Origin of the sequence: Sphingomonas sp. NFX23 (assembly GCF_049887795.1) — a bacterium.
Classification (GTDB): domain Bacteria; phylum Pseudomonadota; class Alphaproteobacteria; order Sphingomonadales; family Sphingomonadaceae; genus Sphingomonas.
In genome coordinates, this window is the sequence record NZ_JAGEKH010000002.1 from 678,199 (window position 1) to 732,724 (window position 54,526).

Annotated in this window: 64 protein-coding genes and 1 tRNA gene (1 of these 65 cut by a window edge); 19 read left to right on the top strand and 46 right to left on the bottom strand. The window is 64.4% G+C overall.

Going from position 1 to position 54,526, the window contains the following annotated elements; all coding sequences use genetic code 11:
* The first annotated feature begins 104 nt into the window (after positions 1–104).
* Positions 105–1,685 carry a pseudouridine synthase gene (locus J4O76_RS07105; RefSeq protein WP_426281042.1) on the top strand — a complete coding sequence of 527 codons (1,581 nt, stop codon included), beginning with the start codon at positions 105–107 and terminating at the stop codon, positions 1,683–1,685.
* Positions 1,685–2,227, top strand: coding sequence for a 16S rRNA (guanine(966)-N(2))-methyltransferase RsmD (gene rsmD / locus J4O76_RS07110; protein WP_426281043.1), 543 nt, complete (start codon positions 1,685–1,687; stop codon positions 2,225–2,227). Before J4O76_RS07105 ends, rsmD begins: the two co-directional genes overlap by 1 nt.
* Before the next feature lie 33 nt (positions 2,228–2,260).
* On the opposite strand, the gene J4O76_RS07115 is transcribed toward rsmD, so the two are convergent.
* From J4O76_RS07115 to rpsJ, 26 genes are all read right to left on the bottom strand, one after another.
* Positions 2,261–3,520 (bottom strand): MFS transporter, encoded by a 1,260-nt coding sequence (locus J4O76_RS07115; protein ID WP_426281115.1) that lies wholly within the window; start codon positions 3,518–3,520, stop codon positions 2,261–2,263.
* Between the two features lie 161 nt (positions 3,521–3,681).
* The gene (locus J4O76_RS07120) at positions 3,682–5,028 is read right to left on the bottom strand and encodes an ATP-binding protein (protein WP_426281044.1); all 1,347 of its coding nucleotides are present in this window, start codon (positions 5,026–5,028) and stop codon (positions 3,682–3,684) included.
* Entirely contained in the window at positions 5,025–5,717 is a 693-nt protein-coding gene (locus tag J4O76_RS07125) for a response regulator transcription factor (RefSeq protein ID WP_056050249.1), read from the bottom strand. The genes J4O76_RS07120 and J4O76_RS07125 overlap by 4 nt, the downstream gene beginning before the upstream one ends.
* A 443-nt stretch (positions 5,718–6,160) precedes the next feature.
* A complete protein-coding gene (locus tag J4O76_RS07130) occupies positions 6,161–6,811 on the bottom strand; it encodes an adenylate kinase (RefSeq protein ID WP_426281045.1) in 651 nt (216 codons plus the stop codon).
* A 52-nt stretch (positions 6,812–6,863) separates the two neighbouring features.
* Complete coding sequence (gene secY / locus J4O76_RS07135) at positions 6,864–8,228, bottom strand: preprotein translocase subunit SecY (protein ID WP_055872627.1); 1,365 nt, start codon at positions 8,226–8,228, stop codon at positions 6,864–6,866.
* A 302-nt stretch (positions 8,229–8,530) separates the two neighbouring features.
* Positions 8,531–9,073: a 50S ribosomal protein L15 gene (gene rplO, locus J4O76_RS07140; protein WP_426281046.1), complete on the bottom strand. Its 543-nt coding sequence runs from the start codon at positions 9,071–9,073 to the stop codon at positions 8,531–8,533.
* Positions 9,074–9,193: 120 nt separating this feature from the next.
* Complete coding sequence (gene rpmD / locus J4O76_RS07145) at positions 9,194–9,370, bottom strand: 50S ribosomal protein L30 (RefSeq protein WP_055872633.1); 177 nt, start codon at positions 9,368–9,370, stop codon at positions 9,194–9,196.
* A 6-nt stretch (positions 9,371–9,376) separates the two neighbouring features.
* The gene (gene rpsE, locus J4O76_RS07150) at positions 9,377–10,171 is read right to left on the bottom strand and encodes a 30S ribosomal protein S5 (protein ID WP_060524133.1); all 795 of its coding nucleotides are present in this window, start codon (positions 10,169–10,171) and stop codon (positions 9,377–9,379) included.
* Between the two features lie 3 nt (positions 10,172–10,174).
* On the bottom strand, positions 10,175–10,531 hold the full coding sequence (gene rplR, locus J4O76_RS07155) for a 50S ribosomal protein L18 (protein ID WP_426281047.1): 357 nt from the start codon (positions 10,529–10,531) through the stop codon (positions 10,175–10,177).
* Complete coding sequence (gene rplF, locus J4O76_RS07160; RefSeq protein WP_056047628.1) at positions 10,531–11,064, bottom strand: 50S ribosomal protein L6; 534 nt, start codon at positions 11,062–11,064, stop codon at positions 10,531–10,533. Before rplF ends, rplR begins: the two co-directional genes overlap by 1 nt.
* On the bottom strand, positions 11,064–11,459 hold the full coding sequence (rpsH, locus tag J4O76_RS07165) for a 30S ribosomal protein S8 (protein WP_031393751.1): 396 nt from the start codon (positions 11,457–11,459) through the stop codon (positions 11,064–11,066). Before rpsH ends, rplF begins: the two co-directional genes overlap by 1 nt.
* A 10-nt stretch (positions 11,460–11,469) precedes the next feature.
* Positions 11,470–11,775 (bottom strand): 30S ribosomal protein S14, encoded by a 306-nt coding sequence (gene rpsN, locus J4O76_RS07170; RefSeq protein ID WP_056015537.1) that lies wholly within the window; start codon positions 11,773–11,775, stop codon positions 11,470–11,472.
* A gap of 128 nt (positions 11,776–11,903) precedes the next feature.
* A complete protein-coding gene (rplE, locus tag J4O76_RS07175) occupies positions 11,904–12,467 on the bottom strand; it encodes a 50S ribosomal protein L5 (RefSeq protein WP_082441396.1) in 564 nt (187 codons plus the stop codon).
* Between the two features lie 49 nt (positions 12,468–12,516).
* Positions 12,517–12,834, bottom strand: a complete 318-nt coding sequence (gene rplX / locus J4O76_RS07180; protein ID WP_056047623.1) for a 50S ribosomal protein L24 — start codon at positions 12,832–12,834, stop codon at positions 12,517–12,519.
* Positions 12,834–13,202: a 50S ribosomal protein L14 gene (gene rplN, locus J4O76_RS07185; protein WP_031393755.1), complete on the bottom strand. Its 369-nt coding sequence runs from the start codon at positions 13,200–13,202 to the stop codon at positions 12,834–12,836. Before rplN ends, rplX begins: the two co-directional genes overlap by 1 nt.
* 267 nt (positions 13,203–13,469) lie before the next feature.
* Positions 13,470–13,742 (bottom strand): 30S ribosomal protein S17, encoded by a 273-nt coding sequence (gene rpsQ / locus J4O76_RS07190; RefSeq protein ID WP_031393756.1) that lies wholly within the window; start codon positions 13,740–13,742, stop codon positions 13,470–13,472.
* 10 nt (positions 13,743–13,752) lie between these two features.
* Positions 13,753–13,959, bottom strand: coding sequence for a 50S ribosomal protein L29 (gene rpmC / locus J4O76_RS07195; protein ID WP_055872644.1), 207 nt, complete (start codon positions 13,957–13,959; stop codon positions 13,753–13,755).
* A gap of 4 nt (positions 13,960–13,963) precedes the next feature.
* On the bottom strand, positions 13,964–14,398 hold the full coding sequence (rplP, locus tag J4O76_RS07200; RefSeq protein ID WP_031393758.1) for a 50S ribosomal protein L16: 435 nt from the start codon (positions 14,396–14,398) through the stop codon (positions 13,964–13,966).
* 15 nt (positions 14,399–14,413) lie between these two features.
* On the bottom strand, positions 14,414–15,121 hold the full coding sequence (rpsC, locus tag J4O76_RS07205; RefSeq protein ID WP_055872646.1) for a 30S ribosomal protein S3: 708 nt from the start codon (positions 15,119–15,121) through the stop codon (positions 14,414–14,416).
* A complete protein-coding gene (rplV, locus tag J4O76_RS07210) occupies positions 15,121–15,498 on the bottom strand; it encodes a 50S ribosomal protein L22 (RefSeq protein ID WP_056047621.1) in 378 nt (125 codons plus the stop codon). The genes rpsC and rplV overlap by 1 nt, the downstream gene beginning before the upstream one ends.
* Entirely contained in the window at positions 15,498–15,773 is a 276-nt protein-coding gene (gene rpsS / locus J4O76_RS07215) for a 30S ribosomal protein S19 (RefSeq protein ID WP_031393761.1), read from the bottom strand. The genes rplV and rpsS overlap by 1 nt, the downstream gene beginning before the upstream one ends.
* Before the next feature lies 1 nt (position 15,774).
* Positions 15,775–16,614: a 50S ribosomal protein L2 gene (rplB, locus tag J4O76_RS07220; protein ID WP_055872649.1), complete on the bottom strand. Its 840-nt coding sequence runs from the start codon at positions 16,612–16,614 to the stop codon at positions 15,775–15,777.
* 4 nt (positions 16,615–16,618) lie between these two features.
* Entirely contained in the window at positions 16,619–16,933 is a 315-nt protein-coding gene (locus J4O76_RS07225) for a 50S ribosomal protein L23 (RefSeq protein WP_056047618.1), read from the bottom strand.
* Positions 16,926–17,552, bottom strand: coding sequence for a 50S ribosomal protein L4 (gene rplD / locus J4O76_RS07230; RefSeq protein ID WP_056047616.1), 627 nt, complete (start codon positions 17,550–17,552; stop codon positions 16,926–16,928). The genes J4O76_RS07225 and rplD overlap by 8 nt, the downstream gene beginning before the upstream one ends.
* A gap of 2 nt (positions 17,553–17,554) precedes the next feature.
* On the bottom strand, positions 17,555–18,301 hold the full coding sequence (gene rplC, locus J4O76_RS07235) for a 50S ribosomal protein L3 (RefSeq protein ID WP_056060507.1): 747 nt from the start codon (positions 18,299–18,301) through the stop codon (positions 17,555–17,557).
* Between the two features lie 288 nt (positions 18,302–18,589).
* The gene (gene rpsJ, locus J4O76_RS07240; protein ID WP_007406109.1) at positions 18,590–18,898 is read right to left on the bottom strand and encodes a 30S ribosomal protein S10; all 309 of its coding nucleotides are present in this window, start codon (positions 18,896–18,898) and stop codon (positions 18,590–18,592) included.
* 298 nt (positions 18,899–19,196) lie between these two features.
* On the opposite strand from rpsJ, the gene J4O76_RS07245 reads away from it, so the two are divergent.
* Positions 19,197–19,571: an endonuclease domain-containing protein gene (locus tag J4O76_RS07245; protein ID WP_426281049.1), complete on the top strand. Its 375-nt coding sequence runs from the start codon at positions 19,197–19,199 to the stop codon at positions 19,569–19,571.
* 120 nt (positions 19,572–19,691) lie between these two features.
* Here J4O76_RS07245 and J4O76_RS07250 read toward each other — a convergent pair whose 3' ends face one another.
* From J4O76_RS07250 to J4O76_RS07275, 6 genes are all read right to left on the bottom strand, one after another.
* Positions 19,692–19,997 carry a hypothetical protein gene (locus J4O76_RS07250; RefSeq protein ID WP_426281050.1) on the bottom strand — a complete coding sequence of 102 codons (306 nt, stop codon included), beginning with the start codon at positions 19,995–19,997 and terminating at the stop codon, positions 19,692–19,694.
* 295 nt (positions 19,998–20,292) lie between these two features.
* A complete protein-coding gene (tuf, locus tag J4O76_RS07255; RefSeq protein WP_132741515.1) occupies positions 20,293–21,486 on the bottom strand; it encodes an elongation factor Tu in 1,194 nt (397 codons plus the stop codon).
* 214 nt (positions 21,487–21,700) lie between these two features.
* Positions 21,701–23,797, bottom strand: coding sequence for an elongation factor G (gene fusA, locus J4O76_RS07260; RefSeq protein WP_120299323.1), 2,097 nt, complete (start codon positions 23,795–23,797; stop codon positions 21,701–21,703).
* 147 nt (positions 23,798–23,944) lie between these two features.
* Complete coding sequence (gene rpsG / locus J4O76_RS07265; protein ID WP_031393769.1) at positions 23,945–24,415, bottom strand: 30S ribosomal protein S7; 471 nt, start codon at positions 24,413–24,415, stop codon at positions 23,945–23,947.
* Between the two features lie 134 nt (positions 24,416–24,549).
* A complete protein-coding gene (gene rpsL, locus J4O76_RS07270; RefSeq protein ID WP_010164594.1) occupies positions 24,550–24,921 on the bottom strand; it encodes a 30S ribosomal protein S12 in 372 nt (123 codons plus the stop codon).
* 410 nt (positions 24,922–25,331) lie between these two features.
* Positions 25,332–26,345 carry an alpha/beta fold hydrolase gene (locus J4O76_RS07275; protein WP_426281051.1) on the bottom strand — a complete coding sequence of 338 codons (1,014 nt, stop codon included), beginning with the start codon at positions 26,343–26,345 and terminating at the stop codon, positions 25,332–25,334.
* Positions 26,346–26,511: 166 nt separating this feature from the next.
* Here J4O76_RS07275 and J4O76_RS07280 point away from each other — a divergent pair.
* The 3 genes from J4O76_RS07280 (at position 26,512) to nusG (ending at position 27,876) form a co-directional block, all read left to right on the top strand.
* A tRNA-Trp gene (locus J4O76_RS07280) sits at positions 26,512–26,588 on the top strand.
* A gap of 540 nt (positions 26,589–27,128) precedes the next feature.
* A complete protein-coding gene (gene secE, locus J4O76_RS07285) occupies positions 27,129–27,326 on the top strand; it encodes a preprotein translocase subunit SecE (protein WP_056486886.1) in 198 nt (65 codons plus the stop codon).
* Between the two features lie 13 nt (positions 27,327–27,339).
* Complete coding sequence (gene nusG / locus J4O76_RS07290) at positions 27,340–27,876, top strand: transcription termination/antitermination protein NusG (RefSeq protein ID WP_055872668.1); 537 nt, start codon at positions 27,340–27,342, stop codon at positions 27,874–27,876.
* A 261-nt stretch (positions 27,877–28,137) separates the two neighbouring features.
* Here nusG and J4O76_RS07295 read toward each other — a convergent pair whose 3' ends face one another.
* The 3 genes from J4O76_RS07295 to J4O76_RS07305 are packed head-to-tail and all read right to left on the bottom strand — an operon-like array spanning position 28,138 to position 30,666.
* Entirely contained in the window at positions 28,138–28,731 is a 594-nt protein-coding gene (locus J4O76_RS07295) for a hypothetical protein (protein WP_426281052.1), read from the bottom strand.
* 11 nt (positions 28,732–28,742) lie between these two features.
* Positions 28,743–29,900, bottom strand: a complete 1,158-nt coding sequence (locus J4O76_RS07300; RefSeq protein ID WP_426281053.1) for a M48 family metalloprotease — start codon at positions 29,898–29,900, stop codon at positions 28,743–28,745.
* Position 29,901: 1 nt separating this feature from the next.
* A complete protein-coding gene (locus tag J4O76_RS07305; RefSeq protein WP_426281117.1) occupies positions 29,902–30,666 on the bottom strand; it encodes a hypothetical protein in 765 nt (254 codons plus the stop codon).
* Between the two features lie 676 nt (positions 30,667–31,342).
* Between J4O76_RS07305 and J4O76_RS07310 the strand changes: the two genes are divergently transcribed.
* From J4O76_RS07310 to rplL, 7 genes are all read left to right on the top strand, one after another.
* The gene (locus tag J4O76_RS07310) at positions 31,343–32,470 is read left to right on the top strand and encodes an EAL domain-containing protein (protein ID WP_426281054.1); all 1,128 of its coding nucleotides are present in this window, start codon (positions 31,343–31,345) and stop codon (positions 32,468–32,470) included.
* A complete protein-coding gene (locus J4O76_RS07315; RefSeq protein WP_056060523.1) occupies positions 32,460–32,744 on the top strand; it encodes a hypothetical protein in 285 nt (94 codons plus the stop codon). The genes J4O76_RS07310 and J4O76_RS07315 overlap by 11 nt, the downstream gene beginning before the upstream one ends.
* A 164-nt stretch (positions 32,745–32,908) precedes the next feature.
* A complete protein-coding gene (rplK, locus tag J4O76_RS07320) occupies positions 32,909–33,340 on the top strand; it encodes a 50S ribosomal protein L11 (RefSeq protein ID WP_056047586.1) in 432 nt (143 codons plus the stop codon).
* A 4-nt stretch (positions 33,341–33,344) separates the two neighbouring features.
* Positions 33,345–34,037, top strand: a complete 693-nt coding sequence (gene rplA / locus J4O76_RS07325; protein WP_056047582.1) for a 50S ribosomal protein L1 — start codon at positions 33,345–33,347, stop codon at positions 34,035–34,037.
* Between the two features lie 331 nt (positions 34,038–34,368).
* The gene (locus tag J4O76_RS07330; protein WP_426281056.1) at positions 34,369–34,725 is read left to right on the top strand and encodes a GFA family protein; all 357 of its coding nucleotides are present in this window, start codon (positions 34,369–34,371) and stop codon (positions 34,723–34,725) included.
* 278 nt (positions 34,726–35,003) lie between these two features.
* Positions 35,004–35,519, top strand: coding sequence for a 50S ribosomal protein L10 (rplJ, locus tag J4O76_RS07335; protein ID WP_055879768.1), 516 nt, complete (start codon positions 35,004–35,006; stop codon positions 35,517–35,519).
* A 64-nt stretch (positions 35,520–35,583) separates the two neighbouring features.
* Positions 35,584–35,958 carry a 50S ribosomal protein L7/L12 gene (gene rplL, locus J4O76_RS07340; RefSeq protein WP_056047577.1) on the top strand — a complete coding sequence of 125 codons (375 nt, stop codon included), beginning with the start codon at positions 35,584–35,586 and terminating at the stop codon, positions 35,956–35,958.
* Positions 35,959–36,230: 272 nt separating this feature from the next.
* Here rplL and J4O76_RS07345 read toward each other — a convergent pair whose 3' ends face one another.
* From J4O76_RS07345 to J4O76_RS07365, 5 genes are all read right to left on the bottom strand, one after another.
* Positions 36,231–37,049, bottom strand: a complete 819-nt coding sequence (locus J4O76_RS07345) for a hypothetical protein (RefSeq protein ID WP_426281057.1) — start codon at positions 37,047–37,049, stop codon at positions 36,231–36,233.
* Positions 37,050–37,078: 29 nt separating this feature from the next.
* A complete protein-coding gene (locus tag J4O76_RS07350; RefSeq protein ID WP_426281058.1) occupies positions 37,079–37,297 on the bottom strand; it encodes a helix-turn-helix domain-containing protein in 219 nt (72 codons plus the stop codon).
* Complete coding sequence (locus J4O76_RS07355; protein ID WP_426281059.1) at positions 37,297–37,812, bottom strand: DUF2975 domain-containing protein; 516 nt, start codon at positions 37,810–37,812, stop codon at positions 37,297–37,299. Before J4O76_RS07355 ends, J4O76_RS07350 begins: the two co-directional genes overlap by 1 nt.
* 95 nt (positions 37,813–37,907) lie before the next feature.
* Positions 37,908–39,311 carry a hypothetical protein gene (locus tag J4O76_RS07360; protein ID WP_426281060.1) on the bottom strand — a complete coding sequence of 468 codons (1,404 nt, stop codon included), beginning with the start codon at positions 39,309–39,311 and terminating at the stop codon, positions 37,908–37,910.
* 284 nt (positions 39,312–39,595) lie between these two features.
* A complete protein-coding gene (locus J4O76_RS07365) occupies positions 39,596–40,867 on the bottom strand; it encodes an amidohydrolase family protein (protein WP_426281061.1) in 1,272 nt (423 codons plus the stop codon).
* A gap of 129 nt (positions 40,868–40,996) precedes the next feature.
* Between J4O76_RS07365 and J4O76_RS07370 the strand changes: the two genes are divergently transcribed.
* From J4O76_RS07370 to J4O76_RS07380, 3 genes are all read left to right on the top strand, one after another.
* Positions 40,997–43,381 carry a hypothetical protein gene (locus tag J4O76_RS07370; protein WP_426281062.1) on the top strand — a complete coding sequence of 795 codons (2,385 nt, stop codon included), beginning with the start codon at positions 40,997–40,999 and terminating at the stop codon, positions 43,379–43,381.
* Positions 43,382–43,469: 88 nt separating this feature from the next.
* Entirely contained in the window at positions 43,470–43,700 is a 231-nt protein-coding gene (locus J4O76_RS07375) for a hypothetical protein (protein ID WP_426281063.1), read from the top strand.
* Between the two features lie 28 nt (positions 43,701–43,728).
* Positions 43,729–44,016, top strand: a complete 288-nt coding sequence (locus tag J4O76_RS07380) for a hypothetical protein (RefSeq protein WP_056047554.1) — start codon at positions 43,729–43,731, stop codon at positions 44,014–44,016.
* Positions 44,017–44,133: 117 nt separating this feature from the next.
* Here J4O76_RS07380 and zwf read toward each other — a convergent pair whose 3' ends face one another.
* The 4 genes from zwf to J4O76_RS07400 all read right to left on the bottom strand — a co-directional run bounded on the left by zwf (position 44,134) and on the right by J4O76_RS07400 (position 49,829).
* Positions 44,134–45,633 carry a glucose-6-phosphate dehydrogenase gene (gene zwf / locus J4O76_RS07385; RefSeq protein ID WP_426281065.1) on the bottom strand — a complete coding sequence of 500 codons (1,500 nt, stop codon included), beginning with the start codon at positions 45,631–45,633 and terminating at the stop codon, positions 44,134–44,136.
* Positions 45,634–45,716: 83 nt separating this feature from the next.
* Positions 45,717–47,264 carry a cation:proton antiporter gene (locus tag J4O76_RS07390; RefSeq protein ID WP_426281066.1) on the bottom strand — a complete coding sequence of 516 codons (1,548 nt, stop codon included), beginning with the start codon at positions 47,262–47,264 and terminating at the stop codon, positions 45,717–45,719.
* 244 nt (positions 47,265–47,508) lie between these two features.
* Complete coding sequence (locus tag J4O76_RS07395; protein WP_056047545.1) at positions 47,509–48,294, bottom strand: SapC family protein; 786 nt, start codon at positions 48,292–48,294, stop codon at positions 47,509–47,511.
* A gap of 62 nt (positions 48,295–48,356) precedes the next feature.
* Positions 48,357–49,829, bottom strand: a complete 1,473-nt coding sequence (locus tag J4O76_RS07400) for an FAD-binding oxidoreductase (protein ID WP_426281068.1) — start codon at positions 49,827–49,829, stop codon at positions 48,357–48,359.
* Positions 49,830–49,905: 76 nt separating this feature from the next.
* On the opposite strand from J4O76_RS07400, the gene J4O76_RS07405 reads away from it, so the two are divergent.
* The 3 genes from J4O76_RS07405 (at position 49,906) to J4O76_RS07415 (ending at position 52,919) form a co-directional block, all read left to right on the top strand.
* Positions 49,906–50,376: a hypothetical protein gene (locus tag J4O76_RS07405; protein ID WP_426281069.1), complete on the top strand. Its 471-nt coding sequence runs from the start codon at positions 49,906–49,908 to the stop codon at positions 50,374–50,376.
* A gap of 348 nt (positions 50,377–50,724) precedes the next feature.
* On the top strand, positions 50,725–52,395 hold the full coding sequence (locus tag J4O76_RS07410) for a DEAD/DEAH box helicase (RefSeq protein WP_426281070.1): 1,671 nt from the start codon (positions 50,725–50,727) through the stop codon (positions 52,393–52,395).
* Positions 52,396–52,400: 5 nt separating this feature from the next.
* A complete protein-coding gene (locus tag J4O76_RS07415; RefSeq protein ID WP_426281118.1) occupies positions 52,401–52,919 on the top strand; it encodes a thioredoxin family protein in 519 nt (172 codons plus the stop codon).
* Between the two features lie 607 nt (positions 52,920–53,526).
* Here the strand turns inward: J4O76_RS07415 and J4O76_RS07420 are convergent.
* Positions 53,527–54,141, bottom strand: coding sequence for a glutathione S-transferase family protein (locus tag J4O76_RS07420; protein ID WP_426281071.1), 615 nt, complete (start codon positions 54,139–54,141; stop codon positions 53,527–53,529).
* 187 nt (positions 54,142–54,328) lie between these two features.
* On the bottom strand, positions 54,329–54,526 hold the 3' end of the coding sequence (locus J4O76_RS07425; RefSeq protein ID WP_426281072.1) for a dienelactone hydrolase family protein. The gene runs 672 nt beyond the window's last position; 198 of the gene's 870 nt are visible here — the last part of the coding sequence; the start codon falls outside the window, past its right edge — the gene reads right to left on this strand; its stop codon occupies positions 54,329–54,331.

A 54,526-nucleotide genomic window follows, 5' to 3' on the forward strand; every position in this document is an offset into this window, starting at 1 on the left:
GACGCGAACGAAAGGTCGTTACGCTCGCGAGTTCTAACGCACCGCCGCACGAACGGTCGCAAATATTTTCGCGCTGAGCGCCGATCCATAGTATCAGCCGCGCCATGACGACTTCAAAAGACGATAACCCGACTGCCAGCCCGTCGAACGACGCGCCCGCAACCTCCCCCGAAACGCCGACCGCACCGATCAAGGGCGACCGTATCGCCAAGCTCCTCGCCCGCGCCGGGATCGCCTCGCGCCGCGATATCGAGCGGATGATCGCCGAGGGGCGCGTCGCGCTCAACGGCAGCATTCTCGACACGCCGGCGACGATCCTGCGCAACCTCAACGGCGTGACGGTCGATGGCGACTCGGTCGAGGCTCCGAGTTCGGCGCGGCTGTTCCTGTATCACAAGCCGACCGGGCTGCTCGTCACCGAGCGCGATCCCGCCGGCCGTACGACGATCTACGACCGCCTGCCGCAGGATCTGCCGCGGCTGGTGCCGGTCGGCCGCCTCGATCTCAACACCGAGGGGCTGTTGCTGATGACCACAGATGGTGGGCTCAAGCGCCAGCTCGAGCTGCCCGCGACCGGGGTCGAGCGTGCCTATCGCGCGCGCGCTTACGGCAACATCACGCAGCCGCAGCTCGAGGAACTGATCGAGGGTATCGAGATCGAAGGCGTCCGCTACGGCTCGATCAACGCGAATATCGAGCGGCGCACTGGCGCGAACGTCTGGATCGAAATGATCCTGACCGAGGGCAAGAACCGCGAAGTCCGCCGCGTGCTGGAGCATCTTGGGTTGCAGGTCTCGCGGCTGATCCGCACGCGCTACGGCCCGTTCGTGCTCGGCGACCTGCCGCCAGGGCAGATCGGCGAAGTGCTCCAGCACGACGTCGTCGCGTTCCAGAAGGAACTGGCCAAGGGTCGACCCGAGGGTCCGGGTGCGCGCGCGAACATCGGGATCAGCGCGAGTGCCGGTGCGGGGGCCGGGATCGGCGCGCGGTCCAGCCAGCGAGGCAGCAACGCGCCGCGGCCTGCGCCGACGGCACGGCCTGCACCGGGTGCGCGTCCGGTTTCGAGCGCGCGGCCTGCTACTGGCGTGCGTGCGCCGGTTCGTAGTCCGTATGCGGCGCCTGCAAGCTCGGGCTTTTCGAGCGGCGCGGTACCGACCGATCGGCCTTCGCGACCGGCCCGTCCGGAGCGGATCCGTCCGACCGCGGCGATGCAGCGCGGCGACGTCAACGATCCCTGGGCGCGGCCTGATGTGCGGAATGCTGCTCGGCCGACGGGGACGCATCACGCCCGGCCGACGAGTGGCGAGACGTCCAAGCCGTACGTGCGGCAGGAGCGTGCGGATCGCGGCGAGGAACTGAGCACGAGCCCCAAGATCAAGCATTTCCGCGCCGCCAAGCCACCGCGGGAGCGCGCTGCGCCGTCGCGAGTCGGCGCTGGTGCTACGGCGCAGCGTCAGGAGCAACCGCGGGGCTTCCGTCCGCAGGCGGACGATTCGCGGGGGCGCAGTTCGCTCGACAAGCGCGCGGCGCGGAGTGCCAGCGGGCGTCCGGGTGCCGAGCCACGACCCGTGCGTTCGGAGGGCCCGGCGCGGCCTGAACGCGGCACTCGTCCTACTGCACCCGGCAAGGGTCCGTCGGGAGGGCGCGGTCATCCGCCCCGTGCACCACGTGGAGGGAAGCGCTGATGCGGATCATCGCAGGACTGTACCGCGGCCGTCAGATCGCCGCGCCCAAGGGTGACACCACCCGTCCCACCGCCGACCGGATGCGCGAGACCTTGTTCTCGATGCTGACCAGTCGCGTCGGAAGCTTCGAGGGGTTGGCGGTTGCCGATCTGTTCGCAGGCTCGGGCGCGCTGGGGATCGAGGCACTCTCGCGTGGCGCGGGGACGTGCATGTTCGTCGAATCGGACGAGCTGGCGGTCGACGCGCTGAAGTCGAACCTCGCCAAGCTGGAAATCCGCGGTGACGTCCGCGCGACGTCGGTGATGGCGCTCGGGCCCGCGCCGGCGCCGCTCGACGTGATCCTGATGGATCCGCCCTACAACACCGGTGCCGGACTGGTCGCGCTCGACAAATTGTCGCGGCTGGGTTGGGTCGGACCGGCGACGTGGATCAGCCTGGAGACGGCAAAGGCCGAAGTCGTCGAACTCGCCGGCTTCGAGGTCGACGCCACACGCGTGCACGGCAAGGCGCGGCTGACGCTCTTGCGGCCAGTGTCCGCGTAAAAGAATGCTCTCCCGCCAAGGCGGGAGAGCATTCTACTTTTCGGTCGTGCGGCCGAGGATCAGCAGCCCGCCAAGGCTCAGCACCCCGGCCGCCATCAGATACCCTCCGACCAGCCACAGCCCATGTGGCGCCAGCGCCTCCGCGACGATCGGCGCCAGCGCACCGCCAAGCACGCCGCCAAGATTGAACGTCATCGACACGCCGGTGTAGCGCACCCCCGCCGGGAACAGGCTCGGCAACCAACCGCCGAGCGGGCCGTAGGCGAACCCCATCACGAACAGCGCGCCCGACAGCCACAGCCATACGGTGAACAGCGATCCCGACCCAAGCATCGGCCCCATCAGCGCGCCGACGCCGATGCACCCGGCAAACCCGATCGCGAGCATGCGCGCTGCCGAATACCGATCCGCGAGCACGCTCGCGACGATCACGCCGCCTGCCAGGAACCAGATCGCGACGAGTTCGACGCCGAGGAACGCCTCGCGCGAATAGCCGAGCGTCTTGGTGCCGTAACCAAGCGCGAACGCGGTCGCGAGATAGAACAGGGCGAAGCATGCGATGACCCCGAACGTGCCCGCCAGCGTCGCGCGGAGATGCTGCGTGAGAAGCGTCGCGATCGGCACCTTGGGGAGCGCTTCGGTCGCTTCCGCTTCGAGGAACGCGGGCGTCTCGGTCAGCTTGAGCCGCACCCACAGGCCGAGCCCGACGAGGATCGCGCTGAGCAGGAACGGGATCCGCCAGCCCCAGGCGATGAACTGCGCCTCGTCGAGCACGAGACCGATGATCAGGAACAGCCCGTTCGCGGCAAGGAAGCCCACCGGGGCACCGAGCGGCGGGAACATGCCCCAGGTGTTCTTGCGGTGCGGCGGCGCGTTCTCGACCGCCAGCAGCGCCGCCCCGCCCCATTCGCCGCCAAGCCCGAGCCCCTGCCCGAGGCGCATCAGGCACAGCAGCGCCGGAGCGATCCAGCCGACTTGTGCATAGGTGGGGAGGAAGGCGATCCCGACGGTCGATCCGCCCATCAACAATAGCGACGCAACGAGGGTGGACTTACGCCCGATCCGATCGCCGAAATGCCCGAACACGATCGCCCCGACCGGGCGTGCAACGAAGGCCAATCCGAAGGTGGCATAGCTCAGCAGCAACTGCGCCGACGCGGACTGGCCCGAAAAGAACAGCGGCCCGAACACCAGTGCCGCGGCGGTCGCGTAGATGTAGAAATCGTAGAACTCGACCGCGGTGCCGACGAGGCTGGCGGCGAGGATGCGGCGATGGGAGGCGAGCGTCGTCATGAACACGGTCTCGCCGCGGTCGCTGTTGAGGTCAACCGGTTGCGGCTTTCGATCCTTCCCCGCCAGGGGGAGGTGGCGCGTAGCGACGGAGGGGGAGGACACGCAACCGACCTCCCCCTCCGTCTGGCAAGCGCCGGCCACCTCCCCCTTGCGGGGGAGGATCAGAGTGGGAGGACTATGCGGGCGACGAGACCGGGCGCGTTGTCGGCGAGTTCGAAGTGGCCATCGTGCAGGCGTGCGACGGCCTCGATCAGCGCCATACCGAGCCCCGCACCGGGGGTCGAGCGGGCGCTGTCGAGGCGGCCGAAGCGCTTCAGCGCCTGGGCACGGTCGGAGGCGGCGATGCCGGGGCCGCGGTCCTCGACCTGGATCGCGACGCCGTCGGTGCGGTGGACGATCCGCAGCGTGACTTCGCCACCGCCGGCGCCGTGACGGAGCGCGTTGTCGATCAAGTTGGTGATCGCCTGGCTGATGAGTTCGCGGTGCAGCTTCATCGGCGGCGGGCGGTCGTCGATCGCGATCGTGAATACCAGGCCGGCATCCTCCGCGACGGGCGCGTAGAGTTCGCCGATCTCTTCGAGCAGGTTCGCGGGCGCGACCTCGATGAAGCGGTCGCGCGAGACCGAGCCCGAGCGGCTGATCTCGATCACCATCGTCAGCATCCGCATCACCAGGTCGGTTTCGACCAGGAGGCCGCCCAGCGCCGCCTCCCGAGCGTCGGGATCGGCGATCAGCACCGCCTGCTCGGTCTTGGTCCGCAGCCGCGCAAGCGGGGAGCGGAGGTCGTGCGCGAGGCTGTCGGTGACGATCCGCAGTTCGGCCATCACGCCTTCGAGCTTGCCCAGCATGACGTTGAGGCGGGCGGCAAGACGATCGAACGCATCGCCGCCACCCGCGATCATGTCGACGCGGCGAGACAGGTCACCTTCGCCCGCCGCCTCGATAGCCTTGGCGATGCCGTCGAGCCTGCGGCTGACGTATCGCGTGAGGACCAGCCCGCCGACCACGCCAAGTGCTAGCGACAGGAACACGGCGACCGCGAGCGCACGTTCGATCGCGCGTTCCTCCGCGGCGATCAGGTCGAGATTGCGGCCTGTCAGGAGCCAATAGCTGCCGAGCGGGTGGAGCGCGTACCCCGTCTCGCGCGCGGACCAGAGTTCGTCTGCACCGAGTCGTGCAATGCGAAACTGCGTGATGCGGAGCGGGACCGCGAGGCGCTCGGGCGCAATGCCGACGACTGCCCTGCCCTTCGGGTCGACCACCGCGAGGACGAGCGAAACGTCGCCGGGGACGACTGCGCTGTCGATCGCCTGACGGATCGCGGGGAGGCCACCGTTACGCCAGACCGCGCGCAGGGCTTCGGATTGTTCGGTGGTCTCGCGCCGGATCGCGTCGATCGCGTCCGCGCTGGTGGTCTTCCAGACGAAGCCGACCAGCGCGAGGTTGGAGACCAGCGCCAGCGCGATCGAGAGCAGCGCAATTCGCGCTGTTACCGAGAGGCGAATCACCCTTCTACGGCGAGCCGGTAGCCTGCGCCGCGGACCGTGTGGAGGATCGGCGTCGGGAACCCTTCCTCGAGCTTGCGGCGGAGACGGCCGATATGGACGTCGACCACGTTCGAGCCCGGGTCGAAGTGATAGTTCCAGATCTTCTCGAGCATCATAGTGCGCGTCACCACCTGGCCGGCGTGGCGGGCGAGGAACTCAAGCAGGTTGAACTCGCGGGCGCCAAGCGGGATCGAGCGGCCGGCGCGCGAGACCGCGCGGGCGAGCAGGTCGATCTCAAGGTCGCCGACGGAGAGCTTGGTCTTCTGCGGCTCGGTCGCGGCACGGTCGGAGCGGCGCAGCATGGCCTCGATCCGTGCGGACAACTCAGCGAATGAGAAAGGCTTGCACAGATAGTCGTCGGCGCCGGCCTTGAGCCCATCGACGCGGTCGTCGACGGCGGCGAGTGCCGACAGGATCAGGACGGGCGTGGCAATGCCTGCGGCGCGAATCGCGCTGACCATCGACAGGCCATCCAGGCCCGGCAGCATGCGGTCCGCGATGATGAGGTCGAAGATGCCCTCGCTGGCGAGGAACAGGCCGTCACGGCCGTCTGCACAGGCTTCGATTGCATGGCCGGCCTCAGCCAAGCCCTTGGCAAGATAGGCGGATGTCGAGGCGTCGTCCTCGACGATCAGGATCTTGCGGCTCAACGCGGTATCACCTTCCCTGCCACCGATTTCGGTCACCATCTCCTGCCCTTATAAACGGAAAGGCCGGCGGAAAGAACCCTTCCCGCCGGCCCCCACGGTACCCCCGGGAGTGACGGGCACCGATCTCTGGAAACTCATGCGACCGTTGCTGGCCACGTGTTCGTTCTAGGATCGGGCGGGGGTCAGGGCGATGACCGAGGGGTGACAATTTCGTCATGTTGATATTGTTGTATAAAGCACTTGATGACGCGGACACACGATGCTCCTCCCCGTCATCCCGGCGAACGCCGGGACCCATGGTTGCGGAGTGGGTAGTGGTCACGCGCCATCATATGGTCCGCCGTATCCGTGGGTCCCGACGTTCGCCGGGATGACGGATGAGGGTGCGACCGATACATGCGCGATCCGCAGCTCCCGGCGCCATGTCCCCCCGGGCGGCGCCCTTACTTAGCGTCTAGAATCGCAGCGATCGCCGCGCCGACATGTGCAATGTCGGCCATGCCGTCGACCCGGTGGACAAGGCCCCGTGCGTCGTAGATCGGTAGGATCGGCGCCGTCTTCGCACGATATTCGGCCATGCGGTTATGGACAGTTTCCGCATTGTCGTCGGGACGGCGCTTGAACTCGGTCGAGCCGCAGACCTCGCAGACCCCGGCCACGACCGGCTTCTTGTAGCGATCGTGATAGCCAGTGCCGCACTTGGCGCAGGTGTAGCGGCCGACGACGCGGTCGATCAGCGCGGCTTCGTCGACGCCCAACTCGATGACGTAGTCGAGCGTGCGACCGCGGTCTGCGAGCAGGCCGTCGAGCGCTTCCGCCTGTGCCGCGGTGCGCGGATAACCGTCGAATATGACGCCGTTCGCCGTGTCCGGCTGGTCGAGACGCTCGCCGATGATGCCCGACACGATCTCGTCAGACACGAGACCGCCCGATTCCATAACCGACTTAGCTTGAAGGCCGACCGGCGTTCCGGCGGCGACGGCTGCACGCAGCATGTCGCCGGTCGAAAGCTGCATCATGCCGCGCTCGCTGACGAGCGTGGCGGCCTGGGTGCCCTTGCCCGCGCCGGGCGGTCCAAGAAGGATGATATTCACGAAACGCACTCCCCTCGTTCGTGCAGGAATTAAACCGGGTTAGCCCCGCAACTTAACGAAGTCGATTGCCCTTGAGCTTCGCCTTCTTGATCAGGTCGCCATATTGGTGCGCCAGCAGGTGCGACTGGATCTGCGTCACCGTGTCCATCGTCACGTTGACGACGATCAGCAGGCTGGTGCCACCGAGGTAGAACGGGATCTGCAACGCGGTCACCAGATATTCGGGCAACAGACAGATGATCGTCAGATACGCCGCACCGATCACGGTGATGCGCGTCAGCACGTAATCGAAGTAATTCTCGGTGTTCTTGCCTGGGCGGATGCCGGGGATGAACCCGCCATTGCGCTTCAGGTTGTCGGCGGTTTCCTCGGGGTTGAAGACGACCGCAGTGTAGAAGAACGAGAAGAAGATGATCCCGGCGCCGTACAGCAGCATGTACACGGGCGAGCCGTGCTGCAGGTACTGGTTGAGCGTGATGATGAAGTCACCCCACTTCGACTCACCCGCGACACGCTGGCCGGCGAACTGCGAGATCGTCAGCGGCATCAGCAGCAGCGACGAGGCGAAGATCGGCGGGATCACGCCGGCGGTGTTGATCTTCAGCGGCAGATGGCTGCGATCGGCCTGCATGCCGCGCTGCGTCTGGCGCTTGGGATACTGGATCAGGATGCGGCGCTGCGCGCGCTCCATGAAGCAGATGAAGAGGATCAGCACGACCACCGCGACGACGATGCCGATCAGCTTGATCGGATCGAGCGAGCCCGAGCGGCCGCCTTCGAGCAGGTTGACGAGCGTGACGGGGAGATGCGCGACGATGCCGGCCATGATGATCAACGAGACGCCATTGCCGATGCCGCGGCTGGTGATCTGCTCGCCGAGCCACATCAGGAACATCGTACCGCCGATCAGCGAGATGACCGCGGCGACGCGGAACATCATGCCGGGCTCGATGACCGCCTGGATGCCCTGCGCGGCACCGAGCGTCTCAAGGCCGACGGCGATGAAATAGCCCTGCACCGCGGTCAGGCCGACGGTGCCGTAGCGCGTGTACTGGTTGAGACGCTTGCGACCCGACTCACCGTCCTTCTTGATAGCGGCGAGCGTCGGCGACAGCGAGGTCGCGAGCTGCACCACGATCGAGGCGGTGATGTAGGGCATCACGCCGAGCGCGATCAGCGACATGCGGCTGAGCGAGCCACCCGAGAAGGTGTTGAAGAAATCGAGCACGCCGCCCTGCGTCTGCTGCGACAGCAGGCCGAGCGCGGTCGGGTCGACACCCGGCAGCGGGACATAGCTAAGCAGGCGGAAAATGATCAGCGCACCGATCGTGAACCACAACCGCTTCTTGAGGTCGGTCGCCTTCGCGAATTTCGAAAGGCTGATGCTTTGCGCCATCTGGTCGGCTGCGGATGCCATGCGTGTGATCGTCCTGGAAACAAAGAAGGCGGGATGCGTTGTGACCGCCCCCGCCGCTCATATAGGCGCACGGGCGCGCTTGTCTAATGGCTAAGGCTACTTCCGTTCGCCCCCGATACCGTTCGTCCTGAGCGAAGTCGAAGGACATTGCCCCGAGTGACGTACCCTTCGACTTCGCTCAGGGCGAACGGAGGAAGGAAAATCGCTCAGCGGCGGCGGATCAGAAGTGGGCGACGGGAAGGCGCCAAGTCAGGCAAATAAAAAGGGGGCCAGCGCTTTCGCACCCGCCCCCTTTGTCCGGCTTAAGCCTTGAACGACGCCTTGTGCGCCGCACGCTCCTTGTACTTCACGCCCTTCTTGGCGGCAGCCTTCTCGGCTGCGGGGATGAAGTGGATCACCTCGACCTTGCCGCCGATCTTCTCGACCGCTTCGATCGCGCCATTCGACGCACCGTCGACGGTGAACGAGAGAACCGTGGTCAGCTCGCCCTTGGCGAGGAGGCGGACGCCGTCCTTGCCGCCGCGTGCCAGGCCAGCGGCCTTCAGCGCGTCGTGGTCGAGCGTGGCGTTAGCCTCGATCTTGCCGGCGTCGACCGCGAGCTGGATCGCGCCGAGGTTGACCTCTGCGAAGTCCTTGCGGAAGATGTTGTTGAAGCCGCGCTTAGGCAGACGCATGTGCAGTGGCATCTGGCCGCCTTCGAAGCCGGCGATGGACACGCCCTCACGGCTCTTCTGGCCCTTCTGGCCGCGGCCTGCGGTCTTGCCCTTGCCCGAGCCGATGCCGCGTCCGACGCGCATCTTGGACTTACGGGCACCTTCGTTATCGCGGAGTTCGTTGAGCTTCATGGTAATGCACTCGCTTTCGCTTGTTACGCGCTGGTTTGAAATCGCCGGGTTCGAATCCGGAAATAAGGAAGGGGGCCGTTAGCCCCCTTCCCGGTATTTGTCACTAGGTAGCGTGAAGGCTCAGCCTTCGACCGACACCATGTGCTGCACCTTGCGGATCATGCCGCGGACCTCTGGGCTGTCTTCCAGCTCGCGGGTCTTGTGCATCTTGTTGAGACCGAGACCGATCAGCGTTGCGCGCTGATCCTTCTCGCGGCGGATCGGCGAACCGGTCTGCGTGATCTTGATGGTTGCCATGATCGCTTACTCCGTGATCGCAGCTGCATCGGCCTCGGCGGTCTTCGAACCACCATGGCCGAGCAGGTCGGCGATCTTCTTGCCGCGACGCTGTGCGACGGCCTTGGGCGAGGTCTGCTCGCCAAGGGCCTCGAACGTGGCGCGGATCATGTTGTAGGGGTTCGACGTGCCGACCGACTTGGTCACAACGTCCGCAACGCCCAGCGATTCGAAGACTGCGCGCATCGGGCCACCGGCGATGATGCCCGTACCCTGAGGCGCCGACCGCAGCGTGACCTTGCCGGCACCGAAGTGACCGTTGCCGTCATGATGCAGCGTGCGACCGTCCTTCAACGGAACGCGAACCATCTTCTTCTTGGCAGCAGCCGTGGCCTTCGAGATGGCTTCCGGCACTTCGCGTGCCTTGCCATGACCGAAGCCTGCACGACCCTTGCCGTCGCCGACGACGACCAGCGCTGCGAAGCCGAAGCGCTTACCGCCCTTGACCGTCTTCGAGACGCGGTTGATGTGCACCAGCTTCTCGATCAGCTCTTCGCCGCCATCGTCCGCACCGGGACGACCGCCACGATTGTCGCGACCGCGACCGCCGTCGCGACCACCGCGGTTGCCGCCTGGGCCTCCGCTGCGGTTGCCGCCGGGGCCACCACGACCACCGCCGCCGCCGCCACCGGGACCGCCGCGACCGCGACCGCCACCGTTGTTGCCCTGGTAGCCAGTGCTCTGCGGGACATTCTGAGCCGTGACGTCCTGTGCGGTCGTCTCGGGAGCGATTACTGCCGGCGTGTTGTTTTCGTCAGCCATGTCTTAGAACTCCAATCCGGCTTCGCGCGCGGCATCGGCAAGAGCCTTCACGCGACCGTGGTAGAGGAAACCGCCGCGATCGAACACGACCTGGGTCACGCCCGCTGCCTTGGCAGCCTCGGCGACGCGCTTGCCGACCGAAGTCGCCGCGTCGATGTTGGCGCCGGACGTGCCGCGCACGTCCTTCTCCAGCGTCGAGGCCGACGCGACCGTCGTGCCAGCGGAATCGTCGATCACCTGGGCATAGATGTGCTTGCCCGAGCGATGCACCGACAACCGCGGACGGGTGCCTGCACGTGCGCGGAGCGCGGTACGGTTGCGGCGACGCCGCTTGGCGAAAAGAGAAAGTCCCTTGGTCATTACTTCTTCTTCCCTTCCTTGCGGAAGATGAACTCGCCGTCGTACTTGATACCCTTGCCCTTGTAAGGCTCGGGCTTGCGCCACTGACGAATTTCCGCGGCCAGCTGACCGACCATCTGCTTGTCCGAACCCGAGATCTCGATCGTCGTGTTGTCGGGGGTCTTGACTTCGATCCCCTCCGGCACGTCGATGTTGACGTCGTGGCTGTAGCCGAGCTGCAGCTTGAGGTTGCGACCCTGCGCTGCGGCACGATAGCCAACGCCGGTGATCAGCAGCTTCTTGGTGAAGCCTTCCGACACGCCGGTGACCAGGTTCTGCACCATGGTCCGCTGCATGCCCCAGAACGCGCGCGCGCGCTTGGTGTCGTTGGCCGGCTGCACCGAAATGCCGCCGTCTTCGATCGTGTAGCTGATCTCGTCGCGAAGCGGCATCTTGAGGGTACCCTTGGGGCCCTTCATCGTCAGCTGCTTGTTCTCGATGGTCGGCGTGATGCCTGCCGGTACGGTGACCGGCTTCTTACCAATGCGGCTCATCAGAACACCTCCGCGAGGACTTCGCCGCCGACGTTCTGCTCACGTGCTTCGGAATCCGACAGCACGCCGCGGGGCGTCGAGACGATGGTGATGCCGAGGCCGTTACGAACGCGCGGGAGTTCCTGCGAGCCGGAATAGACGCGACGGCCGGGCTTCGAGACGCGTGCGACATGCTTGATCGCAGGCTGGCCCTCGAAATACTTCAGCTCGATGCGAAGGCCGGCCGCGGGGCCCATCTGCTCTTCGCTATAGCCACGGATGTAGCCTTCGCGCTGCAGAACGTCGAGCACGCGGACGCGCAGCTTCGACGCCGGCGTGAGGACGGAGTCCTTCTTCGCGCGCTGGCCATTACGGATACGGGTGAGCAAATCACCCAGGGGATCGGTCACTGCCATGATTTAGTCCTTACCAGCTCGACTTCGTGACGCCGGGGATGAGGCCCTTGTTGGCCAGATCGCGCAGCTGAATACGGCAGAGCCGGAACTTGCGGTAATAAGCGCGCGGGCGACCGGTCAGCTCGCACCGGTTACGGATGCGGGTCGGGTTCGCGTTGCGCGGCAGTGCCGCCATCTTGAGGCGAGCGATCAGACGCTCTCCGTCGTCGAGCGTCTTGTCCGCTGCGATTGCCTTCAGTGCCGCGTACTTCGGGGCATACTGCTTGACCATGCGCTTGCGGCGCTCGTTCTTGTTGACTGAACTCAGTTTCGCCATCGACTTAAGTTCTTTCTTTGCTAGCTCCCTTCCCGCTTGCGGGAGGGGTTGGGGGAGGGAAGGACCAACGCCTGTTAGGCGCGAGGCCCCTCCCCTGACCCCTCCCGCACGCGGGAGGGGGACTTAGATTAAGCTGCCTTCTTCTCGTCGGCAGCGTCGTCTTCGATCGGGAACGGGAAACCGAACAGACGGAGAAGCTCGCGAGCCTCGTCGTCGGTCTTTGCGGTCGTCGTCACGATCACATCCATGCCGCGGACCTTGTCGACCCGGTCATAGCTGATTTCTGGGAACACGATCTGCTCCTTGATACCGCAGGCATAATTGCCGCGGCCATCGAAGCTCTTCGGGTTGAGACCGCGAAAATCGCGGACGCGGGGAAGAGCGATCGTGATGAAACGGTCGAGGAACTCGTACATGCGCTCGCGGCGAAGGGTGACCTTCACGCCGATCGGCATGCCTTCACGCAGCTTGAACTGCGCGATCGACTTCTTTGCCTTCGTCACGACAGGCTTCTGGCCGGCGATCAGCTCCATTTCGGAAGCAGCCTGGTCGACCTTCTTCTTGTCCTGCGTGGCTTCGCCAACGCCCATGTTTAGCACGATCTTGTCGAGCCGCGGGATCTCCATGACGTTCTTGTAACCGAACTTCTCGGTCATCGCCTTGATGATCGTCTCGTCATACAGCTTGCGCATGCGTGCGACGTAGACGGCCTCTGCGCCGTTCTGCTCGCCAGTGTTCTGATCAACCATTGATCTTCTCCCCGGTCTTGACGGCGACGCGGACCTTCTTGCCGTCCTGCTCCTCGAAGCGGACGCGGGTCGGTTTGCCGTCGGCGGTCACGTGCGCGACCTTCGAAACGTGCATCGGTGCTTCCTTGCGGATCAGGCCACCCTGCGGGTCACCCTGAGTCGGCTTGGTGTGGCGCACGGCGATGTTGACGCCCGATACGACGACCTTGTCGGTCTTCGGCATGGAGACGGTGACTTCACCGGTCTTGCCCTTGTCCTTGCCGGACAGGACGATGACCTTGTCACCCTTCTTGATACGCTGCGACGCCATTACAGCACCTCCGGCGCAAGGCTGATGATCTTCATGTGCTTCTTGCCGCGCAGCTCGCGAACGACTGGGCCGAAGATACGGGTGCCGATCGGCTCCTCGTTCTTGTTGACCAGCACCGCGGCGTTGCCGTCGAAGCGGATGACCGTACCGTCTGCACGGCGGATATCCTTGGCGGTACGCACGATCACCGCGCGGTGAACGTCGCCCTTCTTCACACGGCCACGTGGCTGCGCTTCCTTGATGCTGACGACGATGATGTCGCCAACGCCTGCAACACGACGCTTGGAACCCCCAAGCACCTTGATGCACTGCACCCGCTTCGCGCCGCTGTTGTCAGCGACGTCGAGATTGGACTGCATCTGGATCATGGATCCGTATCCCTTCTCTGTCTCTGGGGTCGATACCGACCGAACCCCGCCTAAAAAATCACCCCGCCACGGACGAACCGCAGCGGGGAGGAGCGGCCGCTTAGCCGTTCCCGTTTACGAAAACAAGAGCGCAGGAGGTTTCCCCCCTGCCCTCTTAACTCAAACCCGTCACCCCAGCGAAAGCTGGGGTATCCCTGTTCGAGCCGATCGCCCCTCACCACGAGATCCAAGCTTTCGCTGGGATGACGGGGTTTGTAGCGTACCAGTTCAGCCCTCGGCCGAAGCCCGCTCCGGCGTCGCGTGGGTGTTGACCCGCTCGATCACCTTCCAGGTCTTCAGCTTGGAGATCGGTGCGGTCTCTTCGATCCGCACGGTCTCGCCCTGCTTGAACTCGTTGCTCTCGTCATGAGCATGATACTTCTTCGAGCGACGGATGATCTTCCCGTAGAGCGGGTGCTTCACCTTACGCTCGACGTTCACGACCACCGTCTTGTCGCCCTTGTCGGACACGACCAGACCGGTCAGCACGCGCTTCGGCATGATGTGTTCCTTACTTCGCGGCTTCAGCGCTGGTGCGCTGAGCCTGCAGGGTCTTGATGCGAGCGATGTCGCGGCGGACCTCACGAACGCGGCTCGGCTTTTCGAGCTGGTTCGTGGCGGCCTGGAAGCGCAGGTTGAACTGCTCGCGCTTCAGTTCGCCGAGCGACTCCGACAGCTGGTCGTCGCTCTTGGTCTTCATGTCGTCGATACGAGCCATGATCTTACTCGCCTCCCAGATGCGAGGTGTCACCCAGGCGGGCAACGACCTTTACCTTGATCGGCAGCTTCATGGCCGCCCGCTCGAACGCCTCGGCGGCGATCTTGCCGTCGACGCCGTCGAGCTCGAACAGGATCCGACCCGGCTTGACGCGAGCGGCCCAGTATTCCGGCGCGCCCTTGCCCTTACCCATGCGGACTTCGGCTGGCTTTCCCGAGACCGGAAGGTCTGGGAAGATACGGATCCACAAACGCCCCTGGCGCTTCATGTGACGCGTGATCGCGCGGCGAGCCGCCTCGATCTGGCGTGCAGTGATCCGGTCGGGTTCCATCGCCTTGAGGCCGTAGGAGCCGAAATTGAGCGAGAAGCCACTCTTGGCGTCGCCCGAAATCTTGCCCTTGAAGGCCTTCCGGAACTTGGTCTTTTTTGGTTGCAGCATGTCTGTTCCTGCCCCTTAGCGACGATCGTCGCGCTGCGGCCGCACGCCGGAGGTTTGAGCCTCCATCATGATGCGGTCGTACGACGTCGGATCGTTGCCGAGAATCTCGCCCTTGAAGACCCAGACCTTCACGCCGCAAACGCCGTAGGACGTATGCGCCGTAGCCTCGGCATAATCGATGTTCGCGCGCAGCGTGTGCAACGGAACCCGACCCTCACGATAGCTCTCCGACCGTGCGATCTCGGCGCCGCCAAGACGGCCACCGCAGTTCACCCGGATGCCCTCGGCACCGAGACGCATCGCCGACTGGACCGCACGCTTCATGGCGCGACGGAAGGCAATACGACGCTCGAGCTGATCGGCGATGCCCTGCGCGACGAGACGCGCATCGACTTCCGGCTTGCGGATCTCGACGATGTTCAGCGACACGGTCGACGACGTCATCTTGCCGATGGTCGAACGCAGCTTCTCGATGTCCGCACCCTTCTTGCCGATGATCACGCCGGGGCGTGCAGCGAAGATGGAGATGCGGGCCAGCTTGGCCGGACGCTCGATGACCACCTTGGAGATCGCGGCCTGCGGCAGCGTCTTCATGATGAATGCGCGGATCTTGAGATCCTCGAGCAGGAGCCGACCATAGTCGGCGCCTTCGGCGTACCAGCGGCTATCCCAGGTACGGTTGATCTGCAGACGCAGACCGATGGGGTTGCTCTTCTGACCCATTATGCTTCTTCCTGCTCGCGCACGACGATGCGCAGTCGGCTGAATGGCTTGAGGATGCGGGTCGACTTGCCGCGGCCGCGAGTAGCGAAACGCTTCATCGTGATCGACTTGCCAACCGAAGCCTCGGCGACGACGAGTGCGTCGACGTCGAGGTTATGGTTGTTCTCGGCGTTGGCGATGGCCGAGGCCAGCACCTTGCGCGCTTCGATCGCCATGCCCTTGGTCGAGAAGGCGAGAATGTTCATCGCATCGCCGACCTTCTTGCCACGGATCAGCGCAGCCACGAGGCCGAGCTTCTGCGCGGAACCACGGATCTGCGTACCGACCGAAAGCGCCTCGTTGTCCGCGACCTTGCGCGGGCTGACTTGCTTAGACATCAGCGCTTGCCCTTCTTGTCGGCGGAGTGGCCGGGGAAGTAGCGCGTGGGCGCGAACTCACCGAGCTTCATGCCGACCATGTCTTCGTTGACCGAGACGGGCACGAACTTGCGGCCGTTATAGACGTTGAACGTGAGACCCACGAACGACGGCAGGATCGTCGAGCGACGCGACCAGGTCTTGATCGGCGAACGCGCGTTGGTGTCCTGGGCGGTTTCTGCCTTCTTGAGCAGATGAAGGTCCACGAAGGGGCCCTTCCAGACTGAACGAGCCATGTTAGCCCTTCCTCTTCGTCGAATGACGCGACCGGATGATCATCTTGTCGGTCGACTTGTTATGACGCGTGCGCGCACCCTTCGTCGGCTTGCCCCAAGGCGTAACCGGATGACGGCCACCCGAGGTCCGGCCTTCACCACCGCCGTGCGGATGGTCGACCGGGTTCTTGGCGACGCCGCGCGTCAGAGGACGGATACCCATCCAGCGCGAACGGCCTGCCTTGCCCAGGTTCTGGTTCTGGTTGTCGGGGTTCGAGACCGCGCCAACCGTCGCCATGCAATCGCTACGGATGTAGCGCTGCTCGCCCGAGTTGAGGCGGACCATCACCATGCCCTTGTCGCGACCGACGACCTGCACGTACGTGCCGGCCGAACGGGCGATCTGGCCACCCTTCATCGGCTTCATCTCCACGTTGTGGACGATGGTGCCGACCGGCATCTGACCGAGTTCCATGGCATTGCCTGGCTTCACGTCGGTCTTCTTGGCCGCGAGGACCTTGTCGCCGACGGCCAGACGCTGTGGCGCCAGGATGTAGGCCAGCTCCTCGTCCGGGTACTTGACCAGGGCGATGAACGCGGTGCGGTTGGGATCATACTCGATCCGCTCGACGGTGCCTTCGACGTCCCACTTGCGACGCTTGAAGTCGATATAGCGGTACTTCTGCTTGTGACCGCCGGCGATGCCGCGCGAGGTCACATGGCCCTTGTTGTTACGACCGCCGGTCTTGTGCTTACCTTCGGTCAGCGCCTTGACGGGGCGGCCCTTCCAGAGCGACGACTTGTCGACCAGGATGAGACCGCGGCGTGCCGGCGATGTCGGATTATAATGCTTGAGTGCCATGGCCTCAGATCCCCGTCGTCACGTCGATGGACTGACCGTCCTTCAACGTCACGATTGCCTTTTTCATGTCGGAGCGCGAGTAGTTCGTGCCCTTCCACTTCTTGGTCTTGCCCTTCTGGACGAGCGTGTTCACGCCGACGACGTTCACGTCGAACAGCGCCTCAACGGCCGCCTTGATCTCGGGCTTCGTGGCATCGTTCGATACCTTGAACACAACCGCGTTGAACTCCGACAGGGTCGTCGTCTTCTCGGTGATGTGCGGGGCCAGGATAACGTCGTAATGACGATTATCGATGCCCGCCTTCTGCTTCTTAGCCATGGAAGCGCGCCTCCAGCTTTTCGACAGCGGCGCGCGTCAGCACCAGCGTGTCATGCTTCAGGATGTCGTAAACGTTCGCGCCGGCAGCCGGCATCACGTTCACTTCGTACAGGTTGCCCGCAGCGAATGCGAAGCTGGTGTCGACCATGTCGCCGTCGATGACGAGCGCACGCTTGCCGAAGCCGAGCTTTGCGAGATCGCCCTGCAGCGTCTTGGTCTTGCCACCCTCGACAGCCAGGCTGTCCATGATGACCAGCGAACCCGCCTTGGCGTGGCTGCTGAGAGCCATCCGCAGGCCGAGCGAGCGAACCTTCTTGTTCAGCGACGGGTTGAAGTCACGGACGCGAGCGCCGTGTGCCTTACCACCACCGATGAACACAGGTGCGCGACGATCGCCGTGACGAGCCGTACCGCCGCCCTTCTGGCGACCGAACTTCTTGCCGGTGCGAGCGACGTCTGCGCGCTCACGGGTGCCACGAGCCGTCTCGCGACGCTTCTCGAGCTGCCAGGTGACGACACGGTGCAGGATGTCGGCGCGCGGATCGAGGCCGAAGACCTCGTCGTTGAGTTCGATGTCCGCTGCGTCAGTGCCGGCGAAAGATGAAACCTTGATCTTCACGCTCAGCCCTCCTGGCCGTCGGCTGCAGGTGCGTCGGTCGTTTCGGCCGGCGTGTCTGCTGCGGTGTTGCTGTTTGCGGTCTTGAGACCGGCGGGGAACGGTGCGTCGGCGTGGCGCGCGACCTTGACCGAGTCCTTGACGAAGAGCCAGCCGCCCTTGGAGCCAGGAACCGAACCCTTGACGAACAGGAGACCACGCTCGACGTCCGTCGATACGATCTCAAGGTTCTGCTGGGTGCGATACTTGTCGCCCATGTGGCCGGCCATCTTCTTGTTCTTGAAGACCTTGCCCGGATCCTGGCGCTGACCGGTCGAACCGAGCGAACGGTGCGAGACCGACACGCCGTGGGTTGCCCGCAGACCGCCGAAGCCCCAACGCTTCATGCCGCCCTGGAAGCCCTTACCCTGGGTCTTGCCCTGGATATCGACGATCTGGCCTGCGACGTAGTGGTCAGCCGAGATCTCGGCGCCGACGTCGAGCAAGCCGTCTGCGTTCACACGGAACTCATGGACGACAGCCTTGGGCTCCACTTCGGCCTTGCCGAAATGGCCGCGCTGCGGCTTTGCAACATTCTTCGACTTGGCGACACCTGCACCAAGCTGGACGGCAGTGTAGCCGTCACGATCCATTTCGCGAACGGAAACGACCTGATTGCCTTCGAGTGCCAGAACGGTGACCGGCACGTGCCGACCATCTTCCTGGAACAGGCGGGTCATCCCCATCTTCTTCGCGATCACGCCAGTACGCATGATCTTGTCCCTTCCTAGACAGAGGCCCCGTCGGACTATTCCTCGGGGGCTTGCGGACCATGTCCGGAGCGAGCTCCATGATGCGTCCACCTGACCCCATCCCCGGCAAAAGCCCTGAATGGAGTCGGTTCAACCCGGTAAATACGAAACGTGCCCCCGTCCCGGGCTGGCGCTCCTGCAAATGCGGAAGCGTGACGGGGGACGCTGCCCCGTCGGTTTTCACCGACGGCGGTATCCCAATGTCGAACGGCGCGGGACCATTGCTGGTCGACCGCGCCGCGCCAGCCCTTAGGCCAGCTTGATCTCTACGTCCACCCCTGCTGCGAGGTCCAGCTTCATGAGCGCATCGACCGTCTGCGGCGTCGGCTGGACGATATCCAGCATACGCTTGTACGTACGCACCTCGAACTGCTCGCGCGACTTCTTGTCGATGTGCGGGCCGCGGTTCACGGTGAACTTTTCGATGCGCGTCGGAAGGGGAATCGGACCGCGGATGAGCGCGCCGGTGCGGCGTGCGGTGTCGGCGATGTCGCCAGTGGCCTGATCGAGCACACGGTGATCGAACGCCTTCAGACGAATGCGGATATTGCTGTCCATAGTCCCTACCGATGCGAAAGAGCGGGCCCGTTTCCGGGCTCTTGCTGGTTGATGTTTAAACCGAAGGCGGGCCATTACGGGAGAGTCGCCGAAAACGCAACTGGAGGAGACGAATTTTCCAGGAAGCGGGCAATATCGAAGCGCGCCCCGCCCTCCCCCTCCGTCACCTTCGGCGCCCCCCCCCCTTGCGGGGGAGGATTGAAGATGTCGACGCTCTTGCCCTAAGATCGCCCATTACTTGATCCTCCCCCGCCAGGGGGAGGTGGCACGCAAAGCGTGACGGAGGGGGAGGCAAGCGATGCGGCTCGAAGGATCCCTACAAGGTCACACCAACGCCAACCGCCTGCGAAAACAAATGACCCCGCCGGAGATAGCCCTCTGGCTAGCGCTGCGAGCTAACGAAGAAGGCCTACGCTTCCGAAAGCAACACGCAGCAGGTCCCTACATCCTGGACTTCTACTGCGCACCAGCCCGACTCGCCATCGAAGTAGACGGCGAAGCCCACAACCACGGCAACCGCCCCGAAAGAGACGCAACCCGCGACGCCTGGCTAGTCGCCCAGAACATCCAAGTCCTCCGCTACCCAGCCCGAGAAATGCTCGCAAACCTCGACGACGTCGTCCACCAGATCACGTCCGTCGCACTTCAACGCCGAACCACCATCGAGAGCTAATCGCCCCCTCCCCCTCCGACGCCTCCGGCGCCACCTCCCCCTAGCGGGGGAGGATTCGCGAGTTCTCTGCTACTCTTCCTAACTCCACCATAAATACCGACATTACACGGCAGATTGCCGTCAGGAATTCTGCAAAAGCAGTTCGGTATCGGAAATGGTCAAGCTGTTCAGTTGTACCAGGTAGAGAATCCCACCTAAATCCTTGTAGCTGAACTGACCTGGCCAACTCAAACGTACGCTAGCTACATTACCCGACTTTTCGACCGGGGCCGCGCTCCACGAATGAGGCTGAGATGTAAGTTGCTTCAGCACCTTCGATAAGGTCGCTATTGGACCGGACAACGTGAGCGCTTGCTTGGGTTGCGGCAAAGCAGCGTCGGCAAAATGCGCTTTGAGCGGCCGAGCCTCAGTCAACCCCACGCCCATTGGGATCCGTAGAGCAGCTAGCACTGCGAGAGTTAGGCTCCTCATTGAGACAGCCTGCACTTACACGCGGGTGTTTGCAATTGGGCGAGGGCAGATGCCACCAGTCAGTACCTAGCGGTTCGCGCTACCCAATCGCAACAACGACACGCTTAAGTGACTTTGTGGCTGTATCGGTGTGCGTGCCTTGGATTTCCCACGGCTTAACTGCCCAATCCACCCGCCCCCAAACACGAAAAAGCCCGGCCTCTCTCGCGAGAAGCCGGGCTCTTCGATCACCTCCCGAAGGAGGAGATGCTTACTTGTCGATCTGGCTGACGACGCCTGCACCGACGGTACGGCCGCCTTCGCGGATCGTGAAGCGCTGGCCCACGTCCATGGCGATCGGTGCGATCAGCTTGATGCCGAGCGACACGTTGTCGCCTGGCATGACCATCTCGGTGCCCTCAGGCAGCTCGACGGTTCCGGTCACGTCCGTCGTACGGAAGTAGAACTGCGGGCGGTAGTTGGCGAAGAACGGCGTGTGACGGCCACCCTCTTCCTTCGACAGCACGTACACTTCCGAGTTGAAGTCGGTGTGCGGCTTGATCGTGCCTGGCTTGCAGAGAACCTGGCCACGCTCGACTTCGTCACGTGCAACGCCGCGGATCAGCGCGCCGACGTTATCGCCAGCCTGGCCCTGGTCGAGCAGCTTGCGGAACATCTCGACGCCCGTGACCGTGGTCTTGCGGACGGTCGGGTGGATGCCGACGATCTCGACTTCCTCGCCAACCTTGACGATGCCGGTCTCAACGCGGCCGGTGACGACCGTACCACGACCCGAGATCGAGAACACGTCCTCGATCGGCATCATGAACGGCTTGTCGAGCGGACGCTCTGGCTGCGGAATGTACTCGTCGACGGCCTGCATCAGCTCAGTGACGGCGTCGGCGCCGAGCTTCTGGTTCGAACCCGACAGCGCGCAGGTAGCAGAACCCTTGATGACGGGGATATCGTCGCCCGGGAAGTCGTACGAGCTGAGCAGCTCGCGGATTTCCATCTCGACCAGCTCGAGGATTTCCTCGTCGTCGACCAGATCGACCTTGTTCATGAACACGACCATTGCGGGCACGCCGACCTGGCGTGCGAGCAGGATGTGCTCACGGGTCTGTGGCATCGGGCCATCGGTCGCCGAAACGACGAGGATCGCGCCGTCCATCTGGGCTGCGCCGGTGATCATGTTCTTCACATAATCGGCGTGGCCCGGGCAATCGACGTGCGCATAGTGACGGTTGGCCGTCTCGTACTCGACGTGTGCGGTCGAGATCGTGATGCCGCGCTCGCGCTCCTCGGGAGCCTTGTCGATGTTGGCGAAGTCGACGGCGGTACCGCCGGTCGTCTCTGCCAGAACCTTCGTGATCGCAGCGGTGAGCGACGTCTTGCCATGATCGACGTGACCGATGGTGCCGATGTTGAGATGCGGCTTGTTCCGCTCAAATTTTGCCTTGGCCATTGTTTCCTACCTTCTGATTCGTATTCCGGTGCCACCCCGGGAACCGCGCGAACGCGGCCCAATAGCGGCTGTTAAAGCGTTGCGCCAGCCCCTGCCTCGATCAGGGAGCCGACACGGAAGTGAATTCCGTGTCGTCGGTCTTCGGGCAAGCCCGAGGCCGGCCGGCCTTTCGGTGTCTCGGAGCCAGGTTACCCTGGCTCCGTGTACCTCTGGCTTAGGCCAACTTCGCCTTCACCTCATCCGCAACGTTCTGCGGCACTTCGTCATAGTGCGAGAACTGCATCGAGTACTGCGCGCGGCCCTGCGTGAATGAACGGAGCGAGTTCACGTAGCCGAACATGTTAGCCAGCGGGACCATCGCCTCGACCGTCTGCGCGTTGCCGCGGCTGTCGGTGCCCTGGATCTGGCCACGACGGCTGTTCATGTCGCCGATGACGTCGCCCAGGTAATCCTCCGGAGTGACGACCTCGACCTTCATGACCGGCTCGAGTAGCGTGATGCCCGACTTCTGTGCGACTTCGCGCATCGCGCCACGTGCACAGATTTCGAACGCCAGTGCCGACGAGTCGACGTCGTGATACGCGCCGTCATACAGCACGATCTCGAAATCGATGATCGGGAAGCCGACCAGCGAACCCGACGCAGCGGTTTCGCGGAAGCCCTTCTCGATCGCCGGCAGGTATTCCTTCGGAATGTTGCCGCCCTTGATCTCGTCCTTGAACGTGATGCCGGAACCGCGCTCGCCCGGCGTGACCTTGACCTTCACGCGACCGAACTGGCCGGTGCCGCCCGACTGCTTCTTGTGCGTGTAGTCGACGTCGACCGGCTTCTTCAGATACTCGCGATATGCGACCTGAGGAGCGCCGACGTTAGCCTCGACCTTGAACTCACGCTTCATGCGATCGACCAGGATCTCGAGATGGAGCTCGCCCATGCCCTTGATGATGGTCTGGCCCGACTCGGGGTCCGACGACACGCGGAACGAAGGATCCTCGCGTGCGAGACGATTGAGCGCGACGCCCATCTTCTCCTGGTCGGCCTTGGTCTTCGGCTCCACCGACAGCTCGATCACGGGCTCGGGGAATTCCATCCGCTCGAGAATGATCGGTGCGTTCATCGCGCAGAGCGTGTCACCGGTCGTGGTATCCTTGAGACCCGCGAGAGCGACGATGTCGCCAGCGAAAGCCTCCTGGATGTCCTCACGGCTGTTCGCATGCATCAACAGCATGCGACCGACCTTTTCCTTCTTGTCCTTGACCGAGTTGGTGACCTGCGATGCGGTCTCCAGCTTGCCCGAGTAGATGCGAGCGAAGGTCAGCGTGCCGACGAACGGATCGTTCATGATCTTGAACGCCAGTGCCGAGAACGGCACCTCGTCCGACGAAGGACGCTCATCCGGCGTCACGCCGTCGAGCTTCAGACCCTGGATCGCGGGAACGTCGAGCGGCGAAGGCAGATAGTCCACGACGGCGTCGAGCAGGGGCTGAACGCCCTTGTTCTTGAACGCCGAACCGCAAACGACGGGGACGAACGCCATGCTCAGCGTACCCTTGCGGATCAGCTTCTTGAGGTCGGCGACGCTCGGCTCGTTACCTTCGAGATACGCCTCCATGAGGGCATCGTCCTGCTCGACGGCCATCTCGATCAGCTCGCTGCGATACTTCGCAGCCTTCTCGACCAGGTCCGCAGGGATCTCGGCATATTCGAACTTCGCACCCAGGCTCTCTTCGAGCCAGATGATCGCACGGTTCTCGACGAGATCGACGAGGCCCTTGAAGCCGCCTTCCATGCCGATCGGAAGATACAGCACGGCCGGACGCGCACCGAGACGATCGATGATCGAGTTCACGCAGAAGTAGAAATCGGCGCCGGTGCGGTCGAGCTTGTTGACGAAGCACATGCGCGGCACGCCGTACTTGTCAGCCTGACGCCACACGGTCTCGGACTGCGGCTCGACGCCGGCAACGCCGTCGAAGCACGCGACCGCGCCATCGAGCACGCGGAGCGAACGCTCGACTTCGATCGTGAAGTCGACGTGGCCGGGCGTATCGATGATGTTGATAAGGTGCTCTTCGCCCTTACCTTCTTCGGCGCGCCACTTGCAGGTGGTCGCAGCCGACGTGATCGTGATCCCGCGCTCCTGCTCCTGCTCCATCCAATCCATCGTCGCGGTGCCTTCGTGCACTTCGCCGATCTTGTAGGACTTGCCGGTGTAATAGAGGATGCGCTCGGTCGTCGTCGTCTTACCGGCGTCGATGTGCGCCATGATGCCGATGTTGCGGTAACGGTCGAGCGGATGGCTGCGGGCCATGATCGTGCTTCCTTAAGGATATGGGGAGCCGAACGTGCCGGCTCCCCAATATATAGGTGTTTGCATGACAGGCGAAAGACCGCCCGTCACACGGATAGCAATGCTAGGCTTCAAAGCCCGCTGTTACCAGCGGCAGGAAGCCCGCTGTTACCAGCGGTAGTGCGAGAATGCACGGTTGGCTTCCGCCATCCGGTGCGTATCTTCACGCTTCTTGACCGCGTTGCCACGGTTGTTGGCGGCATCCATCAGCTCACCCGACAGCCGTGCGGCCATCGTGTTCTCGCTGCGCGAACGCGCCGCACCGATCAGCCAGCGAATCGCCAGCGCCTGTGCGCGCTCGGGACGAACCTCGACCGGCACCTGGTACGTTGCACCACCGACGCGGCGCGAACGGACTTCGATGCCCGGCTTCACGTTGTTCAGCGCATCGTGGAAAACGCCGATCGGATCGCGCTTGGCGCGGCTCTCGACGGTTTCGAATGCACCGTACACGATCAGCTCTGCGACGGACTTCTTGCCGTCCAGCATGACGCTGTTCATGAACTTCGACAGAACCTCATCCCCGAACTTGGGATCAGGCAGGATGACCCGCTTTTCGGGACGACGACGACGTGCCATTTCAATTTCCTTGTAGACTTCAGCCGGTTCCGGAACACGTCCGGGGCTTACTAAGCTTCGTAACTTCCGAGGCGTGGATCCCGGATAAGATCGCCTAAAGCGATCTTTCCGGGATGATCATGCCCCCGGCATGATCACTTCGGACGCTTGGCGCCGTACTTGGAACGCGACTGACGCCGGTCCTTCACACCCTGTGTATCGAGCACGCCGCGCAGGACGTGATAGCGAACACCGGGAAGATCGCGGACACGACCGCCACGGATCAGGACAACCGAATGCTCCTGAAGATTGTGGCCCTCGCCCGGAATGTAGCTGATGACTTCGCGCTGGTTGGTCAGGCGAACCTTGGCCACCTTGCGCAGAGCCGAGTTCGGCTTCTTCGGGGTCGTCGTGTAGACGCGCGTGCAAACGCCACGCTTCTGCGGATTTGCTTCCATCGCAGGGACCTTCGACTTGGCCTTCTGCGGATCGCGGCCCTTGCGGACCAGCTGGTTGATCGTCGGCATTGAAGCCTTCACCTTTCAAGTGGTTACTTTGCTGGAGCCATGAGGCGCCTGAGAATACAAAAAGGACCATAGGAACGCGGGAGCGCCCCTCAGGTCCTGGAATGCATCCAGCAATGTTCAAGCATGCCCGGCGGGAAACACTCCCGAAGAACAGGCCGCGCCTATAGGTCAGGACGTCGCTCGGGTCAACGGGGCGGAATCGGTTTGGGTGCGGGTAGGTTATTGAGTTTGGGAGGAGACGAACGCCGACCTGACACCATCGACGTTCCTTACTAATCCTCACCCGCTAGGGGGAGGTGACACCGAAGGTGACGGAGGGGGAGGAACACGAAACCTGCGTTGTCGCCCCCTCCCCCTCCGTCTGGCAAGAGCCAGCCACCTCCCCCTAGCGGGGGAGGATCGCAGCTCCTCTACCGCGATCGCGTCCCGAGCACCGCCAGCAGCGTCTTCTCGAATCGCGCAGGATCCTCGACCTGCGGCGAGTGACCCAGCCCCTCGAGCATCACTAGGTTCGCATTCGGCATCTGCTTCACCGCCCGCGGCGCGACCATCGGCACAGGCTCGAGGAACTTGCGCAAGTTCGCCGGCGCCTGCGCCCGGCCGAACGCGGTCTTGTCCAGCGTGCCGATGATCAAGGTAGTCGATGGCGTGATCCGGTACAGCTCGTGCGCGACTGATTGCGTCTTGATCATCTCACTCGTCTTGGCCTGCGCGAGCGCCACGGTGTCGCGCCCTGCCCCCTGGTACATGCCGGCCTGCATCCAGACCCAGCGATCATAGGACGGCTTCCACACGCCGTGATAATAGTTCTCGAGCTGATACGCCTTGATCGACGCGTAGCTCGTCTTCTTCTCGTTCGCCCAGAGCGTGTCGACGTCGGTATAGGGCACGCCCTCCTCGCCGCGATCTTTCAGGCCCAGCGGATTGACGAGCACCAGCTTCTCGACCGACGCCGGGTAGAGAATGGCGTATCGCATCGCGAGCATGCCGCCCATCGAGTGCCCGACGAACGTGGCCCGCGTGATGCCACGCGACTCGAGCAACCGCTTGGTGAACGTCGCCAGCATCTCGAAGCTATACTGGGCCGCGCGCGGCTTGGACGATTTGCAGAAGCCGATCTGGTCTGGAACGATCACCCGGTAGCCAACCTCGCTCAGCGCCCGTGCGGTGCTGCCCCAGGTCGCGCCACAGAAGTTCTTGCCGTGGAGCAGGACGACCGTGCGACCATTGGGACGCTGCGGTGCGATATCCATGAACGCCATTTGCGCCGGTGTGCCGACGATATCGACTTCCATCGTCTGCACCGGCCACGGATAGGTGAAGCGTTCGAGCTGCGGCCCCAGGTCCGGCACCTGCGGAACTGGCCCCGCCCCCATGAGCAACGCCGCGACCGGCAGCGCCAGCATCATCAATCCCGCCTTCATAGTATACGCTTCCCACATCCAACGAGACGGCTTTAAGGTTAACGGGCAAATCATACATCGCGCAACGCATCATCCTTACGACGATAGTTGGGGGACGCTTGCAGGACGAATTGCACGCGAGACGCTTGCCCTTCGCGAAAACGCTGGGTAAGGGGCGCGTCCGTGTAGGAGTGTAGCTCAGTTGGTTAGAGCGTCGGTCTCCAAAACCGAAGGCCCTCGGTTCGAATCCGAGCACTCCTGCCACCCCCTTTAAATTCCCTGCAAAAATCGCGGCGATTGCGCTCGCCGCTTTCCCGCGCTCATCGCGATTGCAGAAATTGCATTTCATAATGCAATTTTCGCAATTGATCTATGATGTGCTGCGATGCACAACGATCAGGCCTTTCAGGCATCCTCTCCTAAAAACTTTCACGGCCGGTCTTGTACCGGCCTTTTTTTTCGTCCGCGTTCGGCGTACACCTCGGGCGCCGTCGTCAAGCCGAACGATAAATAGAAACCGTGGGAGCGGAGCCGCCGGTCAAACCGGCACCGGCAAGACGATCGTGCGGGGGATAGAGTGACCCAAGCGCTCTCCCCCGCCACTTCTCCCGGTCACCGCCGTGTCGCTTTCGATACGACGCCCGCCCCTCTCCTGCCGCGCACTTGCTTTCACGACGGGTGGAAGCTATCTGCCGCGCTTCCGACAGCGAGGACGGACCTGCCGCCGCTGCCCTTCACAGGGAGCGGCTAGTGGGTCTATGCCTCGCATCCCAAGTTTCTCAATAAGCGGGTGCGAAGAACATCGTGGCGAAAACGTCCCCACTCGAATTCATCCAGCAGGTCCGCAACGAGACCGCGAAGGTCACGTGGCCGACGCGTCGCGAGACGGTCATGACCGGCGTGATGGTGGTGATCATGACGACGATCCTCGCGGTCTTCTTCTTCGGCGTCGACTCGATCCTGCAAGCGATCGTTTCCCTGCTCCTCAAACTCGCTCAGTAAGCAAGGTTCCGTCATGGCGCGCTGGTACATCATTCACGCCTATTCGGGCTTCGAGGGCAAGGTCCGCGACTCGATCATGGCCGAGGCGACCCGGATGGGTCTCGAACAGCTCGTCGAGCAGATCGAAGTTCCGACCGAAACCACCACCGAAGCCCGTCGCGGCAAGAAGATCGCGGTCGAACGCAAGTTCATGCCTGGCTACGTGCTGGCAAAGCTGAACATGAACGACGACGTGTATCACCTCGTGAAGAACACGCCGAAGGTCACCGGCTTCCTCGGCAGCATGGGCAAGCCGCAGGCGATCAGCGAGGCGGAAGCCACGCGGATGCTCAACAGCAAGGAAGAAGCCGCCGCTGCGCCCAAGCAGAAGGTCAAGGTCGACTACGAGATCGGCGACCAGGTCAAGGTCCTCGACGGCCCGTTCGCGACCTTCAACGGTTTGGTGGAAGAACTCGATTTCGACCGCAGCCGCGTCAAGGTTTCGGTGTCGATCTTCGGGCGTGCGACGCCTGTTGAGTTGGAATTCGAGCAGGTCGAGCGCAGCAAGTAAGGCCAAGCCGCACGCGATTAGCCAAGGGCTAATTGCGAGACGGCGCCAGCCCGGCCGGCGGGCCAACGGCCCGGCCGACGACGCGGGATTTACTCCCGCGTCGCGTCAGCGGCTAACGCGTGCGATACGAAAGGCTTGTTTGCCCGCGAAGGCGGGGATCCAGACTGGGCTCCCGCCTTCGCGGGAGAACAAGGCAGGCGTAGTGATCGCCCTAGACCGTGCCTATGTCCGGTCGGGGCAACTGCAAACAGCTCGCGCGCCTCAAAACCGCACGCTATCCACTACCGCCCGAGCCGCCGCCGCGCTACGGTCGTAGTAGTACAAACTTGGCGCCTCGTACGTCACCAGATACAGCTTCCCGCCAACCACCGCACCGCGTGCTTCGCCACGCCGCTGCAGCGTCTCGTTCTGTTTCGAGAAGGTGTAGGTGAAACGTACGCCCTTGTTGCCGGCGAACTCGATCGGCGCGATCGTGTCGATCGCCATCGACGATGCGTCGCGCGCGATGCGGTAGCTGTTCTCGAGCAACACCGGGATGTCGGTGATCAGCATCGTTGCAGAGACCTTCGGCAACGGCTTGTTCTTCTTGTCGACTTCGCGAAACAGCGGCCTGCCGGACTCGATGCCACCATAGAAGCTGAGATCGTTCAGTTCGTCACCGTCCTGCGTCCAGGTTTCGGCGTTGCGACCGGGGCGCTCGGACAGCTTGTTCCATTCCGTGCCCGGCTGCACCGTCATCGCCGACTTGGCGACGGCGATGCGCTGGCCGGCTGGGATGAGCTTGTTGCCGGCCGCGACGGGCGCTGCGAGCGAGAGCATTGCGACTGCGGCAAGCAGGGCGAGTTTCCTGGACATGGTCGTCCTCCTTACGAGATCAGCGTGGCGATGAGCGCGGCGTCGGTCGCGGCCGGCTTGAGGCGGAGATACGTCGCGAGCGCGGCCTGGCCTTCGGCAACCTGCTGGCCGCGGAGCAACGCCAGCCCGAGGCCGCGATACGCCTCGGGCGGCGCGTCACCCTTGCCGATCGCCTCTTGGTAGAATTGCGCGGCGCTGACGAGATCGCGCGGATTGCCGCGCTCGCGGTACAGGTCGCCGCGCGCGCACAGCAACGGTGTCGACCATCCGGTGCCGTCCGCCAGATTGGCGAGCAGATACTCGCTGCCGCCGAAATCGTTGAGCTTGATCTGGTCGTTGAGGAAGACCGGCAGCCATTTGGCCATCGCCGCCTGATGCGTGTCGACGACCGCGGGCTTGACGTCATGCGCCTCGATCGACGCGGCGCGGAGATACGTTGCACGCGCGAGATCGGTCGGATGCGTGGCGAAGACGCCCACAACGTATTTGTGTTGCGCCCTGCCCCTGCGACCGATGGCGGTCGCATCGGCCTCGCCCATGACGTGCTCCCAGACGTCCGCGGCGGCCGACGACGGGTATTGCGAACGTGCGAGATACTGGAAGCCCGTCATGTCGGCCTCGCGTTCCTGGTCGCGGCTGAAGGCGTACATCTGGCCCACCACGGAGTATTGGATGTTGGCGCTGTTGCGGATGAGGATCGACGCCCACGCCATGACGTCGGTGCCGGTGCGGTGGCTCTTGAAGTCCTTGAGCGAATGCCGGAGCTCGAAATGACCGAACTCGTGGCCGAGGATCGCCCCCAGCTCGGCTTCGCTCCGGACACGAAGCAACAGTCCGGTCCAGACGACCATTGCGCCGTTGGGCGTCATGTACGCGTTGAACGCCGGCACCTCGTCGATATAGAGCCGGACCGATCGACACCGGTCCTCGCCGACGGTCCGGCACAGCACGCCGCGGACATAGGCGTTGAGCGCCGGGTCCTTGATTAGCGACCGGGAGTCACGCTGCACCCGCTCGCGTTCGTCCGCCTCCATCCATATCCCGCGCTCGTCGACCGTCGTCGGGGTATAGGCCTGGGTATAGGTCGGAAGCGGCGGGCGCTTGTCGGCGGCGAGCGCAGACGTACCGATCGCGCTTGCGAGCAGAAGGCCGACCATAGGGATCCGCATGTCAGTGCGCCGCAGCTATGACGGGCGCGGCGGCGATCGGAGCATCGATCGGTTTCCCTGGGAACCCCTCCAGCAACTGCCGCACGCGCTTGTCCGCGCCCTCCGCGTCACGGACGTCGCCGCCCATCTGCATATCGGCGTTCAGCCAGACCAGTTCGCCGGTACGTAGATCGACAAGCCCGGCAAAGCCCTTGTGGACGCCCGCGGTGATCGGAACGCGTGCCATCGCCGCGAAGACCTGCAGCACCTTCCGCCCAGTCGAACCGAAATGATCCTCCGTCGTGATGAACAGCGCATAGTCCGCTTTATCGAGCCCAGGCAGCGTGCGGACATCGGGGCCGAGCCCCCATTCGAACTGGTCCTTGCGCTTCTTGGTCGGCAGGCGGTTGCCCTTGAAGAACTGATACTCGATCACCGACGACGCGACCGCCCCGAACAATTCCTGATATTCCGCGACCTTCGCCGAACCCGCACCGACCGGCTCGACATAGCCGACGACGCTGTTGCCGAGCCCGGTCTGCGCCTTGGCGAGCGCGGTGGCGATGTTCTCCTTCGCCTGATCCGTCCAGTCGGCGTTCGGCTCGTACATCCCGCCGGTCGACTGCGCACCGACCCGGATCGATGGCCGCATCAACACGATCCGCGCGGTACCGGGCGCCAGGACGAAACCAGGCTTCAGCCCAGTCTTCTCCTGCGCATACGCCGGCGCGATCGCCGAAACCGCGAGCATTAGCGCGACCAGCGTCGCACGGCACAAAATGATCATACCCACCCCTGTTCCCGGATGCCCCCATCCGATTCAGGGCATATTAGAGCCGGAGCAGCTCATCGTCCGAGAATTATTTGGTTCAAAACGAGTGCTTTCCGACCTCCAAGGGCCGAACTCTTGCTCTGTGCATCATGGCCGGCTCGACCTGCTTACTCGGGCGGATAAAAATGTTCGCCTACCAGCCATATATGTCGCGTCGAAGAAGAATACCGGATCGATACCTTTACTTGCGCCGCAATATCATTCGGCGAATCAAAATATATTTCACTCGCGAGGCGCAATAACTATTGGTCGAACTGGCATAGATTTGTTCATTATCATCGGGTTGACCTGCACACCTCCTACACCCGAAACGATACCGCATTTATTTTACGTTTGGTTAACCATAACTAGTTATATTGCGCTAACATTTGTAGGACATCCGCGTACAAGACGTTGCGTAGTTACCAATACGCCAAACGAATATGACGTCCGGCGTTATCGGTAAACTCTATGTACCCCATGACCAGCTCGACACGCATGCAACCGTATTCAGCGATCCGCCTACAGGAAATGACTGATGCCTCTGACGACCACGGCCTTAAAGAAATCGCTCGAGCATGGCGATCACTTGCGTTTAGGGATTGCGACGGCTCGCCCGTCCCCGGAGTCAAACGAAGCCGGTCATCGTATCTTGTTCCTCGACCTTGAGAATGCAGCCGCCAACGGCGTTCGTCGTGAACTCGAAGAGATGGGCCACAAAACCGCGTGGATCGGCTTGGCCAGCGAAGAACGCGCCGGGCTGGCGTTTCAACCAGACCTCATCGTGATCAACCCCGATGCCTCGATCGGCAATCGTCACGCGTTTATCGCCTTGTTGGACAAAGAACAGTTTTCCGGGACACTGACGCTGTTGCGGCCCAGCGTGCATTTCCGGGATGCGATTGCCCTGGCGGAGCAGTCCGGGATCGATCACGTCGACTGGCTCGACGCGCCCTATAGCGCGCAGGACATTGTCGACCGCCTGGCCCATATCGCCCGGCAACCGCATGACGGCGACACCGGCGACCGTCATTTCCTGTCGTGGCTGATCCAGCAGGGCCGGTTGCTGCCCAATCTCACGCATGAATTCCATGAGAAACGCAGCCTGCACGACGACATCATCGCCGGCTACGAAACACTCACGCGGTTGCGCAATCGGCCGTCACTCAACCCCGAGCACATCTTCGCACCGTCGACGATCCTCTCGCTGGAGGTCGCCGCGACGTCGCTTGCGGTGGAAGCGGCTGCCCGCCTGCTCGCGGCGCTGGAGGCCGAGGGCAGGCCAGTGCCTATCGCGGTGAACTGCAGCGCCGCCGTGCTCGCGCATCCGGATTTCCTCGCCGCGATGCCGATCCTGTTGCGACGCCATCATGTCGCCCCCGGCATGCTCGGGATCGAACTCACCGAGATCAGTTATTCAGGACTCGACGGTCGCCTGCTGGAAAACATGCGGGAGCTTGGAACGATGGGAATACCCATCTCGCTCGACGATTTCGGCAAGGGCGCGACCAACTTCGATCGCATTTCCGACCTCCCGGTGTCCGAGGTCAAGATCGACCGGAAGATCTTCCAGAAGTGCCGGAAGGGCGAGTTCCCGCCGTCGCTGCTGAAGGAAATCATCGATTATTGCCGAAGCCGGTCGATCGGAACGGTGATCGAGGGCATCGAGACCGCCGACGATCTCGTCCTGGCGAAATCGCTTGGTGCCGACTGCGGACAAGGCTTTTACTGGGGGAAACCCGTGCCGATTGAATCGATCGTACCCCATCATGGTGCCTGACAACAGGTTCGGCCGCTTTATAGGCCGGACGCTCGACGAGGCTGAGCCCGTCGCCACGAACCCGGTCGAAGGTGAGCGGCCCTCGATGCGGCTCGAACTCCGTGAGGTCGAGGGGCTCGACCTTTCGCCACCCCTCGTGCTTGCAGGTGCCTGGGCCTGGTTGTTGTTTCACGAGGCTGGCGGGCTGATCAGCTATTCCGATGGATACGCCACGCGGTCGGCCTGTTACGCCGCAGCCAAGCAGATCGCCTGGCCGGTCGACGTCTTCGAATAAACCGCGGTCGATCGCGCAGCCTCCGCGCGACGACGCGAACGCGCCGGTTGCCGCGCCCCGCGTTTTCGGCTATGCGCGCCGGCTTCCACCTTCATTGATGGAATTTGCGGGAGGCTGTCGCGAGACGGCCGCCATCACCGCTAGGCTCACATAAAGAGAGTGACATGGCTAAAAAGATTACCGGATACATCAAGCTGCAGGTGCCTGCAGGCGAGGCAAAGCCCGCGCCGCCGATCGGGCCTGCGCTGGGTCAGCGCGGCGTGAACATCATGGAGTTCTGCAAGGCGTTCAACGCCGGCACGAGCGAACTGAAGAAGGGCATGCCGATCCCGACCGTCATCACGGTCTATGCGGATCGCTCGTTCTCGTTCGAGACCAAGACCCCGCCAGCATCGTACCTGATCAAGGAGGCCGCTGGTCTCAAGTCGGGTTCGAAGGAGCCGGGCAAGGTCGTCGCCGGCACGATCAAGCGCAGCCAGCTGAGCGAGATCGCCACGACGAAGATGAAGGACCTCAACGCCAACGATATCGACGCTGCGACGAAGATCATCGAAGGCAGCGCCCGCGCAATGGGCCTCGAAGTGGTGGAGGGCTGAGATCATGGCTAAGCTGAGCAAGAAGCAGAAGGCCGTCACGGTCGACCTCGTCAAGCTGCACGGCATCGACGAGGCCATCGGTCTCGCACGGTCGGGCGCCACGTCGAAGTTCGACGAGACGATCGAAGTCGCGCTGAACCTGGGCGTCGATCCGCGTCACGCAGACCAGATGGTCCGCGGCGTGGTGACGCTGCCCAAGGGCACCGGCAAGACCGTCCGCGTCGGCGTGTTCGCCCGCGGCGCGAAGGCTGAAGAAGCTCTCGCAGCAGGCGCAGACGTGGTCGGCGCCGAAGACCTGATGGAAATCATCCAGGGTGGCACGATCGATTTCGATCGCTGCATCGCGACCCCGGACATGATGGGCATCGTCGGTCGCCTCGGTAAGGTGCTGGGTCCGAAGGGCCTGATGCCGAACCCGAAGCTCGGCACGGTGACGATGAACGTCGCCGCCGCCGTTCAGGCTGCCAAGGGTGGCCAGATCGAATACCGCGTCGAGAAGGCCGGCATCATCCATTCGGGCATCGGCAAGGCGTCGTTCCCGGCGGAAGACCTGCGCGCGAACTTCGACGCACTGGTCGACGCAGTGGTCAAGGCCAAGCCGACCGGCGCCAAGGGCAAGTACGTCCAGAAGGTCGCGATCTCGTCGACCATGGGTGCAGGCATCAAGGTCGACACGACCGAGGTTGCTGGCGCGTAAGCCCGAGCCGCACGGGATTAGCGCGAGCTAATCCCGAGACGGCGACAGGCCGGCCGGCGCGGTTACACCGCGACCGACGAGGACGGGATTTACTCCCGTCCCGCCGCTGATAGTTGAGAAGGGCCGGGAGCGATCCCGGCCCTTTTTGCGTGTTGACGATACCGGTCGTTCGGCGAAGATCATCCTACCCACGACTCCGTCATCCTGACGAAAGTCAGGATCCACGGTTACGGACGTCGCCCCTCTGGCTCTGGATCCTGACTTTCGTCAGGATGACGGAGTCGTGGGAAAATACGTGAACGGCGCGCCATTATGGTCCACGTCATGACGCATGATTGAAGCTTCCTGCTACTGTGGCGCGGTAACGCTGTCCGCCGACCTACCGCCTGAATGGGTAGCCGACTGCAACTGCTCGATCTGTCGGCGTTATGGAGTCCTGTGGGCTTATTACCGGGCCAGCGAAGTATGCGTGGCGGCATCCGTTCCGATCGACATCTACAGTTGGGGTGCCAAGACATTGCGCTTCCATCGGTGCGGCGAATGCGGATGCGTAACGCACTGGACGAAAGTCGACCCTGCGATCGACCGGATCGGCATCAACGCCCGCCTGATGCCGCCCGACATCCTCGCGGCGGCCCGCATACGCCGGCTCGATGGCGCGGATACCGGGCTATACCTCGACGCCTGACCCTCTCCGCGATTGACTCCCCCGCCAATTCCGCTAAGGCGCGGCTTCGTTCGGCGGGCTTGCTCGTCGAACTCCGTCCGAGACAGTGGGTGCAGCGGGTTTGCCGGTGCTTAATCTCCCACCTAGACGGGGAATGAGATTTTGTCGGCCCATCTGCGTGCCGCCCCTCTCCCATGCCCCATCGACGAGACACCCCGGAAGCGCGGGTTTGTCTGCGCCTCCGGTTAGTAACCGGGTCCACTGCGCAAGCGGTGAACTCGTAAAACGTGGAGAATGGCATGGATCGTGATCAAAAGACCGCGGCCGTAGCCGAGCTGAACCGCACCTTTTCCGAGGTCGGCGTCGTCGTTGTCACGCGCAACCTCGGCCTGACCGTCGCACAGTCCACTGTGCTGCGGAACAAGATGCGTGACGCCGGCGCGACCTACAAGGTCTCGAAGAACAAGCTTGCCAAGATCGCAATGGACGGCACCGACTACAGCTCGCTGGGCGATATGCTCACGGGTCCGGTCGGTCTGGCCAGCTCCATCGATCCCGTCGCGGCCGCCAAGGTGGTCGTGGAATTCGCGAAGACGAACGACAAGTTCGAAATCGTGGGTGGGGCGATGGGCGCGACGACCCTCGACGTCGACGGTGTGAAGGCGCTCGCAACGCTGCCCTCGCTGGACGAACTGCGTGCCAAGATCGTTGGCCTCATCGTGGCACCCGCCACGAAGCTGGCAACGATCACGCAGGCTCCGGCAGCGCAGCTCGCGCGCGTGCTTTCCGCCTACGCGGAGAAGGAAGCCGCCTGATCTTGCAGGCCTTTCGTTACCTTTTTGAACTGATGGGGCCGATGCCCCGAGATGGAGATTTATCATGGCAGACCTGAACGCGCTCGTTGAGAGCCTGAGCGAACTGACCGTTCTCGAAGCAGCTGAGCTTTCGAAGCTGCTCGAAGAGAAGTGGGGCGTTTCGGCCGCAGCAGCGGTTGCAGCACCGGCAGCAGGCGGCGGCGCCGCTGCTCCTGCAGCAGAAGAGCAGACCGAATTCGACGTCATCCTGACCGGCGACGGTGGCAAGAAGATCAACGTCATCAAGGAAGTCCGTGCGATCACCGCGCTCGGCCTGACCGAAGCCAAGACGCTGGTCGAGTCGGCTCCCAAGGCCGTCAAGGAAGGCGTGTCGAAGGACGAGGCAGCCAAGATCAAGGCTCAGCTCGAAGCAGCTGGCGCCACGGTTGAGGTTAAGTAAGCCGCAGCTGGAGAGACGATTTAGCGTAGCCTAAATCGCACTCCAGCAAGGCCGGCCGGCGGCATTTATGCCGACCGACGAGGCAGGGGCTTTGCCCCTGCCGGCCGCAGCTAAGAAAAAGGGCGGCCCCAGCAATGGGGTCGCCCTTTTTCGTTGTGCACCGCGAAGGTTCCACGTCCCCGGGAAGGCCGGAGCTACACTGGGAACGGCGCCCCTCACGACGGACGTTTCACTTGGGCCCCGGCCTCCGCCGGGGTGGGGAAAATCGGCGGTCAGGCAGGTTCGATTTTGAAGCGTCGTGCGTCGTCCGCCCGCTCCGCCCGCTCCACCGCCGCATCCAGATCGCGCGGATGCACGGTCCACCCCTTCCACGTCAGCCCGGTCTTCACCCCGACGAATACCGCCGATCCGACCAGCGCTGCGAACAGCCCGACCCACAGCGCATCGAACGCCATCAAAGCCCACACGATTGCCGATGGCTGCCCCATAGCGAGCTTGTGGTTGGCCATGTGCAACGCCTGAGCCGGACCGAACGCTGTCGCCGCCAATACGCTGAGGACAATTCCAGCGGGTAACAGCGACGTCATCGCCCGCCTCGGCGTCACCCCAGGATCCTCGATCAACGCGCCGACGACGTAAATCCAGAACCCGCCTTGGATGACCGTGGAAACGATCTGCAGCGGCACGTTGATCGCCGGCGATAGTCCTTGTTTGCCGAGCCACATGAACGGCCATGCAGCCGCCAATCCCACGATCATGCCCGCCACGACGCGAACAATGGTCATCGGCGGAACCTGCAGCGTCCGGCGGACGGACCCGACCGACCAGAACCGCGCGACCGCGAGAATCGCGATGACGAACCCCGCCACCTTCACATAGCCGAAGCCCCAGCGCAGCGGATCGTTGCCGAGTGCACGAAACTGTTCGATCGATACGAACATGCCGAGGTGAATCTCCGCGATATGCTGCAGGAATTCCGGCACCACCGCGATCGCCAGGACGAGCGGTACCGCCCTCACCGCGCGTCCACCGAGCCGATACGTCTCCACGACGGCGCGCGCCATGCCGGAGACAGCGTCGATGATCCGCATGCCCACTCCGCGTCTTTCCGTACGATCGCTCATGCCGTTTCCCCCTCTGACGTGAAACTCAGGATGTCGCCCGGCTGGCAGTCGAGCGCTGTGCAGATCGCCTCCAGCGTCGAGAAGCGGATCGCCTTGGCCTTGCCGGTCTTGAGGATCGACAGGTTCGCCATCGTGATGTCGACCGCCTGCGAAAGCTCGGTCAGCGTCATGCCGCGTGCCGCAAGCATGCCGTCGAGCGTGACGATGACGGGCATCAGACGGTCATCGCCAGATCGTCGCGCATGCGGGCGCCGACGCGGAACACCCGGGCGAGCACGAACAACATCACGACCCCGATCCAGCCGGTGAAGCCAGGCACCCATGTTGCGTGATCGACACCGAGCCGGTCGAGCGCGAGCACGACCCCGCCAAAAGCGAGATCGAGCAGCTGGATCGCGAACAGCGCCCAGCCGATCCGTTGGAGACGATCGGCGTTGGCGACGACGAACGGGTCGCCGGCCCGCACCGTCGCGAGGATTGCCAGCAAAGGGATGAACAGGTGATACACCGCTACGCACGCGAGGAGGCCGAGGACGCCTGTGAGCCGCAGCAACGCAATGGTCTCGCCGACATAGCGGCCGTGATATTTGGCGGCGATCTGGGCGGTGAGCGCGTCACTGAAGACGAACGAAGCGATGATCGCGATCATGAACCCAAACGCGACAATCCAGTTCAGCCAGTTCGCGAACCGTACCAGTCCGCTCGCGACGACGAGAACACGATCCTGCATGCCGACCTCCGTTTATCGATAAACAATATGTATCGTTTATCGATAAACGTCAATCGTGTCGCGTCAGCCCTTGCTCGGGTCGTGACGGCAACCGGTCAGCGTTCGAAGATCGCCGCGTGCGGCCGGGCCGCGACCGTGCTGTACATGCGGGCGGGGGCGTCGAGCCAGAACGGCGCGAGCTTGGGGGAGTCGACGCGTTCTACGCCTACCACCCACGCGCGAGCGAACTGCGCCTCGTCGTTAGCCGTCACGTACACGATGTTGGTCGCGACGACGGGCACGAACATCGGCCGGTTGGCCGCGGTCATCGTGCGGATCGCCTCTCGCGCGATCGCCGTCACGGTACGGATCGTCCGCGTTTCGCCCGGCGCCAGCGCGAACGGCGGGGCGACGGGCCGCACGACGGGCGCCGCGTTGAACTGCGCAAGGTCCTGATCCTGATCGGCGTGCGCGGTGAGCAACGCGACGCCGGTGCGGATCGCTTCGGCCGATGCGGTGCCCGTATTGGTCACGACGAGTTCGCACTCGACGGTGGCGCTGAGCAGGTTGAGACCGGCGCGCAACGGGCGCAGTTCGCAGGTCAGCCGGGCACGCGCGGCGACTGGCGGCGTAGGCGGCACCTTGCCCTTGGGCTCGAGGAATTTGGGCGCGGCCGTTGGGACGGCAGCCACCGGTGCGACCGCAGATGCCGTGGCAGGGGTGACGGCCGCTGGGCTTTCGGCCGGTTCGGAGACGACCGGCCTGAGGGCGACTGGCTGGGGGGCAATAGGCTGGGCGACAACCGGCTTCGCCGCAACGGGCGGCGGAGTCGGCTCGACATAGGCTTCGGGTTCGGCACTCTCGTGCCGGTGGCTGCGCGGCTTGCGGCGGAGCGCCCACAGCGCTCCGAGAACCACGACAATCGCCGTCAGCGAAAGCCACAGGGGCATCGCGCTGCCCTTTTCCGGCGTCGAGAGCGTGGATTCCGGGGTTGGGGCCGGCGTCGTTGCTGGCACCGACGCGGTGGGCTGCGGCACCACTTCGGTGGTCGGGGTCTGCGGTGGCGACGATTGGAGAGCGGGCTCGGGCGTGGGCGTGGCGACGGGCGCCGGTTCGACCGATGTCGACGGACGCGTCGGCTCGTCGTCCGAGGCGCGTGGTCGGGCCGTGGGCTCCGGCGCAGTCCGGGTGGTTGCGCGTTCGCGCGTGGGTGCATCGGTCGTCGTGCGCTCGACGCCTGCACGTTGCGTGGTCGCACGATCGGTGGCTGGCTTTGCCGCAGCGGTCGAGCGGGTAGTACGACGTGGAGCGGGCGTGGTGTTCGGCAGGACGATCGTCGGTGCGGCGGGCACCGGAATCGCGGTGGCGTCGGGGTTCGCCTGCGTGCCGGGGGTCTGGAGGCGCTCCAAGCCACGCACGGGTGCGGCCGGCTCGGTTTGCGCGGCCGCCGGGGTCGCTGTGGCGGCCAGGACGGTCATGGTGGCGAGCAGGGCGGCCAGCGCCCCGCGGTCGGTCGTCATCGTCGAAATCCCCTGCGCGCGGTCGTCGCGGCGTTGTGGGCGGGGGAGGCTGAACGTGACCCGACGGCAACCCGTGATGCGACGAGTTGCTTCTGGGTAGCGGTGAAACGTTGGTGGCGTATGAGCGGCTGGGCGTCGGTGGACTGCACTCCGCCTTGCCAGTGGAGAGTGTTGCCGCAGGTATCGGAAAGAGCGGACGCGGAGCAGGGCGCTTCCCTTACCTCCCCCTCCGTCTGGCAAGGGCCAGCCACCTCCCCCTTGCGGGGGAGGATCAGGAGGCTGGCTTACTTGGGTGCGACGACCACTGCGCCGCCCTTCATCACGAAGGCGGCGTGTTCCAACTGGCGGACGTCGGCGAGCGGATCGCCGTCGACCGCGACGAGATCGCCGAACCGGCCCGGCTGGATCGCACCGACGTCTGCCGTCCTCGCCAACGCGATCGCGGCGCTGGAGGTGGCGGCCTGGATCGCCTCCATCGGCGTCATGCCCCATTCGACCATCTTGGCGAACTGGAGCGCGTTGTTGCCGTTGGGGTAGACGCCGCCGTCGGTGCCGAACAGCATCTTCACCCCGGCGGCGTGCGCGGCGCGGAAGGTCTGGCGCTGCTTGAGGCCGACCTGGCGTTCCTTCTCCAGGCTCTCGGGGAAGACGCCGTTCTTGGCGCCCTCGGCAAGGATATAGTCGTCGTCGTAGATATCCATGTCGAACCACGCCCCGCTCGCCTTGGCCAACTTGAACGATTCGGCGTCGGCGAGGCTGGCGTGTTCGATCGTGTCGACGCCCGCGCGCAGTGCGTCGTTGATGCCTTCGCTGCCGTGCGCGTGGACCGCGACCTTCATGCCGAGCATATGCGCTTCCTCGACGATCGCCTTTATCTCGGCGAGGCTGATTTGCTGCGCGCCGACGGCGTCGGTCTTCGAGAGGACGCCGCCAGTCATGCAGACCTTGACCACCTCGGCACCGTATTTGCGGATCGTCCGCACCGCGCCGCGAAATTCGTCGGGCGTGTTGGCGATCTGTGGGTGCGGGACCTGGATCGAGGGCGGGAATTCGGTCGCGTCGCAGTGGCCGCCGGTTGCGCCGAGCGCGTAGGTAGCGGGGACGATGCGGGGGCCGGGGACATAGCCGCGCTCGATACCCTGCTTCAGCGCGACGTCGTCGTAATTGGCCGAACCGACGTTGCGGACGGTGGTGAAGCCCGCATCGAGCGTCTTCCGGGCGTTCGCCACGCCGACGACGGTCCAGAAATTGTCGGTGAACTCGAGCTGCCGATAGCCGCTGAGCGTCGGGTCGCTGGTCAGATGGACGTGCATGTCGATCAGGCCGGGGAGCAGCGTCCGCTCGCCCAGATCGACGCGTTCGGCACCGGCGGGCACGGCATCGCCTTTGCGTCCGACCGCGGCGATACGGCCGTCGACGATCGTCACCTGCGGATTGTCGACGCGCTTGCCGGCAAGGACGTCGATCATGTGCGCTGCGGTAACGACGACCGTCTTCGCATCGGCATTGGCGGCGGTCGTCGCGAGTAGCGTCGCGATGAGAATGCGCGCGATCATGTAGGTCCCCTTCCCCGTGTTACGCGCTGTGTGCGGTACCGCGGGCGATCGGGCAAGTGCCGCGTCTTGCCCTATTATCGACACCGGTACAGGCCATCTGTGATGCTTCCGACGACGAGATCGCCTGTGATGATGCTTCGATTTCTTCCGTTCTGCGCGCTGGCTGCTGCGCTGGTGCCCTTGGCTGCGGGCGCCGATCCGGCACCGTTCGACCTGACCGGGCCCAGCCTGCGCGTCGGCGTGACGCATGGGACGACGACGTTGCCGATCGCGCAGGTGCCGAGACTCGCAACCGGCGACCGCGTGTCGATCGCGGCGGACCTGGCCGTCGGCAAGAAGGACGACGGCGCGCGCTATCTGCTGGTTGCGGCATTCCTGCGCGATGCGACCGAGCCGCCACCGAAGTCGTGGTTCTTCAAGGCCGAGACGTGGAAGGCGAAGAAGAACACGCTGGCGTTGACGGTACCGGACGGCGCGCGGCAACTGGTGGTGTTCCTGGTGCCCGAAAGCGGCGGGTTCGATGCTGTCGTGTCGGCGGTGCGCAAGCAGCCCGGGGCGTTCGTGCGCGCGGTGCAGGATCTGGATCAGGCGTCGCTTGATCGGGCGCGGCTCGATGCGTTTCTGGATGGGATACATGCGCTGGAGCGGACGCGGCCGGAGCGGATCGAGGCGGTCTCGCCATTGTTGTCGCGGAGCCTGGCGATCAAGCTGAAGGCGGAATGCCTCGATCTCGCGGCGGACCTGCAAGCCTCCTGCCTGACGCAAAGCCGCGATTCGCTGGTGCTGGCGGATGGGCAGAGTTCGACGCTGGCGGATACTCTGGTGGGGGCGCCGACCGATCTGGCGCTGCAACTGAGCGCGACGCCCGAGGGCGGGCTTGGCTATTACAGCCCGTATATCGGCGTGGTCCGCGATCTGGCGAAGATCTTCGGCGCGTTCCAGACGACGCAGTTCCGGTATATTCCGGCACTGGCGCGGGCACACGACGATCGGCTGGCGCTGTTGCTGAATGCGGCGCCGTCGTTCGCCAGCCCCAAGTCGGTGATGGTCGTGGCGATGCCGGTGATCGAGACCGGTGCGCCGCAGACGCCGACGATGCGGCGCGCGGAGGCCGACCGGCTGGTGTGTGCCGCCAAGCCCGATCTGGTGCTGCCGGTCGAGGGGGCGCCGCTGATCTATGCCACCAAGTTCGCGCACGATATGAGCTTGCGGGTGACGACTCCGCAGGGGGGCGTGGTCGAGCTGCCGGTGCAGGCGGATGCGGAGCGTGGCGGCTATGTGCTCGACCAGGTCGGGATGCAGACCGCGGGGTTGAGCAGCGTGACCGATGCGACGTTGCATGGGCGCTGGGGCTTCACGCCGTTCGATGGACCGCGGTTTCGGTTGCAGGTGCCGCGCGCCGGTGGGTGGCAGATGGTCGATACCGATCCCGAGAGTCTCGTGGTCGGGCGTGACAATGCGGTCTCGCTGGCGGGGCCGACGCCAAGTTGCGTGGAGTCGGTGACATTGGTCGGTGCTGCGGGCGACGTGCCGCTCGCGTGGACGTCGACCGGCGAGCGCATCGGGCTGACCTTGCCGTTGGCCAAGGCCGCGCCGGGGAAATTGTCACTGCTCGTGAAGCAATACGGGATCGAGGCGCCGGACAAGATCGCGTTGACCGCGCTCGCAGAGGCAGGGCGGATCGATGGTCTGACGCTGTATGCCGGTGATGCGTCTGGGACGTTGAGTGGGACGCGGCTCGATCTGGTGGCGTCGATGACGATCGACGGGGTCGCGTTCAAGCCGGGTGACGTCGTGCGGGCGGACAAGGCGGATCGGCTGGCACTGGCGGCGGGTACGGTGCCGACGTTCGCTGCTGGCCAGGCGAAGACGGCGCTCGTGACACTGACCGATGGACGGAAGCGGTCGGTGAAGTTCACCGTCGCGGCAGCGCGGCCGAAGGGGACGCTGATCGCCAAGAGTCTGGTGACGCCCCCCTCCCCTGGCCTGCCGGTCGTGCTGGCCGGTGATACGGCGATCGCGCAGGATGCCCGCCTGACGTTCTCGCTGCGTGCGGAGGGCACACGATTTTCTGCGAGCGACAGTGTCGAGATCGCGACGGCGGATGGCGCGATGACGACCAGTGTCACGTCGGGGCGCGGGCTGACGGTGCAGGACGATCGGATCGCTGTAGTGTCGGTGGAGCCGGGCAAGGCGCTCGGGGTTTCCGCGCATGGGCCGCTCAAATGGCGACTGGTGCAAGGCGGCATTGCGGGGGATTGGGTGCCGCTCACGACGCTGGTGCGGACGCCGGCATTGGCTGAGGTCGCGTGCAAGGAGACCTGTACGCTGACCGGGACCGACCTGTTCCTGATCGAGTCGATCGCGGCGAATGCTGGGTTTGCCAACGCGGTTCGCGTGCCGGACGGGTTCACCGGGGCTTCGCTCGCGGTGCCGAAGCCGGTCGGCGGAACGCTGTTCCTGCGGCTGCGAGACGATCCGGGCGTGACGGCGTCGATCGCGGTCGGTTCGTAGCGTTCGCCGGTTGTCGCGCGCCCAGTCGTGACCATCGCTGGCCGGTTTGCGGTGGCGGCGGGCGGGCGATTGTCGCTATGGGGCGCGGATGACCGCATCGGATCTCCAGAGCCTGTTCGTCACCAACCTCGTCCGGTACAATAGCGGTGACCGGCGGCGGTGGCGGCTGATCGTCGGCGACGTGAAGGTCTACAGCCTCGCGACGCACGCGCATTGCAACTGGGCGGTGACCCCGTCGGGCAGCGCGAGCGAAGTCGACGCGGTCGAGCGGCTGGCGGACCGGCTGCGCGAGGATCACCCTATCATCACTGTCGGCTGACGGCCTTTCATCTACGCAGGAGCATCACATGGCGAAGCAATATTGGGCGCAGATCATCGAACTCGATGAAGAAATGACCGCCGCGACTATCCCCGGCGCAACCGATCACGAGGATGCGGCGGATTCGCTGGTCGCGGATTTCGTCGGCGCGATGGGCGGCGAGATCACGTCGGGCGCGGTGCGTGTCTGGGTGCAGGGCGGAGTCGAGAAGGTCTATGACTGGAAGGCGGACTTCACGATGCCCGACATGGACGAGATGGGCGACGAGGACGAGATGGAGGTCGAGGGCGAGATCGAGCTTACCGAGCGGGTTTGACCCCGCTCCCCTCCCTGAAAGGGAGGGGTTGGGGGTGGGTCGGCCTGTTGGCGGACGTCGTCTTTTCCAAGCAGCCGACCCACCCCCCTGCCCCTCCCTTTCAGGGAGGGGTGAAAGTCAGGGGACGGTTTGGCCTGCCGGCGCGAGTTCGTGCCACGTGTGGTCGTCGTGCGCGAGTAGCGCGTCCGCAGCCGCTGGGCCTAGCGTGCCCGCCTCGTACGGCTCGGGCATGCCGGCGTCATGCGCCCACAGGTCGAGGAACGGTTGCACCGCAGCCCAGCCCGCCTCGATCGCATCCGCCCGTTGGAACAGCGTCTGGTCACCGACGAACAGGTCGTAGATCAGCGACTCATACCCGGTCAGGTGACCGATATCGAATTCATCGGCATACCGGAAATCGAGCGCGATCGGCGCGGTCGCCACTTCAAGGCCGGGGCGTTTGATGTTGATGTCCATGCTCAGGCCCTCGTCGGGCTGGATCTGGATGATCAGGCGGTTGGGCGGCAGCATGTCGGCGGCGGCACCGGGGAACGACGCGAACGGGACCGGCTTAAAGGTGATCGCGATCTCGGTGTCGCGACACGTCATCGCCTTGCCGGTGCGCAGGTAGAACGGCACCCCCGCCCAGCGCCACGTGTCGACCATCAGCTTCAGCGCGACGTAGGTTTCGGTCCGGCTGTCCGGCGCGACGTCGGGCGAGGCGGTGTAGGCGGGGACATCCACCCCCTTCACTTTCCCCGCGGTGTACTGGCCGCGGACGCCGTTGCGCTTCGCCTTGCCGGGCGAATAGACGCGGACGGCTTTGAGCACCTTGCCCTTTTCGTTGCGGATCGCCTCGGCATCGAAGCTCGCGGGCGGCTCCATCGCGACCATCGCGAGCAGCTGGAACAGGTGGTTGGGGACCATATCGCGCAGCGCCCCGGTGCCGTCGTAGAATTTGCCGCGCGTGCCGACGTCGACCGTCTCGGCGGCGGTAATCTGGACGTGCGCAATGCAATCCGAATTCCAGACGCGCTCGATCATCATGTTCGCGAACCGCGCGGTCATGATGTTCTGGACGGTTTCCTTGCCGAGGAAATGGTCGATCCGGTAGATTTGCGCCTCGGACACGCGAGCCAGGATGCGTGCGTTGAGATCGCGGGCCGAGGCGAGGTCGTGGCCGAACGGCTTTTCGATCGCGATCCGGCGGAAGCCATGCGGCGTCTCTGCCATCAGGCCGTGGTCGGCGAGCTTGTCGACGATCGTGCCGAAGAACTTCGCCGGCACCGCGAAGTAGAACGCGACGTTGCCGTTCACCCGGGCCTTGAGTTGCTCGAAGACGTCATCCTTGGTGAAATCGCCCTGGAGATAGCCGACTCGGTCCTTGAGCCGCGCCCAGGCGTCGCCCTTCTCGCCATCGCCCTCGCCGCCCTTCGCATCGAAAGTGCCAAGCGCCTCGCGCAACGACTGGTCGTTTCCTTCGTCGATGCCGACGCCGAGCACATGGAAATCATTCCCGACCAGCCCGAGCCGGGTCATGTTGATCAATGCCGGCATCAGCAAGCGGCGGGTCAGGTCACCAAAGGCGCCGAAGATCACGAGCGTCGTCGGCGGTGCGGGCTTCACGGACTTGCTCACGAATTCGCCTCGGACATGCATCGACCCTTTCTGCGGTGGTTCCTTCAAACCGCATAGCGTGTGCCGATGTTCCCCGCACGCCCTCAGGTAGCGGTGAGGATGTTGTCCCCGAATGCGCGCGCGTCGACCTCCGCCCAATCGAGTTCCTCCTGCAAGCGGCGATACACGTCCTCGGCCACCTCGCCCTTATTACGCATCTCGTGGAGCACGACGCGCTGGCAGGCGATCATCTCGAGATGGAGTTCGTCGAATTCCGAGGTCGCCTGCGGATCATCCGCCTCCGCGGTGACCTTGCCCGCCGCGCCGTAGCGGAACCGCAACGCATCCGCCGCCGCGCCCTCGCGTGCTGGCAGTACCGCGAGGCCTGCGTCGATCAGTCGCTTGCGCGCGGGGGCGATCTCGTCGGCCAACCCGGTATCCTCGCCGAGATCGAGACGGCGGATTAAGGGGCCGAGCGTAAGCCCTTGCAGCACCAGCGTGCCGATCACGACGCCGAACGCGGCGAGAACGATCAGGTCGCGGCCCGGTACCGATCGTGGCAGCGCGAACGCGGTCGCGAGCGTCAGCAGGCCTCGCATACCTGACCAGGACAGGATGATCGACGCATTCCACGGGGGCGGCTTGGGCAGCCAGGACGGTGCGTAGCGATTGGCGATTACGCCCTCGACGAACCGTACGAAGAACACCCACGCGATACGGGTAACGAGCACGGTCGCCAGCACCGCGGCGGCGAACCCGATCGCAGGCCAGCGCTCGGCGGCGGGCAGGCCGACCAGCACGTCGCGCGACTGCAGCCCCATCAGCGCGAACGCGATGATGTTGAGGACGAGGACCGCCGCCGACCATACCGCCGCCCCCTGCAACCGATCGCGCGCGGGCTGGCCGATCGGGCGGCGCTGCGACACGATCATCCCAAATGTGACGACCGCGAGCACGGGCGAAATATGCAGCCGTTCGGCCAACAGCCATATCCCGAAGGTCACGGCGAAATCGGCAAGGCTGGCCCCCAGCGTGCCTGCGAACAAGGGCGCGACGCGGAGGTAAAGCCACGAGGCCATGGCGCCGAACACGATCCCACCGGGCACCCCGGCGGCGAGCGCGAGCGGCGTCACCGGCGTGTCGGAATGCGTCGCGAACGCCACCGCGAGCCCGAACAACAGCAACGCCGTGGCGTCGTTGAGCAGGCTCTCGCCCTGCAGCAACAACAGGCCGCGGCGCGGAATGCCGACTTCGCCCAACACCGCTTCCGAAGCGGCGGCATCGGGCGGTGCGACGATCGCGCCCAGCGCGAACGCGGCGGCAAGCGGCAGTCCGCCGAGCGTCACGCCGACCAATGCAACCGCCGCGGCGGTGACGAGTACGGCGAACACGGCGAGGCTCAGCAGTGGGAACCAGTGTCGCCGCAACGCGCGTGGGCTAGTGTGGTATGCGGCGTGGAGGAGCGCGGGTGCTATGAACAAGGCCAGCGCCAGATGCGGCTCGACCGTGATCTTCGGCGCGAACGGCAACGCGGCAAAGGCGATCCCGGCCACCGCCAGCAAAGTGGGGTACGGCACGTTCAACTTGCGCGCGAGGACCAGCAGGACCAGCGCGGCGAGCAGGATGACGTCGAGACTTTCGAATAATTCCACGGGCACGCAACGGGTGGGAGGAGAGGACGGGCCCGCCGCATCGCGCAGGCCAAAAAAAACCACCCCGTGCATGTCGCACGGAGTGGCCTAGGTTCAGGGAGGAGGGACGCTAGAAGCGTCCCGTACGGCGCCGCGAAAGGGGGGGACACGATGCCGTACAGGATCTAAATGGGTGAGCGCCGTTTTGGTTCAACCCCTGCTGCACCGCACCCCAAATAATTTTCGCGCCCTCCCGGTTTCGCTATCAGACGTTAAACTGCGCCGGGGCGGGCATCTGCTGCTGCGGGGTCATGCCGAGCTGGGCCTGGCGCGCGAAGATGTCGCGCATCAGCGAGAGCGAGAACAGGTGCGCATACAGCAGCGGGAGCATGCCCGACTTGCTCATCTTGCGCAGCGCATCGCCGCGCAGGTCGATCAGCTTTTCCTCGTTGATCATCTGGAAGCCGCGATAGACGAACGGCTGGTCCGCGCCGTCGGGCTGGATCGTGACTTCGCCGTCCATGAGCAGCTCGAGCTCGCGCAGCTCGTTCATGAAGTTCTGCGTGCGCGCGCCGGCCTGTTCGAACGACTCGTTGAAGCCGAGGATGTTCTTGGTCAGCTCGGTCGGCTGGCCGTTCTCGAACAGCGCGTCGCCGTCCTCGAAATCACCGATCGCCTGCGAGGTCGGATCGAAGCAGAGCGACAGCTCCTGCGCATCGGGGTGCAGCCGGGCGAGCATGTACGGGTAGCGGCGGACATACGCGGGCACGTAGAAGGTGTTCTCGGTCAGCTTGCCGTCTTCGCCGACGAACACGTTGACGCCCTCGTTCAGGCCCATCAGCGCGAGCGGGATCGCGTCGTCGCCGACCGAGAAGACGATCGGCATGTGGCGCTGGACCAGCGGAAACTCGTCGACGGTGATCGGGATCGCATGCTGGCCGACCAGGAACGGCGCGCTGTCCTGCGGGCGGACCTTGTAGTTCGCGTGCGTGTCGCTCGAAAGCGGCTCGAGGCCATTATAGAAAAGCGGAAGCTGGGCGGTGCTGGCCATGTTACTCTCCGGATCGGTCGGTCGAAATGCCGGTGGCTGATGCCACCGATTGGGGCGAGGCTCTATGGTGCGCCGGGCGGGCGTGCAAGTGTGACGAGCTTGCCGGGGTTGAGGATGCCGAGCGGATCGAGCGCGGACTTGATCGCGCGCAGAGCGGTCATCCGCGCCGGCGACGACAGGCGTTCGAGTTCGTCGCGCTTCATCTGGCCGATGCCGTGCTCCGCCGAGATCGAGCCACCGGCCGCCGTCACGAGATCGCCGACGAAGCGGGTGACGACCGGCGCGTCCTCGGCATACCAGTGCGCGGGGTCGGTGCCGGGGGCGGCGCGGACGTGGAAATGGACGTTGCCGTCGCCGAGATGGCCGAAGCCGCTCGCGTGCGTGCCGGGGAAACGCGCGTCGCACGCCGCCGCCGCCTCGATCATGAAGCGTGGCATCGTCTCGACCGGGATCGAGATGTCGTGCTGCGTTGCGGGGCCGAGCGCGCGTTCGGCGGCGGAGAGCGAGTCGCGGAGGAGCCAGAACGCGGTGGACTGGGCTTCGCTGGTGGCGATCGTCGCGTCTTCGATCGCGCCGTCCTCGAGCGCTTTGCCGAGCAGGCGTTCGAGCAGCGCGGACGGGGACTCGCCTTCGGTGGTGGCGGAGGTGGCCTCGATCAGGAGGTGCCAGGGGTGGCGGCCGGCGAGCGGAGCACGGGCGTTCGGAAGGTGCGCGATGGCGGCGTCGAGCGACTCGGCGGGGAGGATCTCGAAACTCTCGATCGCGTCGGTCTTCGCCTGCATCGTGCGCAGGAGTTTGAGTGCCGCCTGGGGCGAGCCGACGCCGACCCAGGCGGTGCCGCGCGCTGCGATTGCGGGGGCTAGGCGTAGCGTGGCGGTGGTGACGATCGCCAGCGTGCCTTCCGCGCCGATGAAGAGCTGGTCGAGGTCGTAGCCGCGATTGTCCTTCTTGAGTGCGGACAGGCCGTCGTAGATGCTGCCATCGGCGAGCACCGCCTCGACGCCTGCGACGAGGCCGCGCATGGTGCCGAACTTGAGCACCTGCGTGCCGCCGGCGTTCGTCGAGACGAGCCCGCCGATCGTCGCCGTCCCGCGCGCGCCGAGCGTCAGCGGGAAGCGCCAGCCCTCCCCGTGCGCGGCGCCGTCGAGGTCGGCGAGGATCACGCCCGCCTCGGCGATGGCGAGCCCGGCGTCGGTATCAATGCTGCGGATGCGGTTCAGGCGGCGCAGCGACAGGATCAGCGCGCTGCCGTCGGCGGGCGCGGTGGCGCCGCCGACCATCGAGGTGTTGCCGCCTTGCGCGACCAGCGGCACGCGGTGCTCGGCGGCGGCCGCGACGATCAGCGCGACCTCGGCGGTCGAAGTCGGCGCGAGCATTGCGGGCGCGGCGCCGTGGAAGCGGCCACGCCAATCGTGCAGCCACGGGTCAATGTCGGCGGGGTCGATAACGATCGCCTTCGCGTCGAGCCGCGAGGATAGGGATTCGAGCATTGCCGCCTGCGAAGGCGTCAGGATTGCTGACTGAATTTCGGCCATGTACGAGGCGCTAGACAAAATTCATCGCGCGTTCAACGATAGGCCCTAACGATTACGTCAGCATGATCCAGACACCATGATCCATCCCGCGATACCCGCCACCCTGCTCGCGCTTGCGGGTCCCTTTGCCATGGCGATGCGCGATGTCCCTTCGCCCAGACTCAGGCTCGATGGCCTGCAGATCGCGCAGGTCTCGATCCACGAACGCATCATCATCCGCGTGCCCCGGATGAGCCGGGCCCCCGTCCGCACCTACGCGCCGCCGACCGAGTGGAAGGAGCACAAGGGCCCCAAATGCATCGCGGTCGACGAGATCGCGGGTGCGATGCTCAACAAGGATGGCGCGGTCGACTTGGTGATGGACGACACGACGCGGCTGCGCGCGCGGCTCGACGGCGACTGCAAGCCGCTCGATTATTATTCGGGGTTCTATCTGCGGCCGGGCCCGGACGGGATGATCTGCAAGGACCGCGATGCGATCCGCATGCGATCGGGCGCGCGTTGCGAGATCGAGGGGTTCAAGAGCTTGCGGGCGAAGAAGAAATAGGGCGGGCAGGCCAAGTCGAGACTCCGCGAGCTCCATCTGCACCGCCCGATACACACTACCGATTGGCCGCCGAAACCGATCAAAGCATGTTTCCCCGCGAAGGCGGGGACCCAGACTGGGCTTCCGCCTTCGCGGGAGAACAATAGGGTGGTAGCCGTTTCGCAGCTCAAATCTTTCATGTCCGGGAAACCGTGAGCGGCGGAACGAGCTCGGCATGACTAAGAATCTGCCCCAAGACCCCCTCCCCACCCTCCATTCACCGCGTTTCCTTGACATTTGTCGCTAAATCGGCGAGCGCCGGAACGCTTGAGGGCAGTGCATTTCACCCTCTATTTACCGGACATTTGCATGAGTTTTGCCGATCTCGGCCTCTCCGACGAACTGCTGAAGGCAGTCACCGACTCCGGCTATACCGAGCCGACCCCGATCCAGGCCGGCGCGATCCCGTCCGTGCTGATGATGCGCGACATCATCGGCATCGCCCAGACGGGCACCGGCAAGACCGCGTCGTTCGTGCTGCCGATGATCGACATTCTCGCGCATGGCCGTAGCCGCGCGCGGATGCCGCGTTCCTTGATTCTCGAACCTACGCGCGAGCTTGCAGCGCAAGTGGCGGAGAATTTCGAGAAATACGGCGTCAACTCGAACCTCTCGATGGCGCTGCTGATCGGTGGCGTGTCGATGGGCGACCAGCTCGCCGCGCTCGAAAAGGGCGTCGACGTCCTGATCGCGACGCCGGGCCGGCTGATGGACCTGTTCGGACGCGGCAAGATCATGCTCAACGGCTGTTCGCTGCTGGTGATCGACGAGGCGGACCGGATGCTCGACATGGGCTTCATCCCCGACATCGAGGAAATCTGCACCAAGCTGCCGAAGCAGCGCCAGACGTTGCTGTTCTCGGCAACGATGCCGCCGCCGATCAAGAAGCTGGCGGACAAGTTCCTGACCAATCCCAAGACGATCGAGGTGTCGCGCCCGGCGTCGACCAACCTCAACATCAAGCAGTATCTGGTGCCGGTGCCGAGCCAGACCGCCAAGCGCGATACGCTGCGCCGCATCCTAGCGCAGGAAGAGGTGACCAACGCGATCATCTTCTGCAACCGCAAGACGACGGTGCGCGACCTGAACAAGGTGCTGAAGCAGGCGGGCTACAAGTCGGGCGAGATCCACGGCGACATGGAACAGCCGCAGCGGCTGGCTGAGCTCGAGCTGTTCAAGACTGGCGCGGTGACGATACTCGTGGCGTCGGACGTCGCGGCACGCGGGCTCGACATCAAGGGCGTGTCGACGGTGTTCAACTATGACGCGCCGTGGCATCCGGACGATTATGTTCACCGGATCGGCCGCACCGGGCGCGCCGGGGCGACGGGGACGGCGTACACGTTCGTCGCGCCGGACGATGCCGAGAACATCATCAATATCGAAAAGCTTACCGGGCAGACGATCGAACGGCTGAAGGTTGCCGAGCCCAAGGCGGCACCGGTTGCCGTCGAACCCGACGAGGAAGCTCCGCGTCGCGATCGGTCGCGGAACCGTCGTAGCGGGCGTTCGGAGGATGTCGCGCCGGTTGCTGCGGCGGACGCTGGCCGCGAGCGGTCGCGGACTCGCCGCGTACCGCGCGAGGACACGGTCGCGCCGGCGGTTGTCGCCGAAGTGCTGGCCGCGGTCGAGTCAGTGGTGGCGAAGCGGCCGCGCTGGGAGCGGACGCCGATCGACGAGCCCGTGCCGGCGGTCAAGCCGCGCGTTGCGGAGCCCACCCGGGTCGAACCCGTGTATGTCAAACCGGTTCGCACAGCGCCTGTTCGGTCTGAGCCGGTGCAGACGGAGCCGGCGCGGTCGGAACCGGTTCGCTCGCAAGCTGTTCGTTCGGAAGAGGCAAAGGTCGACCCGCCACGGACGGAGCGCATTCCTGCGGATCCAACTGGCGGTCGCCGTCAACCGGTCGCCGATACGCCGGCGGATGGCTGGAACGGACCATTCCCGAGCTTCCTGAATGCCGTGATCGGAGGATATGAATGATGTCGATGCGCCGTCTCGCCGCGCTTGCCTTGCTCGCGACTGCGGTAGCCGCGCCGGCAGCGCCCCGCGCGAAGGTGGCAGCGCCGCACGTCAACACCGCGAGCTTCGACAAGCTGCCCCAGCCCTTGCCGCTGCCGTATAATGAGTCGGCCAACGCCAATGTTCAGGTTGCGGCGGCACGTGCGCGCGCACTGAAGACGCACAAGCGGCTGCTGATCGACCTCGGTGGCAACTGGTGTCTCGATTGCCGTCTGCTGGCGGGAACGATCGACCTGCCGGAGATGAAGCGCTTCGTCGACAGCAAGTTCGTGGTGGTGACGGTCGACATCGGCCGTTTCGACAAGAACGGGCAGATTGCCGCGCGTTACGGGATCAAGGGCCGCCTGAAGGGCGTGCCGGCGGTACTGGTGGTCGATCCGCGGACCAACAAGCTGTTGAATGCAGGGCATGAGACCGAATTAGCGGATGCGCGATCGATGGGGCCTCAGGCCTTGGCCGACTGGCTGGCGAAGTGGGCGGCCTGATCGGAATTTGAGAGTCGGCGTGCGCTGATTGACGCCTGGCGACTGACGCCGAGATCCTTGGCTGATCTGGGTCGTGGTGGGCGTTGCCTCGCCGAGGCTGGCTCGGTTGGGTTTCGATCGACGATCGACGATCGGTGCCACGTCGTGGGGGAGTGGTTCCTGCCTGCCAGAACCGGGGTCGATAGACGGTATTAGCTGGCCGGTAGCCTTCTGGCCACTGCGGCGGTCACGCGGTCCGCGTTGCAAGCGTGTTTCCCCGCGAATGCGGGAACCCAGTCTGGGCTCCCGCCTTCGCGGGAGAACAAGGGGGCGGTAGCGATGCTTTCGGTCCGCAGGTACGGGGCCTGTCGAATCATGGCCGGCCAATCCCGGGTGGTGGAACGAGTTTGCAACCTTCCAACTCGCAATACGCAATACGCAATACGCAATACGCAATCGGTTCTGCCAGAAATCCAATTGCAACAGGCCCCACGCCGGCCCAATCCCCGCCGTCATCCTGACGAAAGTCAGGACCCAGGATACCGACAGCTAGCCTCCGTGGCTATGACCCCTGACTTTCATCAGGATGACGAGGTCGGTATGACCGGTCGCACACCGTCGATCGACCTCAGGCTGCAGCAGCGATCAGGGCGTCGTCCAAATCTCCAGCCCGCTTGTACGCCGGACGCTCGATCAAACGGGCGGCATAGTCGGTGAAGGTCGGGCGCTTGGGCAGCCAGCCGAACTGCATGCCCCAGATCACTTGCGATCCGACATAGACGTCGGCGGCGGTGACGCGGTCGCCGGCGATGTACGGGTGCGCGGCAACTGCCTGTTCGAGCACGTCGATGACGCGATCGAGGCTGCCATAGCCGATCATCCGCTGTTGCGCGGCGTCCGGCACTACACCGAGTGCGCGGTTACCGACGGCCGCTTCGACGGGGCCGGCTGCGTAGAACAGCCAGCGGTAATAATCGGCGCGTTCGTCATCGCGTGGCGCGAAGCCTGCTTCGGGGAATGCTTCGGCGAGATAGGCGCAGATCGCAGCGCATTCTGTGATGGTCTTGCCGTTGTGGACCAGCGCGGGGACCTTGGCCATCGGGTTGATCGCGCGATACGCCTCGGCCTTCATCGTCGTGTCGTAGCCGAGCACGACCGTCTCGTACTCGGCGCCGACCTCTTCGAGCATCCAGCGCGCGATGCGACCGCGCGACATCGGGTTGGTGTACAGGGTCAGGGTCACGCGACTCTCCTTGAGAACGGATCGTGAACGATGGTCTCATGGAGCAGGATCAGCGTCAAGCGCTCGCTTGCCGACGAACGCCGTTGCAAACCGGCGTCTTCCTGGGCTCGACCCAGGACCCAGAGCCATAAGCGTCAGCGCTGTTGGCTCTGGGTCCTGACTTTCGTCAGGATGAAGGAAGGGGCGCTTACACCAGCGCCTTGTCGAACAACGCCAACATGCGGGCCCAGGCCTTGTCCGCCTGGACCGGATTGTAGACCTTCGAGTCGGGCGGGCACCAGCCGTGCATCGTGCCGGCGTACACCTCGATCTCGGCTGGGAGTTTCGCGGCGGCAAACGCGGTGCGGAGCGTGTCCTTCTCGGTCGGCGACCGCGCGTCATCGTT

What these genes read in the sequence shown, in the direction of transcription:
- J4O76_RS07415 (WP_426281118.1), top strand. Translation starts at nt 52,401, where the DNA reads ATGCGCCGTCTCGCCGCGCTTGCCTTGCTCGCGACTGCGGTAGCCGCG.
- J4O76_RS07350 (WP_426281058.1), bottom strand. Translation starts at nt 37,297, where the DNA reads ATGCCCGTCATCGTCACGCTCGACGGCATGCTTGCGGCACGCGGCATG.
- rpsC (WP_055872646.1), bottom strand. Translation starts at nt 15,121, where the DNA reads ATGGGTCAGAAGAGCAACCCCATCGGTCTGCGTCTGCAGATCAACCGT.
- rpsJ (WP_007406109.1), bottom strand. Translation starts at nt 18,898, where the DNA reads ATGGACAGCAATATCCGCATTCGTCTGAAGGCGTTCGATCACCGTGTG.
- J4O76_RS07115 (WP_426281115.1), bottom strand. Translation starts at nt 3,520, where the DNA reads ATGACGACGCTCGCCTCCCATCGCCGCATCCTCGCCGCCAGCCTCGTC.
- rplR (WP_426281047.1), bottom strand. Translation starts at nt 10,531, where the DNA reads ATGACCAAGGGACTTTCTCTTTTCGCCAAGCGGCGTCGCCGCAACCGT.
- rplX (WP_056047623.1), bottom strand. Translation starts at nt 12,834, where the DNA reads ATGGCGTCGCAGCGTATCAAGAAGGGTGACAAGGTCATCGTCCTGTCC.
- J4O76_RS07250 (WP_426281050.1), bottom strand. Translation starts at nt 19,997, where the DNA reads ATGGGCGTGGGGTTGACTGAGGCTCGGCCGCTCAAAGCGCATTTTGCC.
- J4O76_RS07245 (WP_426281049.1), top strand. Translation starts at nt 19,197, where the DNA reads ATGCGGCTCGAAGGATCCCTACAAGGTCACACCAACGCCAACCGCCTG.
- tuf (WP_132741515.1), bottom strand. Translation starts at nt 21,486, where the DNA reads ATGGCCAAGGCAAAATTTGAGCGGAACAAGCCGCATCTCAACATCGGC.
- J4O76_RS07225 (WP_056047618.1), bottom strand. Translation starts at nt 16,933, where the DNA reads ATGGCTAAGAAGCAGAAGGCGGGCATCGATAATCGTCATTACGACGTT.
- rplV (WP_056047621.1), bottom strand. Translation starts at nt 15,498, where the DNA reads ATGTCTAAGCAAGTCAGCCCGCGCAAGGTCGCGGACAACGAGGCGCTT.
- rpsE (WP_060524133.1), bottom strand. Translation starts at nt 10,171, where the DNA reads ATGGCTGACGAAAACAACACGCCGGCAGTAATCGCTCCCGAGACGACC.
- J4O76_RS07410 (WP_426281070.1), top strand. Translation starts at nt 50,725, where the DNA reads ATGAGTTTTGCCGATCTCGGCCTCTCCGACGAACTGCTGAAGGCAGTC.
- rpmC (WP_055872644.1), bottom strand. Translation starts at nt 13,959, where the DNA reads ATGGCTCGTATCGACGACATGAAGACCAAGAGCGACGACCAGCTGTCG.
- secY (WP_055872627.1), bottom strand. Translation starts at nt 8,228, where the DNA reads ATGGCATCCGCAGCCGACCAGATGGCGCAAAGCATCAGCCTTTCGAAA.
- rpsG (WP_031393769.1), bottom strand. Translation starts at nt 24,415, where the DNA reads ATGGCACGTCGTCGTCGTCCCGAAAAGCGGGTCATCCTGCCTGATCCC.
- rplN (WP_031393755.1), bottom strand. Translation starts at nt 13,202, where the DNA reads ATGATCCAGATGCAGTCCAATCTCGACGTCGCTGACAACAGCGGCGCG.
- rplE (WP_082441396.1), bottom strand. Translation starts at nt 12,467, where the DNA reads ATGCGCAAGCTGTATGACGAGACGATCATCAAGGCGATGACCGAGAAG.
- rplC (WP_056060507.1), bottom strand. Translation starts at nt 18,301, where the DNA reads ATGCGTACTGGCGTGATCGCGAAGAAGATGGGGATGACCCGCCTGTTC.
- J4O76_RS07315 (WP_056060523.1), top strand. Translation starts at nt 32,460, where the DNA reads ATGGTGCCTGACAACAGGTTCGGCCGCTTTATAGGCCGGACGCTCGAC.
- rpmD (WP_055872633.1), bottom strand. Translation starts at nt 9,370, where the DNA reads ATGGCAACCATCAAGATCACGCAGACCGGTTCGCCGATCCGCCGCGAG.
- rplF (WP_056047628.1), bottom strand. Translation starts at nt 11,064, where the DNA reads ATGAGCCGCATTGGTAAGAAGCCGGTCACCGTACCGGCAGGCATCACG.
- J4O76_RS07300 (WP_426281053.1), bottom strand. Translation starts at nt 29,900, where the DNA reads ATGCGGATCCCTATGGTCGGCCTTCTGCTCGCAAGCGCGATCGGTACG.
- J4O76_RS07275 (WP_426281051.1), bottom strand. Translation starts at nt 26,345, where the DNA reads ATGAAGGCGGGATTGATGATGCTGGCGCTGCCGGTCGCGGCGTTGCTC.
- rpsN (WP_056015537.1), bottom strand. Translation starts at nt 11,775, where the DNA reads ATGGCGAAACTGAGTTCAGTCAACAAGAACGAGCGCCGCAAGCGCATG.
- rpsS (WP_031393761.1), bottom strand. Translation starts at nt 15,773, where the DNA reads ATGGCTCGTTCAGTCTGGAAGGGCCCCTTCGTGGACCTTCATCTGCTC.
- nusG (WP_055872668.1), top strand. Translation starts at nt 27,340, where the DNA reads ATGGCGCGCTGGTACATCATTCACGCCTATTCGGGCTTCGAGGGCAAG.
- rplJ (WP_055879768.1), top strand. Translation starts at nt 35,004, where the DNA reads ATGGATCGTGATCAAAAGACCGCGGCCGTAGCCGAGCTGAACCGCACC.
- J4O76_RS07360 (WP_426281060.1), bottom strand. Translation starts at nt 39,311, where the DNA reads ATGACGACCGACCGCGGGGCGCTGGCCGCCCTGCTCGCCACCATGACC.
- fusA (WP_120299323.1), bottom strand. Translation starts at nt 23,797, where the DNA reads ATGGCCCGCAGCCATCCGCTCGACCGTTACCGCAACATCGGCATCATG.
- J4O76_RS07370 (WP_426281062.1), top strand. Translation starts at nt 40,997, where the DNA reads ATGATGCTTCGATTTCTTCCGTTCTGCGCGCTGGCTGCTGCGCTGGTG.
- J4O76_RS07105 (WP_426281042.1), top strand. Translation starts at nt 105, where the DNA reads ATGACGACTTCAAAAGACGATAACCCGACTGCCAGCCCGTCGAACGAC.
- rpsL (WP_010164594.1), bottom strand. Translation starts at nt 24,921, where the DNA reads ATGCCGACGATCAACCAGCTGGTCCGCAAGGGCCGCGATCCGCAGAAG.
- rsmD (WP_426281043.1), top strand. Translation starts at nt 1,685, where the DNA reads ATGCGGATCATCGCAGGACTGTACCGCGGCCGTCAGATCGCCGCGCCC.
- rplK (WP_056047586.1), top strand. Translation starts at nt 32,909, where the DNA reads ATGGCTAAAAAGATTACCGGATACATCAAGCTGCAGGTGCCTGCAGGC.
- J4O76_RS07305 (WP_426281117.1), bottom strand. Translation starts at nt 30,666, where the DNA reads ATGATCATTTTGTGCCGTGCGACGCTGGTCGCGCTAATGCTCGCGGTT.
- rplP (WP_031393758.1), bottom strand. Translation starts at nt 14,398, where the DNA reads ATGCTGCAACCAAAAAAGACCAAGTTCCGGAAGGCCTTCAAGGGCAAG.
- J4O76_RS07395 (WP_056047545.1), bottom strand. Translation starts at nt 48,294, where the DNA reads ATGGCCAGCACCGCCCAGCTTCCGCTTTTCTATAATGGCCTCGAGCCG.
- J4O76_RS07295 (WP_426281052.1), bottom strand. Translation starts at nt 28,731, where the DNA reads ATGTCCAGGAAACTCGCCCTGCTTGCCGCAGTCGCAATGCTCTCGCTC.
- rplB (WP_055872649.1), bottom strand. Translation starts at nt 16,614, where the DNA reads ATGGCACTCAAGCATTATAATCCGACATCGCCGGCACGCCGCGGTCTC.
- J4O76_RS07330 (WP_426281056.1), top strand. Translation starts at nt 34,369, where the DNA reads ATGATTGAAGCTTCCTGCTACTGTGGCGCGGTAACGCTGTCCGCCGAC.
- rpsH (WP_031393751.1), bottom strand. Translation starts at nt 11,459, where the DNA reads ATGGCAGTGACCGATCCCCTGGGTGATTTGCTCACCCGTATCCGTAAT.
- rplL (WP_056047577.1), top strand. Translation starts at nt 35,584, where the DNA reads ATGGCAGACCTGAACGCGCTCGTTGAGAGCCTGAGCGAACTGACCGTT.
- J4O76_RS07380 (WP_056047554.1), top strand. Translation starts at nt 43,729, where the DNA reads ATGGCGAAGCAATATTGGGCGCAGATCATCGAACTCGATGAAGAAATG.
- J4O76_RS07345 (WP_426281057.1), bottom strand. Translation starts at nt 37,049, where the DNA reads ATGCGGATCATCGACGCTGTCTCCGGCATGGCGCGCGCCGTCGTGGAG.
- rpsQ (WP_031393756.1), bottom strand. Translation starts at nt 13,742, where the DNA reads ATGCCGAAGCGCGTGCTGACCGGTCTGGTCGTGTCCGACAAGGGCGAC.
- J4O76_RS07400 (WP_426281068.1), bottom strand. Translation starts at nt 49,829, where the DNA reads ATGGCCGAAATTCAGTCAGCAATCCTGACGCCTTCGCAGGCGGCAATG.
- J4O76_RS07405 (WP_426281069.1), top strand. Translation starts at nt 49,906, where the DNA reads ATGATCCATCCCGCGATACCCGCCACCCTGCTCGCGCTTGCGGGTCCC.
- rplO (WP_426281046.1), bottom strand. Translation starts at nt 9,073, where the DNA reads ATGAAGCTCAACGAACTCCGCGATAACGAAGGTGCCCGTAAGTCCAAG.
- rplA (WP_056047582.1), top strand. Translation starts at nt 33,345, where the DNA reads ATGGCTAAGCTGAGCAAGAAGCAGAAGGCCGTCACGGTCGACCTCGTC.
- J4O76_RS07355 (WP_426281059.1), bottom strand. Translation starts at nt 37,812, where the DNA reads ATGCAGGATCGTGTTCTCGTCGTCGCGAGCGGACTGGTACGGTTCGCG.
- J4O76_RS07365 (WP_426281061.1), bottom strand. Translation starts at nt 40,867, where the DNA reads ATGATCGCGCGCATTCTCATCGCGACGCTACTCGCGACGACCGCCGCC.
- J4O76_RS07375 (WP_426281063.1), top strand. Translation starts at nt 43,470, where the DNA reads ATGACCGCATCGGATCTCCAGAGCCTGTTCGTCACCAACCTCGTCCGG.